The organism is Phyllobacterium sp. TAF24, assembly GCF_052113785.1.
In the GTDB taxonomy this organism is placed as follows: domain Bacteria; phylum Pseudomonadota; class Alphaproteobacteria; order Rhizobiales; family Rhizobiaceae; genus Phyllobacterium.
In genome coordinates, this window is record NZ_JBFRDN010000001.1 from 285,811 (window position 1) to 341,319 (window position 55,509).

Sequence of the window (55,509 nt, forward strand, 5' to 3'; positions counted from 1 at the left end):
CCACGTCTTCCTTGCGTGACACATCAGCCTGAACGGCAATCGCTGATTTGCCAATGGCGGTGGCAACAGTTTCAGCGCCCTTGTGGTTGAGATCGGCGACAACAACATTTGCCCCTTCCTCGGCAAAGCGCTTCGCCATGCCTTCACCAAACCCGGATGCTCCACCAGTAATAATTGCTGTCTTGCCTGCCAAACGGGCCATGTCATTTCCTCATGCTTGTGATCTTGGATTGATTATCGGGGAGCGGGTCCAATCAATCGTGCCGGAACACGATCGTTTTGGTTGCGGACATATCGAAGAGCGCTTCAAAGCCTTTTTCGCGTCCATGGCCGGATTTCTTGAAACCACCGAAGGGAAGTTCCACACCGCCGCCAGCGCCATAGGCATTGACAAAAACCTGACCGGCGCGAACTTTTTTGGCAACGCGATGCTGGCGCGCGCCATCTTTGGTCCAGATACCGGCGACAAGGCCATATTCAGTGCTATTGGCAAGCCTGATAGCATCGGCTTCATCATCGAATGCAAAGAGCGACAGAACCGGCCCAAACACCTCTTCCTGCGCCAGAACAGAAGCGGGATCAACCGCACCGAAAAGCACCGGCGCGACGTAATAGCCTTCCAGAGGCGCATCGACATGAATGGAGCCACGGGCAACCACTTCAATACCTGTCGCTGCGGCGGCAGTGATAAAATTCTCGACCTTGTTCTTCTGCGCCGGATTGACCATGGGCCCGAGATCAAGGTCCATGTCGTGCGGCCCGGCGACCAGCTTGCCGAAACGCTCGCCAAGTGCTGCGGCGACGTCGTTGTAAATCGGGCGTTCGATCAGGATACGGCTGCCCGCCGAACAGGTCTGGCCACCGTTCTGGATGATGGCATTGACCAGAACCGGCAAAGCCTTTTCCACATCCGCATCGGCAAACAGGATTTGCGGTGATTTGCCACCAAGTTCCATGGTCACGCCGCGATTGTTGGTGGCGGCGGCCTGCTGGATCGCCGTGCCGGTTACAGGCGAGCCGGTGAAGGTAACGTAATCAATGCCGGGATGCGATGAGAGCGCCGCCCCTGCATCCCGGCCATAACCGGTGATGACATTGAGAACACCATCGGGAAAGCCCGCTTCAATGGCGAGTTCACCAATGCGAATGGCCGATAGCGACGCATCCTCAGCCGGTTTGATAACCAGCGTGTTGCCCATAGCCAGCGCTGCGCCAACCACGCGCGCCATGATCTGCATCGGATAGTTCCATGGGATGATACCGGCAACCACGCCATGCGGCTCGCGCAGGGTGAGCGCGGTGAAGCCGTCAAGGAACGGGATCGTATCGCCGTGAATCTTGTCGGCGGCACCGCCGTAAAACTCATAATAGCGCATGGTCGCTGCAACATCCGCCTTGCCCTGACGCACGGGCTTTCCGGTATCACGCGATTCAAGCGCGGCAAGTTCATCGCCATGTTCTTCAACAAGCTGGCCAAGCCGTGTCAGCAACCGCCCACGCTCAAAGGCTGGCATTCTGCTCCACGGGCCATATTCAAATGCGTCCCGTGCGGCACGGACGGCACGGTCCACATCACTGGCATTGCCTGCCGGGATGGTTGCGAAGGGCAAACCATCGGACGGACACAAAACAGTGATCGTTTCTTGCGAGAGTGCGGCGACACGCCGACCATTAATGACATTCAGGAAATTCTTGTCCTGAGCGACGATTCTGGAGAGATTCTGATCCATGACTGCTTCCTGCTTCACAGCAATCGTATTGGAATTGCGCCCGCTTGGGAATGCATTTTGACGCAGAAGTCGGATCGGGACTGGCCTTTTTAAATCGATTAGATTATACAGACCTGCATCCGAAGACGCGTAATTTTGGCATAGCGAGACTCATTCTTATGACAAGTCAGATTATCCCGGTTGACCCTTTCGACTGCATCGTATTTGGCGGCAGCGGCGATCTTGCCGAGCGCAAACTGATCCCGGCGCTCTATCAGCGCCAACGGGATGGTCAGTTGTCCGAGCCTACCCGCATTATCGGTGCATCGCGTTCCGCCATGTCCAACGAAGACTACCGCAAATTTGCGGAAGCCGCGATCAAGGAACATGTGAAGCCCGAAGAGATCGACAAGAAGCAGGTCGAACAATTCCTCGCCCGCCTCGCCTATGTCGCGGTTGATGCGACATCGGACAATGGTTGGGATGATCTGAAAGTCGCAATCGGCGATGCAAACAAGAACATCCGGGCCTTTTATCTCGCCGTCAGCCCGAACCTCTTCGGCGACATTGCCAGCCGTTTGAAGAAATATGATCTCATCACCGATCAAACCCGCATCATTGTTGAGAAGCCGATTGGCCGTGACCTTAAATCCGCTATCGCGCTCAATGACACAATTGGTAGCGTTTTCAACGAACAGCAGATTTTCCGTATCGATCACTATCTCGGCAAGGAGACGGTGCAAAATCTGATGGCGCTGCGCTTTGCCAATGCGCTTTACGAGCCGCTGTGGAATTCGGCTCATATCGATCACGTCCAGATCACCGTGGCGGAAGCGGTCGGGCTTGAAGGCCGCGCCGGTTATTATGACACGGCAGGCGCACTGCGCGATATGGTGCAGAACCATATGCTGCAACTTCTTTGTCTCGTTGCGATGGAGCCGCCCGCATCCATGGATGCCGATGCGGTGCGCGATGAAAAACTGAAAGTGCTGCGCTCCCTTGCCCCCATTGATGCCAAGAACGCCGAGGAGCTAACCGTCCGTGGCCAGTACCGCGCCGGTGCTTCGGCTGGCGGCCCCGTCAAGGGCTATCAGGAGGAATTGGGCTCCACAAGCAACACTGAAACCTTTGTCGCCATCAAAGCCGAAATCGCCAATTGGCGCTGGGCTGGTGTTCCCTTCTATCTGCGAACTGGCAAGCGGCTGGCAACGCGCGCATCGGAAATCGTGGTTTCATTCAAGCCCATTCCACACTCGATTTTTGGTGAGGGCGCAGGCCGCGTGGTTGCCAATCAGCTGGTTATCCGCTTGCAGCCAGACGAAGGCGTCAAGCAGTGGATGATGATTAAAGACCCGGGTCCGGGCGGCATGCGCCTGCGTCACGTTCCGCTTGATATGAGCTTTGCAGAATCGTTTCAGGTGCGCAGCCCCGATGCTTACGAGCGCTTGCTGATGGACGTGGTGCGCGGCAATCAGACCCTGTTCATGCGGCGCGATGAAGTGGTGGCAGCATGGCGTTGGGTGGATCCGATCCTCAAGGCATGGACGGATAATGACCAGCCTGCCGCTGGATACACAGCCGGAACATGGGGGCCATCCGCCGCTATCGCCTTGATTGAGCGCGACGGACGCACATGGCACGAGACATGATCATGCAACAGACATTGAACAGCTTTGCCGATGGAATTGCTCTTGCCGAAGCCTTGGCAACAAGCGTTGCGGAGCATTTGCAAGCCGCGTGCGATGCGCGCGGCAAGGCAGTTCTGGCGGTATCGGGCGGAACAACACCTGCCCGCTTTTTCAAGGCTTTGTCGGGCAAGGACCTGCCTTGGGACAAGATCACTGTTACCTTGGTGGATGAGCGTTTTGTGCCGCCATCCAGTGACCGTTCCAACCAGAAGCTCGTGACAGAACTACTCCTGCAGAACGCGGCTGCAAAAGCCAATTTCGTCGGCCTCTATCACCCCGCTGCCAATACGGATGAAGCGGTGAAGGCAGCAACCGCAGCCGTTGCCGCATTGGGCCAGCCTTTCGATGTGACAATTCTCGGCATGGGCGGCGATGGCCATACGGCCTCGTTCTTCCCGGGTGGTGACAACCTTGCCGAGGCAATTTCGCCTGAGCAGTCAGCGCTTGTTTTGCCAATGCAGGCTGATGGTGCCGGTGAGCCGCGCCTGACCCTGACGTTGCCGGTTATCGTCAAATCCCGTTTCGTGGTGCTGCACATTGAAGGCGATGGCAAAAAGGCCGTTCTGGATAAGGCGCTTGGTGGTGGGGCAACCGAAGACATGCCCATTCGCGCAATCCTGCGCCACACGCCGATCAATCTTGAGATTTTCTGGGCTCCATAAGGAGAAAACCAATGACCGTCCTGCAAAGGGTCAAAAGCATTACCAACCGCATCCGTGAGAGGTCGATCCCGACCCGCGATGTCTATCTCGACCGTCTGCGCGAGGCTGCTTCCCACAAGCCAAAACGCACTGCCCTTGCCTGTGCCAATCTTGCCCATGGATTTGCCGCCTGCGGACCCTCCGACAAAGCGGCGCTGGCTGGCGATGTGCTGGCCAATATCGGCATCATTACCTCCTACAATGACATGCTTTCGGCACACCAGCCCTTTGAAAACTATCCGCAACTAATCAAGGCAGCGATACAGGAAGCGGGCGGCGTGGCGCAGGTTGCGGGCGGCGTTCCCGCCATGTGCGATGGCGTCACACAGGGACAGCCGGGCATGGACCTGTCATTGTTCTCCCGCGATGTGATCGCAATGGCAACCGCTGTTGGTCTTTCACATGATATGTTCGACGCGGCTGTCTATCTTGGTGTCTGTGACAAGATCGTGCCGGGCCTTGTTATTGGCGCGCTGACATTCGGACATCTACCCGCGGTTTTCATCCCTGCCGGACCGATGACCACAGGCCTTCCCAATGACGAGAAAGCAAAGACGCGCCAGCTTTACGCGGAAGGCAAGGTTGGCCGCGACAAGCTGCTGGAGTCGGAATCCAAATCCTATCATGGACCGGGAACCTGCACGTTTTACGGCACCGCCAATTCCAACCAGATGCTGATGGAAATCATGGGGCTGCATACGCCGGGCTCATCCTTCATCAATCCGGGCACGCCGCTGCGCGAAGCATTGACGCGCGAAGCCGCGAAACGCGCGCTCGCCATCACGGCGCTTGGCAATGAGTACACGCCAGTTGGTGAGATGATTGACGAGAAGACAATCGTCAACGGTGTCATCGGTCTGCACGCAACGGGTGGTTCCACCAACCACACGATGCATCTCGTTGCGATGGCTGCGGCTGCGGGCATCAAGCTCACATGGCAGGATATTTCTGATCTTTCCGATGTGGTGCCGCTGCTTGCCCGCGTCTATCCAAACGGTCTTGCCGATGTGAACCATTTCCATGCGGCTGGCGGCATGGGCTATATCATCCGCGAATTGCTGGATGCCGGCATGTTGCATGAGGACGTCAAAACCGTCTGGGGCCAAGGCCTGCGCGCCTATACGATCGAGGTCAAGCTCGGCGAAAACGGCGCCGTGCAGCGCGATCCCATCCCGGCGGAAAGCGCCGACAAGAAGGTTCTTTCAACAGTCAAAGAGCCGTTTCAGACTACCGGCGGCCTGAAGATGCTAAAGGGTAATCTCGGCACCGCCGTGATCAAGACATCGGCGGTCAAGCCGGAACGGCGGATCATCGAAGCACCCGCCATTGTCTTTGACAGTCAGGCCGCTCTGCAGGATGCCTTCAAAGCAGGAAAACTGGATCGCGATTTCGTGGCCGTCGTCCGCTTTCAGGGTCCCAAGGCCAATGGTATGCCTGAGTTGCACAAGCTGACACCACCGCTTGGTGTTTTGCAGGATCGCGGCCATATGGTTGCGCTGGTAACGGACGGGCGCATGTCCGGCGCATCGGGAAAAGTGCCTGCGGCAATCCATGTGACCCCGGAAGCACTCAGCGGCGGTATCATCGCCAAGATCCGCGATGGTGATATCGTGCGGCTCGATGCGGAAATCGGAACGCTTGACGTGCTTGAAGATCCTGACGTTCTCGCGGCTCGCCCCGATCCGGTCGTCGACCTCAGCCATAACAGCTACGGCATGGGCCGCGAATTGTTTGCAGCGTTCCGCAATGTCGTTGGCCGTGCCGATGAAGGTGCTTCGGTTTTCAGCTGATTAATAGGTGGTGCGGCGCTCATCGGAAGGTGAGCGCCCGAACTGCGCCCGGTAGCTTTGGGCGAAATAGGAATGGGATGTGAAGCCCGTTGCCAGCGCCACATCGAGAATGGGCGAATGGGTTTGCCGCAGGAGTTCCCGCGCCCGTTCGAGCCGCAGGCTCATATAGTAGCGTCCCGGTGTCATATTGAGATGGCGCAGAAACAGCCGCTCCACCTGCCGAACCGAAAGGCCGACGGCTTTGGCAAGACGCACCGCTGATTTCGGCTGCTCGAGATTATCGGCCATCAACTCGACGATCTTGCGCAGTTTTTCGGATTTTCCAGTCAGATCCCGTTCCGGCCCGATACGCTGACGATCGGTTTGCGAGCGGATGCGTTCGTGGTGAAACTGGTTGGCGACTTCATTGGCAAGACTTGGGTCGAAATCCTGCCGGATGATTTCCAGCATCAAGTCGATCGAGGTGGTTCCGCCCGCGCAGGTATAACGCTTGCGGTCGATCTCGAAGACATTGCCGGTGCATTCAATATGCGGGAAACGCTCCTGAAAACCAGCGCGGTTTTCCCAGTGAATCGTACAGCGATGGCCTTCCAGCTGCCCTGCCTCGGCAAGGATGTAACTGCCAATATTCAAGCCACCCAGAGCAGCGCCGCGTCGTCCGAGATTGCGCAATGTCGCAATGACCTTGGGCTTCTCCTCAAACTCCGTGGTCAATCCGGCACAGATGAAGAAAATGTCGGCAGCGGGAAGCTCTGCCAGTGAATATTGCACATTGATCTGCAAGCCATTCGACGCGGTAACCGCCGCGCCCGTGGCAGATACGGTTGTCCAGGCATAGAATGGCTCTTCCGCCATGCGATTGGCCGTGCGCATCGTGTCGATGGCAGCGGCAAGGCTGAACATCGGAAATTTGTCGACAAGCAGAAAAGCGAAGGTTCTACTGACCTTGAGGGCTTCGGGCATATGCTGTTCTAACGACAATCCGTTTATAAACCAATGAATTAGAAGCGCGGAGGTGTTTTACCGACACTGCGATGGGCGGCGACCAGCGTATTGGCCATCAACATGGCAATCGTCATGGGTCCAACACCACCGGGAACCGGGGTCAGTGCGCCTGCCACTGGAGCCACGTCGGCAAAATCGACATCGCCAACGAGGCGCGTCTTGCCTTCTCCGCGCTCGGGGGCAGGAATGCGGTTGATGCCCACGTCGATAACCGTCGCACCGGGCTTGACCCAATCGCCCTTGATCATCTGCGGGCGGCCAACGGCGGCCACCAGAATATCGGCATTGCGGCAAAGGCCGGGAAGGTCCTTTGTCTTGCTATGGGCGATCGTAACAGTCGCATTGTGCGCCAGCAGCAGATTGAACATCGGCTTGCCGACAATATTGGAGCGGCCAACGACCACTGCATTCAGACCGGAAAGATCGCGGCCCAGAATACGATCAATCAGCAGCATTGATCCCTCAGGCGTGCAGGGAACGAATGCGGTTTCGAGTTCGCCAGTGCCGAGTTTGCCGACATTGATGAAGTGAAAGCCATCGACATCTTTGTCAGGTGAGATGGTCTGGATGATGCGGCCGGAATCGATGTGCTTGGGCAAAGGCAGCTGAACGAGAATGCCGTGAATCGCCGGGTCGGCGTTCAGCGTTTCCACCAGCTTGACCAGTTCCTCCTCGCCTGTCTGTTCAGGCAAGGTATGCTGGACGGAATGGAAGCCGCATTCCCTCGCCTTGCGCCCCTTATTGGCGACATAGACCTGACTGGCCGGGTCTTCGCCCACGATCACCACAGCAATACCGGGCGTAACGCCGGTGGCCTCAATCAGCTCGGCGGCTGATAGTTTGACCTTGGAAACCACGTCCTCGGCAATCTGCTTGCCATCAATCGTCACTGCCATGTGCTGCTCCTGGGCATCTCGCTTCGGGAATGGACGTCATTCTGAGGATTCTTTGGCAATACAATACCGCCAGAACGGCGTTCACTGACGCAATAACGAAAGCAGCCGATAAGGGCAATGCGATGATGTGACCCAAGGAGCACGCTGGGGCTTGCGAATGTGCCAAATCCACGCATGATCACACTATTCCGCCTGCAAACTGGATTCGTCGATGCGCTATTCCGCTTTCTCCCTTCTGAAGAACGCCCTCAACGGCAACAAGGACTGGAAGCCTGCTTGGCGTAAACCCGATCCGAAACCAGCCTATGATGTGGTTATCATCGGCGGCGGACACGGACTTGCAACGGCCTATTACCTCGCCAAGGAACACGGCATTCGCAATATTGCAGTTGTGGAAAAAGGTTGGCTCGGTTCCGGCAATATCGGCCGCAATACAACTGCGGTGCGCTCTAATTATCTTCTGACCGAGAACCAGCATTTCTACGAAGCGTCGATGAAGCTGTGGGAAACAATGTCCCACGACCTCAACTACAATGTGATGTTCTCGCAGCGCGGCGTGGTCAATCTTGCGCATAATCTGCCGCAGCTTGATGTGTATGTCAGGCGCGGCAACCAGATGCGGCTCAACGGCATTGATTGCGAGTTGATGAACCCCAAGCAGCTGGAAAAACTTATTCCCGGCCTCGATATCAGTGGATCGGCGCGGTTTCCCATCATTGGCGGTTTGATGCAGCGCAGTGCTGGTACAGCGCGGCATGATGCCGTCGTCTGGGCCTATGCCCGTGCGGCAGACCAGCTCGGCGTTGATATAATCGAGAATTGCGAAGTCACCGGCTTTATAAAAGACGGCGACAAGGTTACCGGCGTCATGACGACGCGTGGCCCGATCAATGCCAAGAAGACCGCCTGCGCCGTGGCAGGGCATACCAGCGAACTGATGCGCCGGGCGGGTGTTGACCGGCTACCGCTTGAATCCCATGTCCTGCAGGCTTTTGTTTCTGAAGCGCTTAAGCCGGTGGTTGATACGGTTGCGACCTTCGGCGGTGGACACCTCTATTTTAGCCAATCGGATAAGGGTGGCCTCGTCTTTGGCGGCGATATTGACGGCTACAATTCCTATGCGCAGCGCGGCAACCTGCCTGTGGTGGAAGATGTGATGAGTGAGTTCGTCGCGCTCATGCCAGCGCTGGCCCGCGTCAAGCTGCTGCGCTCATGGGGCGGGATCATGGATATGTCCATGGATGGCTCGCCCATCATCACGACGGGACCACTGCCGGGCATGTATCTGAACACCGGTTGGTGCTATGGCGGCTTCAAGGCAACACCCATCTCGGGCAAATGCTTTGCATGGACCATCGCCAAGGACGAGCCGCATCCACTATCAGCGCCGTTTACACTCGACCGGTTCTATCGGGGCTATGTCATCGACGACAAAGGCATGGGACCAACCCCCCGCCTGCACTAGCATCATTCGCCGGAGCGTTGCCGCAGGACATCGCGAATTTCAGCGATGTCCGCGAGCATATCCTCAATATTGGAATTGGCATGCTGGCGTTTGGCAACCTGAAGATCCGCATATTCATAGAGGAACTGTGCAACCGCCACCTGATCGTCATCCGGCGTTGTTTCGTCCCCATCTGATGTCTCGTCGAAATCCGAAGCGTAACTCCGTGTTTGCGCCTGCTTGATTGCAGCGCCGAGGCGCGACTCCGATGGGGGTGCTGGCGTATCGGCTTCGCTGGGCAATCGTCGCTTTCCGCCTGAGGGCGAATCCGGATCGAAAGGCGCATCGTTCTCGGTGCGGGCTGTCTTCAATTCCCCATTGCCACGGAAACTATCGATCATTCCGCGCAGCATTGCGATGCCAAGTCCGGCAAGAAGCCCCGCCAGAATACCGCCAATGACGATGATCTTGCGCGAACCACCCGTGGATTCGAGAGCAGGACGCGCTGGCGAAATGACGCGAATATTGGTGCTGTTGATCCCTTCAAGCTCGCCGGTTTCCTTGGCGCGCAGCATGAAAGCCTCGTAAACGGCACGTTTTGCGGTGACTTCCCGCTCAAGCTCGCGCAGTTTGATCATATCTTCATTCGTACCAGCCATGCGCGACTTCAACTGTGCCAGCCTGCTCGCGAGGTCCTGCTCCTGCTGCACCGAACGCTTCAGCTCGACCTGTACCGAGGAGGCAATGCGATCAAGTTCATTGCGGATTTCCTTACGGATACCATCAACCTGCGTCTGCGCCTGGATCAATTGCGGATGGCGCGGGCCAAGCTTGGTTGCCAGACCGTCGGCCTGTTGTTTCAACGCGCCATATTGCGAGCGAAGCGCAACGATGACGCCGGAGCGGAATTCCTCGGGCAGCGTATTGTTGCCAAGAACACCTTCAACCGATGTGCCACGAATGGAAGCCGCCTGTGCATTGAGCTTTATGGTCTGGTTGCGCGCAGCGGTCAGTTCGTCACTGGTTCTTGAAACCTCATCATCACTGATCAGACGACCCTGTACGTCGACAAGATCGTTCTCCGCCTTGTATTTCTGAACAGCGTTTTCAGCCGATTCCACACCGAGGCGCATATCGTTGAGCCGGGCCGTGAGCGAATCCGTCGCCTGTCTGGCCGAGTCGGACTGGATATTGCCCTGCTCTTCCCTGAAAACATCCGAAACCGTGTTGGCGATGAATGCAGATTTTTCCGGGTCACGCGAATTGACGGTGATGTTGAAAATGAAGTTTTTCGAACTCCTCGCAACATCCATATGTTCGTTCAGATTGCGTAGAAGCAGCGTCTCGCGGGCTGTAGCGTCGGGCGTGCTATCGGTCGAGAAAAGCTCGCGGAGAGCGGCAAATATGCCCTTATCCTTGAGGTCACCATTAAACTCAGGATCTTTGGCCAGACCTGCACGATCAATCACCTTGGAAAGAACGCTGCTCGACTGAATAATCCGCAATTGGCTTTCGGCAATGGCGAGCGACGCATCAATAGGCAGTTGGCCCGGGGCGATTTCCTTGTCAGTCAATTTGAGATCGCGCGGATCAACAAGCAATTCAACATTGGAATAATAGAGTTTTGGCACGGTCATGGCATAACCGGCGCCCAGCAGCGCGCCGATAAGCGTCGTCGCAATGATCAGCTTTTTGGAATTGACGATGCGAGTAAGAACAATACGCGGATCAACCAGCGGTTTCCATTCGTCGCTGTCATTTTCAACCCGGCGCACAGGCTTTGCGACGGAAACGACTGTGGGCGCAGGCTTTACCGGTGCCTCATTCCGCAAGACAGTTGTTTGCGCAGGCGCAGCGGGTGCAACAGGCTCGGTTGATGGGTTGTCGTCAATGCGCCGATTGAGTTCGGCCTTGATAGCAGCCATATCGGCGCGCATGCGGTTAACCGCATCCTGTTCGGCTTCCTCATCTCTCAACGTGTGTTCAGGTTCAATCGCAGGTGGCTGTGTGATTTCACTGCTTGCCGCCAATCGCAGGGCACGCATGCGCTGATAATGCTCCAGATCCTCGACCCGCCTTGGTGTCTGGTCCGGCTCGATAAAATCGGCACGCGGGGAGGCCTCACCCGCCGTCTCCGGCTGGCTGGCGAACGAGAGAAGCGAGCGTCGAGGCCGCTTTCCTGTCTCGTTGTCCCGATCACCCATGTTTATCCGCACTCCAAAACAACCGTTCAATACAGCTCAACCCCGAGCGAACGGCCCACGGTTAACCCAACCTAAAGTTCTATGGAAAATAAATCGTTAATCATCCATGAAACACTCTGCTATCACCCATTTTAATCAGACCGCGATTTCCCGTTCCAACACGAGCCATTAAGGCTTTTCAGTATAGAACGGCTGATGATTGTGCGGGACGTTTAACACCCGCAGGGGGAAAGATTTGATAGCGCGTCATGTGAAGGCCAATGCGGGGCTCATTCGCAATTATTTCTCGGTGATCAGCGGATCAGCGGGACGGCTTGTTATTTCCCTTGCCTACTTCGTCGCGCTTGCCAATACATTGTCGATTGCTGAATTTGGCCTCTTTGCCACGGCATCGGCAACCGGTGTGGTCCTGTCGCGGCTGGTGTCGTTTGGGTTCGTATCACCGCTTTACCGTATTTCGACGGTCAAACCCCAATTGCTTGGTGCCTATACCGGCGGCTATCTGGCGGCGGTCGTCATTTCCCTGCCGATTTTTGCGCTGGCGGCTTTCCTCACACATCTGGTGTTTTTCGGAGCGGATCTGGCGTTCGGGATTTTTGCCGTCATCGTTGCAACCGAGGCCCTGCTCTGGCGTTCGCTGGAGGTTGTCGTGGTCGTCAATAATGGCCTTAACCGTTTTGGCCGGGCAGCCTTGCTCGTTATCATTGGCACTGCCTTGCGCGCGATTGCGGCGGTTCTTTTTGCATTCTCCAGTTTGACTACTCTGGGCGCATGGAGCTGGTGGTATGCGGGCGCCAATGGCATCGCACTCATCATCGCCGTCCTGGTCTTCTACCCGAGGGTGAAACTGCGGCTCATACCGCAACTCTATTACAGACGGCTCGCGGATTCCTTTGCCGTCGCGGGTGCTGAAATCCTGTTCTATATCCAGATGGAGCTCGACAAGCTTCTGGTGCTCGCCGTGGGCGGACCACAGACCGCAGGTGTCTATGCCATCATCATGCGGCTTGTGGACCTGACGGCCCTGCCCGTCCGGTCCTTCAACATGATGCTGGTGCAGAAACTGATGCGCACGCCTGATATGTTGAGATCGCTGAAAATTCGCGGCGGGTTAGAGGCTGGCGTTTTCGCCGTTTCCACATTCGGACTGATTGCCCTTGCCGTATTTCTGTATATTTTTCCACGCGCGCTGGGCTCGAACGTTGCTTCAGTTGTGGCACTTTTGCCGCTCGTTGTTCTGGTTCCCGGACTGCGCAATCTCATTGAATATCAGGCTGAGCTGCTTTATGCGCGCGGACAATCTGGCTTGCGCGCGCTCAATCTTGGCCTGCTCGCGCTGGCAAAGGCGGCTTTGCTTTCATGGCTGCTGGTCACATTCAAAGAAGTCAATGATTGGCTGGTATGGCTCAATGCCATGTTCGCAGCCATTTACCTGCTCTCCACATGGCTGACCTATCGAGCCATCCGGAAGCCGGCGCGGCGGGTATGATTTAACTGTTGACCAATTTGCGGATGCGGGCGGTATCAAAGCCGATGAAGGATTGTATGCCGATGGCGACCTGCTCTGGCGTCATGGCTTCGACAAAGGCCTGAAACTCTTCCTCTGTCGGGGCTGGCTCAACCCAATATATCCGGCAGAACTCGGTACTATCATGGTAGTGCCCCTTTGCCATGAGCACTTCATCGGCATAGCGGCCATAAATCAAGCATTCGGAAAAACGGCGCTGGCGACCAATCGCGGCGATCCAGTGCCTCCCCGATAGCTTCTGGATGTGGTCGCACATGGACAGCAGGGCATCGCGGCGCCAGGCAATCAATGTGCTGATATAATCATGACCAACGGGGCTTACGGGTTCGATCCCGAGCAAGCGCCCTGCCTGCTCCGACCAGATGCGCTGATCGTCCGCAACGGGGCGCAACAATTCACCATCCCGCCGAAACAGCCGCAAAGTATCGCCGTGCCAGTTGGACGCACAATCGAACGGGCGCAGAAAAGCCACGTCGGAATCCACATAAAAGAAGGCGTCTTCATCGGCATGGGAGGCAATGGCAATGCGGCGGAACTGTTGTACGTGCCAGCCACGTAATGGCATTGTTCGCGGCGACAGCCAGATGCGCTTGCGGCCAAAGCTGAGCGGATCGGGAAATGGTTTGATCCAGCCCGGCAACAGATCGTTCTCATCCACAATGATCCGGCGCGGCCCTTCGAGCTGGCGGAACAATGCCATATCGCGATGTTCAACCAGAATATAGTGGCGCGTATAGCCGCTCACGAACCGATCAATAGTCTCGCAAAGCAATTTGCAGCGCTCAAAATCCGGCGCATAGCTGGCTGTGACGATTGCAGTTCTCATCGACTGACCCTTACGCCTGTCACGAGCGTGCGAAGCACCCTGAACAGAAAACGCGGATTGCCCAAGACGTAGCGACGCCAAAGCCGTTTCGGTTCCTGTGAAAACCGGTACAGCCACTCCAGACGCAGTTTCTGCATCCAGCGTGGTGCCCGCAACACTGCTCCGGCACGAAAATCCAAGAGTGCTCCAACGCCAAATGCGAGGGCACAATGTTCCGCAGTCAACTTTTCCCGCATGAAAAGCTCCTGACGCGGCACACCCATCGCAACCAGCAGGATGTGGGGATGATATTCCGCAAGGCTCTGCAGAATGCGCGGCTCATCGGATGGCGCAAAGAAACCGTGGCTGATAACGCGGTACTCATGCTGCGGGGCGTTTTCTTTCAAGCTTTCCGCCGCTTTCTCGACCACGCCGGGGCGTGTGCCAAGGAGCCCTATACGCAAAGGCCGGGTCAGTGCCCGGAGCAATGCGGGCGTGAAATCCGTACCATTCAAATTGTTGGGGAAGGTTTTGCCATGAAGCAGCTTCGCGGCAATGTCGACACCGACGCCATCGGGCAAAACGAGGAACTCGTCCAATGCGTTGCGAAAACGAATATCGTCTTCTACCAGATTGGAATTGTGCGCGTTCAGCCATGTGATCAGTGTGAAGCGCTTCTCATCAATTAAAGTGTGCAGATGCTGGATGGCGTCATCCCATGACAGCGCCAGCACGGAAACACCAAGGATAATGTGCTGCGGAAGCGCGTGGTGCACCGAGAGAAGAGCCGGGCTCATGGTCCAACTCTTCCCAAAGAAGCGCCAAGCGCATCAAGTCCGAGACGAAGCTGTGAATCAAACCGCGCCAATTGCGCGGCGCGAAACGCTTCACCCGAACAAGTCAAATCCTCACCGGCGCGCACCCGCGCCACCATAGCCCCAATCGCTTTGGCGAAGGCTTGCGGATCATCCGCGACAGCACAATTTTCCGGAATACTGGCAATGCCGCGCACCGACAGGGATGTCGCAACGCTGGGCAGTCCCATCTCGAACGTCTCGATGGTCTTGAGCTGGACGCCCGTTCCGGCACGGCTCACCAGCGGGATCAATGCGCAAGAGCGAACAAACTCGACCGCATCCGGCACACGACCGGCAAAATTGACGTTTGGCCAGGCCGCTTTCAAATCAGCCGGTATACTGCCAGCAACCGTAATGCCGATGTCCTTGTCGAGGTGCGGCGCAATTTCGCGCAGGAACCATTCAAGGCCAATGCGGTTTGGTTGCCACGTCCATGTGCCAATCAAACCAAGGTCATGCTCGATTTTGCGATGGGCCATTTTACCGGTGTCGGCGCCGGTTACGAGAGGAAGTTCCGCTGCCCGGCCAGTATCAGCAAGGCCCAATGCCTTGATATCCTGTTCAGCCAATGTGAATACAAAAGAAGCGCGGCGGCACAAACGTCCTTCCAGTCCGGCCAGCAAACGCGACTCGCGCCGGAACAGAATCTTTTGCACGAGACTGGTGGCTGCCTGCGCATTCTCCCAAGCCGAATGATGTTCGACATTGTGAGCAATGAAGATTTGCGGCTTGTCAGCAAAGCAGCCTTCAAATGCACCTGAAAGCGTCACACCGTTCAGCACATAGGCATCGAAATTGCCTGATGATCCGATGGCGGCGCGCAACTTGTCTTGCGATATGATCCGCAGCTTGACCGAAGAGACAGTCAGTCCTGTTACAAGAGCTTTGCCAAGCCATCGCAGCTTCTGGGTAAGGCTTGCCGTGTCGTTGCGCACATCGACTTCACCAAGAACGATGGTGTTGTCCGGGTCTGATGGTGAACTGCCCGGCCAGATGAAACCCAATACCGTCACATGGATCCCAGCCCGCACCAATCCATCAATGATTGCCGCATTGGCGATCTCATAGCCTGTGGTTGGTTTTCCATCAGGAACCAGCGATGTTACAAATAGAAGATGCATGACTGGCCCAAGCTGAGGTCTGGCTTCTCACTAATGGAATTGTATGAACAATGTAATGAAATCTTGAACAAATGACACGTATAGGTTGATTATATCAGGCAACGGGCACAAATCCATTTATGGCAATTGACCTTCCAGACAACATAACGGTTTTTGCCCGCTCCCCCGGGCTTGCACCTGAGTCAATTGACGTTGTCGTCACCCTGCCAACGTTCAAACGCCCTGAGCATTTGTTGAAGACGCTGCGCTCGCTGAAAGAGCAGAACACCGCACGTCATTTTGCAATTATCGTCATGGAAAACGAGGCAGAAGAGCAAGACGGTGCAAAGGTTGCTGGACCCTTGTTCGAAAGTGGCGACTATAATGGGCTTGTTATCATTGCGCATGATCGCGGCAATTGTAACGCCTACAATGCAGGTTGGCTGACGGCGCTTAAAATATTTCCCAAATTCAAATCACTGCTTGTCGTTGATGATGATGAAGTAGCAGATCCGGATTGGCTGGAAAATTTGCTGCGAACACAGGAAACTTATGGTGTCGATTTTGTCGGCGGGCCGCAGGTTCCTGTCTTCGCCAAGCCGGAGCATCAGGTCTGGGCTAAACATCCGGTGTTCAGCCCGCATTATTCGCAGACTGGTCGTGTCCCGATTATTTATTCATCGGGCAATCTTCTTGTCAGCCGCAAGGTGCTGGACGCTATGCCATTTCCGTTTCTGGACCTTGCCTTCAATTTCATGGGTGGCGGCGATTCTGATTTTATCAGCCGGAGCGTCGTTAAAGGTTTCACCGTCGCCTGGTGCGCCGAAGCGCCTGTATTCGAAACCATTCCCGAGCGGCGCGTGCAAGCGGACTGGATCAGGGCCCGGGCGCTGCGCAATGGTGTAATTTCTACTCTGATCGAGAAACGCAAGCGGGCACAGGAGCCCTTTGGCGGATTGAAGACAGTGCTGAAAAGCGTTGCCCTGCTGGCCTTGTCGCCCTTCCGCGCGATCATCAAAATTACCCAGACCGGCTCGTTGTCCATCGGGCTCTATCAGGTCTATATTGGCCTTGGCCGCATTCTCGCGGAATTTGGATATTCCAATGAGCAGTATCGGCAACCTGAAAAGAACTGACACGATCAGGGACCTGCCTGTCCGCCTCATAGCCAGCTTTGCTGCGGCAGTTATCCTCTGTTGCCTGCTGGTTTCATTCCGGCCATTTCAGGCCGTGAGCGCGGCAGGCACCGATGGCGGCGGCGATATCGTCAATCAGCTGGGATTTGGCGCTCTTGGTGTTGTATCCACTCTTGCGATGCTGACACTCTCCGAACCGCGCACATTACTGGCGCTGATCAGCCCGATGTGGCTTGTCATGTTCGGCTTTCTCATTCTGTCGACTTTCATTGCTGTCGATCCTTCATCGGCGCAAAGAGCCGTCATTTTCACGCTCATCGGTATTATCTGCGTTCTGGCAGTCCTGTCTGTGCCGCGCGATGCCGACGGCTTTTCGCTCGCCTTTGTTATCGCAGCGCTTGCCGTGCTTATTCTCTCCTATATTGGTCTTGTTATCGTGCCTGACCTTGCAAAACATACGGCCAGCGAGATTGAAGCCGAACATGCGGGTCTCTGGCGAGGCATTTATGCGCACAAGAACATTGCCGGGCCGGTGATGGCGGCGTTCTCGTTCGGCGGCATTTATCTGATCCGCCGAGGCTGGCGCATCGTAGGCTGGACGATACTCATTCTCGCACTCTGGTTTGTGGCTCACACCGGGTCCAAGACCAGCACGGCGCTTGTTCCGCTGGTTATGTTTCTTGTCATGTTCCCCGGTCTGTTCGGTCTTCGCGTGCTGGCATCACTGACGATAGCAGCCGCTCTCGTCGGCTTTTTCGTCTTCACAATAGGCAGCCTTTTCATACCCGCCAGTCACAATCTTCTTGTAGATCTCGGAACAGACCCAACATTTACCGGGCGCACGTCCATCTGGACGTTTGCGCTGGAGAAGCTCTCAGCCACGCCGTGGCGTGGATATGGTTTTGAAAGCTTCTGGGAAGCGCCCGTCGTGCGCGAGGCGGAAAATCCGAGCTACTATCTCGATTGGGACGTGCGCGGCATCGTCCATGCGCATAATGGTTATCTCGATATCGCCGTCGGCATGGGCTATCCGGCAATGGTGTCTGGCATCATCATCCTCGTGATTTTTCCGCTGATTGATTATGCCCGGTGCCTGAAGAAACGGGAGAATATCTATCTCTCCGACTTCTTCATGATGGTACTGACCTTCTCGCTCATGAACGCGTTTCTTGAGAGCTTCTTCTTCCGCCGCGTTGATCCCGTGTGGCTTCTGGTCGTCATGGCCTCGTTCGGTCTGCGCATGACGGCACGCGTTCCCGTCCTGACCCGCAGCTAAATCTCCCTGAAACGGTTGACCCGGCATGGCCGAGCAGATCAAAGTGCCGCCACGTGATTTGGGAGAAGAAGAATGGTTGATAGCGTGGTTCTGGTTGGTTGCGGCAATATGGGTTTTGCCATGCTCAAGGGGTGGCTGGATGCGAGCATATTGAAGCCGGAACAGGTCCATGTCGTCGAGCCGACCGATGCTTTGCGGGACCGTGCAGCGACGCTTGGCGTCCACGCTGTCGCCGATGCAGCATCGCTTGCCGCCGATCTTGAGCCTCGCGTGATCCTTGTTGCCGTTAAGCCGCAGGTGATGGGCGATGTTCTGCCTGCCTACAGGCGCTTTGCCGAACAGGCGACATTCGTCAGTGTTGCTGCGGGGATTACGGTGAATTTCTTCGAACAGCGCCTTGGTGGTCATACGGCCATTATTCGCACGATCCCCAACACACCAGCCGCCATTGGTAAGGGTATGATCGTCACCTTCCGTAATCCCAATGTTGGTGACAGTGATGCAGCATTTGTGGATGCACTTTTGAAAACAAGCGGAGCCGTTGCATCGGTGGACGATGAAAGCCTGATTGATGCGGTGACGGCTGTTTCCGGTTCCGGCCCGGCTTACGTGTTTCATTTCATCGAAGGTTTGACGGAAGCCGGGGTTGCCGCTGGCCTGACGCGCGAGATCGCCGGTCTTCTGGCAATGCAGACGGTTTACGGCGCGGGAGCGCTTGCAGCGGCCAGTTCCGATACACCAACAACGCTGCGTGAGCAGGTTACCAGTCCGAATGGGACGACGGCTGCGGCTTTGAACGTGCTCATGGGCGAGGACAGGTTGAAGAACCTTCTGACTGAGGCCGTGCATGCGGCGCACCAGCGCGCCATTGAGCTTGGAAAAGTTTGAGCTTTCACAGCTCATCAGGCTGCGCTAGCGTGAGGTATGAACGCTCACCCGTCGCTTGATTTGATGCCTGAAGCCAAGCCGCAGCGCGCCTATGGGCATGCGCGGCTTGCCGTTAAAACCGTCAACGGCCGTACACGCATCGCAACGCTTTATCAGGAGGGTTGCGCAAAAATTCGTCTGCCTGACAGGGACGATAGCACGCTGGAAGCCGTGATGATCAACACATCCGGCGGTCTTACCGGCGGCGATGAAATGCGCTGGCAGTTCGATGCGGGTAATGATTGCCATGCGCAGATAACCACACAAGCCTGCGAGCGCATCTACAAGGCTTCATCAGCCGTTGCCAATGTGGAGACGACGCTCTCAATCGGCGAGAACGCCAGCCTTGCCTGGCTCCCTCAAGAGACCATACTGTTTGAACGTTCGGCTTTGAAACGGACATTGACGGTGCATCTAGCCGAAACAAGCCGGGCATTGATCGTTGAGCCGGTGGTTTTTGGCCGTAAAGCCATGGGCGAAGACGTGCAGAGCTGCCTCTTCCGCGATCGCTGGCGCATTTACCGGCAAGACAAGCTTGTACACGCAGAAGATTTTACGATTGGCCCTGATACGGCAACGATGCTTGCCCGCCCCGCGCTACTTGGCGAAATGCGTGTAATGGCGACGATTCTGCTGCTCGATCCTGACGCAGAACGTCATCTGGAGAGCACGCGAAAAATAATTGGCGAAAAAGGCGGGGCTTCCGTCTGGTCTGGCAAGCTTCTTGCGAGGCTGGTGGACGAGGATGCCTATTCCCTGCGGAAACGGCTGATACCACTGATCGAACTGCTGAATCAAAAGGCAGGCGTGCCTAAAGTCTGGTCAATTTAGGATCGGATCTTAGTCACACATAACAAACATGGGATGGCCAAGAGGACAAAATGAATCTGACACTCCGTGAAAAAGACAAGCTCCTGATTTCCATGGCGGCTATGGTCGCCCGCCGCCGTCTCGAACGGGGCGTAAAGCTCAACCATCCCGAAGCCATTGCTCTGATTACCGATTTTGTCGTGGAAGGTGCGCGCGATGGCCATTCTGTTGCCGACCTTATGGAAGCCGGAGCCCACGTCATCACCCGCGATCAGGTGATGGAAGGCATTCCTGAGATGATCCACGACATTCAGGTGGAAGCAACTTTTCCTGACGGGACAAAGCTTGTCACCGTGCATGAACCAATCCGTTAGGAGACGATATGATCCCGGGTGAAATCATCCCAGCAAAGAGCGAGATTGAACTGAACACAGGTGCGATCACCGTGACGTTGAAGGTCGCCAATACCGGGGACCGTCCCGTGCAGGTCGGCTCGCATTACCATTTCTTTGAAACCAACAACGCGCTGATTTTTGACCGCGCTCAGGCACGCGGCATGCGACTTGATATTGCCGCAGGGACTGCCGTGCGCTTCGAGCCGGGCCAAGAGCGTGACGTGACACTCGTCCCGCTCGGTGGCAACAGGATCGTTTACGGATTTCAGCAAAAGATCATGGGAAAGCTTTGACCAGTCAGCCTTCCCGGAAATCCAGCGAAGCAAACGACCGGCAAATTTCCGGTCGTTCCCGCTTGTTTAAAGCTGGATTGACGAGATCGTCCTATGCAGCGGGATTAGCTTGGTTTCTTGGTGACCAACGTCAGCAGACCCTTGGAATCAAGGCTCGCAACCACCACCGCAGCGGAAGTCAGCCCTTTTTCCTTCAACGCAGCCGAGACTTGCGGCGAAGCGTCGATCGAGGTGCGCAACTGCGTCATATCCTTATCGGTTCGTTTGGCCACGGCCTCATTAACCTGAGTTTTCGTCCCCTCGGGCAATTCGTTGATATCAACAATGTTGATCGTCTTGATGGGAACCGCGTCGGACTGTGCAGGCGTTTCGCCCTTGCTTGCCGGTTGCTGGGCACTTGGTGTGGCTGGCGCAGCGGTCTGGGCATAGGCGACCGAAGTTGCCAGCGGGAAACCGGCACAAAGGGCCAGAATCATCAGTTTTCGCATCGTTTTTCCTTTCAAATGATTGGCGAACGATCATCGCTTGATGATTGGTGTAGTTCACATGCCGAATTCGATCTCAAGCGGTCGATGATCGGGTTTTTTCGGGGCTATATCGCGGCAGAAATGTGGCGGTCACGGACGGCTCTAGCCCCATGCAAGACATACAGTTCAAGAGGGAAACATCATGCCCGCTAAAATCACCCGCTCCGCCTATGCCCGCATGTTTGGCCCAACCAGGGGTGACAAGGTCCGCCTTGCCGATACGGAGCTATTTATCGAGGTGGAGAAAGATCTTACCGTCTATGGCGAAGAGGTGAAATTCGGCGGCGGCAAGGTTATTCGCGACGGTATGGGCCAGAGTCAGGTCGCACGGGCCGATGGTGCCGTTGATACCGTTATCACCAATGCTCTGATTGTCGATCACACAGGCATCTACAAGGCGGATGTCGGGCTCAAGGATGGAATGATCGCCGCCATCGGCAAGGCGGGTAATCCAGACACTCAGCCGGGTGTTACCATCATCATCGGTCCGGGCACGGAAATCATTGCCAGCGAGGGAAAAATTCTCACCGCTGGAGGCATGGACGCGCATATCCACTTTATTTGCCCACAGCAGATCGATGAAGCCTTGATGTCAGGTGTCACGACTATGTTTGGCGGCGGGACCGGTCCGGCCCATGGGACGCTGGCAACAACCTGTACGCCCGGCCCTTGGCATCTGGGGCGGATGATTCAGGCTTTTGATTCCATTCCGATGAATCTCGGCCTGTCAGGTAAAGGCAACACATCACAACCCAAGGCACTGGAAGAGATGATCCTTGGCGGCGCCTGTTCATTGAAGCTGCATGAGGACTGGGGGACGACCCCCGCTGCCATCGACAATTGTCTCACCGTGGCTGATCAGTTCGACGTGCAGGTGATGATCCATACGGATACACTGAACGAAAGCGGATTTGTTGAAGATACCGTTGCGGCATTCAAAGGCCGCACGATCCACGCTTTTCATACGGAAGGTGCGGGCGGCGGTCACGCGCCGGATATTATCAAGATTTGCGGCCTGCCGAATGTCATTCCATCATCAACCAATCCGACACGGCCATACACGAAGAATACCATTGCCGAACATTTGGACATGCTGATGGTTTGTCATCACCTGTCATCATCGATCCCGGAAGATGTTGCCTTTGCCGAAAGCCGTATCCGCAAGGAGACGATTGCCGCGGAAGACATTTTGCACGACATCGGTGCCTTTTCGATTATCTCGTCGGATAGTCAGGCCATGGGCCGTGTCGGCGAAGTTTTGATCCGCACATGGCAGACCGCCGACAAGATGAAACGCCAGCGCGGAAGCCTGCCGCAGGAAACCGGCGACAATGATAATTTCCGCGTGAAACGTTATATCGCCAAATATACGATCAATCCGGCGATTGCGCAGGGTGTTTCAAGACATATCGGTTCGATCGAAGTGGGCAAACGCGCCGATCTGGTAATGTGGAATCCGGCCTTCTTCGGCGTCAAACCCGATATGGTGTTGCTGGGCGGATCGATCGCCGCCGCGCCGATGGGTGATCCCAACGCGTCGATCCCGACGCCGCAGCCGGTGCACTACCGCCCGATGTTCGGCACCTTTGGCAAGAACGTCAGCAATTCGTCAGTTGTTTTTGTCAGCAAGGCCTCGATTGAAGTGGGCCTTCGCCAGTCTTTGGGCACAGACAAGCAGATGATCGGCGTCGAAAACACCCGCAGCGGCATTTCTAAGGCATCCATGATCCACAACGATGCCACGCCGCATGTGGAAGTTGACCCGGAAACCTATGAAGTGCGCGCGGATGGCGAACTTCTGACATGCGAACCGGCAACAGTGCTGCCCATGGCGCAGCGCTACTTCCTGTTCTGAGGAGAATGAACTCATGAAACGCGTTACAGGCCATGACCATGCCGGTCACTACCACGGCACACCATTTGACCAGATTGTCCTTGCCCATGACGAGCGGCATTTGCGCCGTAAGGTGCTGACCCTGCAAAAGGGCGAACAGATACTCATCGATCTGCCCGACCCCATTGCTTTCACCCATGGCGATGTCCTCATTCTGGAGGATGGGCGTATGGCTGAGATCATTGCGGCTGACGAGGTGCTGTATGAAGTCACCCCGCGCACCCGGCAGCATCTTTCCGAGCTTGCATGGCATCTAGGCAACCGCCATCTTCCTGCGCAACTGGAAGAAGACCGCATCGTCATCCTGCGCGATCATGTCATCAAGGCCATGCTCGAAGGTTTGGGTGCCAAGGTTGCTGATATCGTCGCGCCATTCCATCCGCTGCGCGGTGCCTATCACAGCGGTCATGGCCATGCGCATGATCATGCTCACCATGATGACCACCGCGATGGTAGTCACGGGCATAGTCATGGACACCATCACCATTCCCATGACTGATCTGAGTTCAAACACAGCGCTCTTGCGCCTGATGACCTGGCTGTCTCCGGCTTTTCCGGTCGGTGCGTTTTCTTACAGTCATGGCGTCGAACGGGCGGTCCACAATGGATTGATCCATGACAAGACTTCGCTGCAAAACTGGCTGAGCGATCTGTTGCACCATGGCTCCATCTGGAATGACGCAGTGCTGTTTACCGCCAGCTGGCAGGAAGTAGCGCGAGACGGTGATTACGAGCGCATTTCGGCTCTTGGCGAAGCCATGGCGGGTTCGAAAGAACGCCACATGGAAACCATGTTGCAAGGCAGCGCGTTTCTGCAAGCCATAGCGCATTGGGATGCAGGCAGTTCAGAACCTGTCCATGAAATACCCTACCCCGTTGCAGTTGCAATCATCGCGGCACGGAATGGCGTTGGTCTGGAAGCCGGACTTGCAGCCTTCCTGCATGCGGTCATGTCCAACCTCATTCAAGGTGCCGTCAGACTCATACCGCTTGGCCAAAGCCACGGTGTCGCGCTGATGGCAGCGTTTGAAAAACCAATCATCGCGGTTGCGCAACACGCTGCCGTATCAAGCCTTGATGACCTCGGATCAGCGGCAATCCAGTCCGATATCATGGCCATGCAACATGAAACGCAATATTCGAGGATTTTCCGGTCATGATCTCGCAAAATGGACCACTTCGCGTCGGGATTGGCGGGCCTGTTGGTTCCGGCAAAACCACTGTCACCGAAATGCTCTGCAAGGCGATGCGCGACCGCTATTCAGTCGCCGTTATAACCAATGACATCTACACCAAGGAGGATGCGCTGATCCTCAACCGATTGCAGGCACTGCCCGAGGACCGGATCATGGGTGTGGAAACAGGCGGCTGTCCGCACACGGCCATCCGCGAGGACGCGACGATCAATCTGCAGGCAATAGCCGAGATGAACAAGCGCCACCCCGATCTCGACATTGTTTTCATTGAATCCGGCGGTGATAATCTGGCGGCGACTTTCTCACCCGATCTGGCTGATCTGACCATCTATGTCATTTCGGTCTGCCAAGGTGAAAAGATCCCGAGAAAAGGCGGCCCCGGTATTACCCGTTCGGATCTTTTGATCATCAACAAGAAGGATCTGGCACCCTATGTGGGTGCCGATCTTGATATCATGGAGGCGGACACAAAGGTTCAACGCGGCGCAAAGCCTTACGTTTTCACCGATATGTTGCGACGCAATGGCCTTGATGAAGTGATCGCATTTATCGAAGCAGCCGGTGGCCTCAGAGAGGCCGCCTAGGCGCTCGCTCTCGTGGCTTTTGCCTGACTATCAGCAATCATCGCGTCTGCGAGAATTTCGTACGAGCGAATGCGCGCCTTGTGATCGAATATATGGCCTGTCACCATGATCTCATCGGCACCCGTGCGCTGGATGAACTCTTCGACGCCTGCCTTGACAGTAGAAGGCGAACCCGCGATCGTGCAGGACAATGATTGCCGTAAGATCGCCCGCGCGTGGAGATCAAGTGTCTCTTCATAGCCTTCGAGCGGTGCAGGCAATGGCCCCGGATTGCCTGTCCGCAGATTGACAAAGGCTTGCTGCTGCGAACTTTTCAGCAAATTCGCTTGGGCATCCGTATCGGCTGCGAAGACGTTCAGCCCCAACATCACATAGGGTTTTGCCAGATACTCGGATGGTTCGAACCTTGCACGGTAAATCTCGACTGCCCTTTCCATTTCGGCCGGGGCAAAATGCGAGGCAAAGGCATAAGGCAATCCCAGCGCCGCCGCGAGTTGCGCACCAAACAGACTTGAGCCGAGTATCCACACGGGAACGTTAAGCCCGGCGCCCGGTACAGCCTGCACCTTCTGGCCCGGTTCCGGTTCGCGGAAATAGCTCAGGAGTTCAACGACATCCTGCGGAAAGCCATTGATGTCCTGTTCAAGATTACGGCGCAAGGCATGGGCGGTGATCTGGTCCGTACCGGGAGCGCGGCCAACGCCAAGATCAATCCGGCCTGGATGCAAGGCAGCAAGGGTACCAAAAGCTTCGGCCACCATCAGCGGCGCGTGATTGGGAAGCATGATACCACCCGCACCAAGGCGAATGGTCGATGTGCCAGCGGCAACATGCGCAATAACAACAGCCGTGGCGGCACTCGCGATGCCACGCATATTGTGATGCTCGGCGAGCCACAGTCGATTGTAGCCGAGCCGTTCGGCATTCTGTGCCAAATCCAGCGAGTTACGGAGTGATTGCGCGGGCGTACTGCCAACGGGAACCGGCGAAAGGTCGAGAACTGAGAGCGGGGTCATTGCCTAGATATAGGCGCTCGGTCACCACGCGCAATGCATGGCAAACAATTCCTGATTCACAAAATTTGAAGTTCTGTTCAATGGAAGAAATAGATAGGTCCGTGCAATTACCAATCAGTTCTTGAGAACACGTAATCCGGCAGCTTCGGCGCGTAATTCCATTCCCACAAGAGCACGCGTTTCCTGAGACAATTGTTCGTCAGACTCGCGGATGGCCGTTTCAATGAAATAGGCAATCATTTCAAATCCTTCACCATCGGCAATGGCACACAACTTCGAGAGTTCTGTTTTCAATACTTTCAGCGTCTGAACTCTCTTGTTCATGCTTCTCTCTCCAAGTCCCACGAGCGGCATTACTATTTTCTTTTTCTTTGAAACATTCACATTATTGCAGATAAAAATCCATGTTGCAGACGGCAGGATTAACAAATTCCGCCGCGCATTTGGTGGATATTTTTCCCGGTAGTTAATTGTTCTTGCAGATTATAATGAAAGTTTCCATCCGACATTAGTAGCAAAATACAACGCTTGGAAAGCCCCGAAGCGATCACAACTTTTGATATAAGTTTCTTGGTTTGATTCAAATTTACTTAAAATTCTATCGATCTATACACAACGCCATGAATGCATTCGCTTATTTAATTCCAGCGGTAGATTACCGGTCAAAGTCGCGAGATTTGCACGCGTGGTTTTCCGCAGATTTCTTTTGAACCAGACTTCACAGCCTTGTCGATTAGACCGGATGCGAGGTCTGAAACCACTTCGACGGCAATATCTTCCGGCAAACCTGTTTCCGCCATCCCGGCCCGCATAGCATGCAAACTAGCATCGCCATCCGTTCCGCAAATATAGGCTTGTGCTTCCAGCAGCGCAGCTTTCTCAAATTTTTTGTTGCTGATGTCATTGTTCTCCGATGGAGCAGCCATTTGGCCCTTCATACTGAAGGCTCCGGCGGGCTGAATTGATAACGCAGACGCCACAATTGCCGTTATAAGGACTGACGCAGATAATTTACGCATCACTTTGGCCTCGATTGCGGAGGCCCGACAGCTCGATAAACGGCCTCTCTCTTCAGGATGTATTAACGAATCAGACAGCGTAGAAGTTCCCCGCCAGCTCTCAACAGGCTGTGATGCGGACGTGATAATTGAACGCGTTTATGCTGCATTGCACCAGACGCAATGCTGCTATGCAATATTATCTATATTAAATCAGACTAATGGAGTTATTCTTAGATCAGGAATTTTCGACAGCGTCACCTCCTCCCGGCTCTGTCGAAACGGTCGGTCTCTTCTCCTCCCAGAAGACCTTCCATAACCAACGAAACCCACCGCACCTCCTCCCGCGGTGGGTTTTGTTGTTTCCAGCCTCCCCTCCGAAGAGCCCACAAACTTTACGCATCAACAAAAACACCGCCCCAAGCATCATCTGCATTGGAACGGTGTTTGAAATAGTAATCTGGATAGTGCCCGTTTCAACCGATTACTGAACGGCGTTCTGTGCACCGGGCGTTTCCGGAACCTTCGACGGCGTGGCCTTCTGGGTCAAAGATTTGGGTGGTGGAACAAAATGCGTGTCCTTTGCCGGCGACATGGCGGAAGCTTGCGGTTTTGAACTCTTGCTCGTGCCTGTGCTTGTGGCTGTGCTTGTATTGCAGGCCGTCAGGACCATTAGGGACAAGATAGCCATGGGTAATGCAATGCGCATACGACGTTCCTTCGTTTACATGTGAGAGCCGCCCAAGCGACATTTAAGACAATCGCAGAGCGTTGACCACCCAATCATGGCGATTACGGGCCAAATAAAGCGTTAGCCTTGTCCTTGAAAAAGGCGCGTGGCTTTCTACCGGATAAGGATTGCCCTGAGATCATTGACATTGGTCCCTGTTGGTCCGGGCACATAGAGATCATCAATGGCGTTGAATGCCGACCATGCATCATTGCCATTGAGATAGGCCGACGCATCAAGTCCCTTTGCCAATAACCGCGTTATGCTGCTGCTGTCAGCAAAAGCGCCGGCATTGTCTTCCGAGCCATCAATGCCATCCGTGTCGGCGGCAAAAGCGGTGATGCCATCATAGCCATCAATATCAATGGCCAGCGACAGCAGAAATTCACTATTGCGCCCACCTCTGCCTTTGCCACGAACCGTGACCGTCGTTTCACCTCCGGAAAGAATGACGACAGGTCTGGAGAAGGGCTGGTTTTTGCTCAGTACCTGCTTGGCCAAAGCTGAATGCACATGGGCCACTTCCCGCGCCTCACCTTCAATTGCATCGGAAAGCACAATGGCTTCAACACCAAGCGCGCGCGCAGCTTTGGCCGATGCCTCGAGTGAAACGCCAGCTGATGCGATGACCCGGTGCTCATGCGTGGCAAATTCCGTATCGGAGGGTTTTGGCGCGTCAGCGGCTGGCGATTGCAAATGCTTCAAGGCAGCGCCCGGCAGATCGAGATTATAGCGTTCGACAATGCGCAATGCGTCTTCACGGGTTGTTTCGTCAGCAACTGTCGGACCGGAAGCAACAAAGGCGGGATTATCGCCCGGTATATCGGAAACAATCAGTGAGAACACCCGCGCGGGATAGGCCGCGGCAGCGAGCCTTCCGCCCTTGATGGTGGAGAGATGTTTGCGCACCGCATTCATCGCGGAAATTGGCGCCCCTGAGGCAAGCAGCGCTTTGTTGACGGCAATCTCATCGTCAAGCGTCATGCCATCAGGTGGTGATGGCAACAATGCCGAGCCGCCGCCCGAAATCAGCGCCACGACCAGATCATCCGCGCTCAAGCCCGAGACCGTTTCAAGCAGACGCTTTGAGGCGATCAACCCAGCCGCATCCGGCACCGGATGGGACGCTTCGATTATCTCGATGTGCTCACACGGCGCACCAAAACCGTAGCGTGTAACAACCACACCTTCGAGCGGGCCATCCCACACCTTTTCAAACGCGCTGGCCATTTGCGCAGACCCTTTGCCTGCACCAACCACTATGGTGCGGCCCTTGGGCTTGGCGGGCAAATGCGCGGCGATCGTGTGTTGCGGGTCAGCAGCCTCAACGGCAGCCTGAAACAGCTTTATGAAAAATTCCTTGTCCTGCATTCGCTTCACATATCCAGATCAAAAACAAAAACACCCTCAACCCCCGCTACAGCAGAGGCAACGATACGCCCGCCGATGGCTCTGTGCTCCGCATCCTCAAGGTAGGTGTCACGGGCAACCGCATCGGCAAAATCGATTATGAAGCCCTCCGAATAGCCTTTGTCCATGCCCGCTTCCGGACTGACGTTTGGCCGCGCAACGAACGACAATACTCCCGGCAGTTTGCCACAGAGATTTTCAAGATTGCTATATATCTGTTGTCGATCAGAAGCGGGGAATTCGTCGCGAAAACGAATGAAAACACAATGGCGGATCACGGGGAGCTTTCCTATTGGTCGAATGGTCGAGGCGCATCCTGACGGGATTACCGGAAATTGCGAGCGCTAATTCTGCTTCTTCCGAAATATCCTAGCCAAGCAATCGCTCGACAGACATGGCCATCGATAAAAGCCTGTTATCCGCACCATGGCGCGCAAACAGCATCAAGCCAGCAGGCAATGCCAGATCGGGCATGGGAAGGCTGATAGCCGTCAGATCGAATTGATTGGCGATCTGTGGATTGCGCAGCAACTGGCCTTCTGTCTGTTTGTAGAATTCATCATCCTCGACAACGGAGGCGATCAAAGGAGCTGTGATGGGCGCTGTGGGCATGGCGAGAAAATCATAGGACGCAATGAACCCATCCATCTTGCGCATCAGGTCGCGCCGCTTTTGCATGAGCTCGATATAGTCCGCTTCCAATACAGCCAAGCGCCGCAACAAGGGTTTCTGAACACGCGGGTCGACATCGAGCGCCGTATCATTAAGCCAATCAGCGTGAACACGGCTGGCCTCTATGCCTGCGATTGAACCAACCGATGTGGCTTCGGCCATTTCGCGGATCAGATCATCCAGTGTGCATTCAACCAGAATAGCACCTGATTTTTCGCAAAGTTGCAGACTGCGTTCGAAGGCCTTGGCGATTTCAGGTTCCATTGCATCAAGAACCACTCCCCGTGGCACGGCTATGCGCAAACCGGTCAAAGTCGCGGGTTCGGGAAGGATTATACCCTCACCCGCCATCACTGCGTCTGCCAGAGCGCAATCGGCAACAGAACGCGCCAAGGGGCCAATGGAATCAAGACTTGGTGATAGAGGGAACGCACCCTCTCGCGGCACTCTCTTTGCTGTGGGTTTGAAACCCACGACGCCGTTGAGTGATGCCGGAATACGAATGGACCCACCCGTGTCCGAGCCTATCGAAATGTCGCTTGTACGATCGGCCGCGGAAATGCCCGCGCCAGTCGATGACCCACCGGCAACGCGACTGGGATCAACGGCGTTTCCCGCTACCTTGTAATGTGGATTGAGCCCGACAGCTGTGAAGGCAAATTCCGTCATGATGGTTTTGCCTGGGATGACCGCACCGGCCTTGCGCAGACGCTCAACAATCACTGCATCCTTGACCGCTAATGGTCTATTTCGGCGCATGATCGAACCGGCGAGCGTAGTTTCCCCCGCCACATCGAACAGATCCTTGATTGAAACGATCTTGCCGTCCAATGGCCCAAGCAGGCGCCCGTCGCGCGCACGCCGGTCCGAAGCATCTGCCTCCTCCCGCGCAGTATCGGCGTAGAGTTTTACAAACGCATGCCCGCTGCCAGCGGCAATGGTTGCCAAGCTTTGCTCCAGTTTATCGCGTGCGGATACGGTTGACCGGGACAATGGCATCTCCCCCTCAGAAAATATGACTTGCCATGTCTATAACGCGGTGGACACGAAAATCAAAAGAAGGCTACCGAGACCGGTAATATTGCTATGCAGCATGATCATTGCTGCTATGCAACATTGGCAATTTTCAAGACAGCCAACGCACCGCACTATTTCCCCTTGGGAGGGCAACTATAATTAAGGGGAATACCAAATGAGCCTTCGCAATCGCATCCAAAAATGGCGCCAGTACCGTCAGAATCTGCACGAACTCCGGCTGTGCACCGATCGCAATCTTGCTGATCTTGGCATTGCGCGCTCGGACATCCGCCACGTCGCATGGCAAGCCTGCAGTTAAGCAATCATCCGTATTTTTGAATGTCACATTGTTTGGGCAGGCCGATAACGGCCTGCTTTAGTGTCCAATACCGAACGAGTAATTCCAGGTAATGCCCACGGCTTTCTGATCCTTGGACCCGAGCCTTGGCACAACAGGACTTTCAGCTGCATCTCCGGCCAGCCTGTCGTAGCGGCCAAACAGCTGAACGCTCCACGCATCCGAGAACGAATAGGTTGTCGCAGCGACGATGCCATACGACTTGATGCCGCCGCCCRGCGTATAGGCCTCAACTCGATGGTTGTGGCGGGCTTCATCTTCCGTCACGCCAAATGTGTTGCGCATATAGGTACTGTCAGCGATCGACAGCCGCGGACCAACCGAAAACAGGAACTTATCATAACGCTGGAACACGTCGGCTGACAGGTCGGCGACGAGACCACCTGAGTTGTTGAAGGCCTGCCGCACCTCGGCACGCACACGCAGGCGATCCTGAATCGGCCAATATTGCGCAAACATGCCGCCATCGACAGTAAACGAGATATGGCGCAGGCCGACAAAGGCTTTGTCATCAGAGTGGTCGCGACCAGACCGGAAACCGATCACCGGGCCAAGCTCCAGCCCACCCAATGTCAGAAGCGTATAATCAATATTGTCATCGGGGGCACTCATGCCCTCGGGCTCGTCAGCACTGCGGATGTCAAAGGAAGGCATGAAGCCAAAGCCGCTTGTGCGAGCGCCTTCGAACTTGCTGCCATATTCAACACTGGCACCGACGGTTACGATCCAGCGTGCAGGATTAACAGGCTTGCCGTCGGTGGCGACTGCTTCTGTATCGGCTGCAAGGGCAGCGCCAGAGCACGCAGCAAGAAAGCCAGCGCTTAGAAGCACTGCCGCAAATCGCTTTTTACTCTGATACACCATTTACGCGGTTTACCCCGATTCGCAGCCATCCCAGACTGCCGCGTGATCTTTAGATCAATTCCGCGGCAAATTTTAGTGCTGATTGGATCAAAAAGATAGGACCTGAAAATGCGGATGAACTGGTTTGACGAATAGTACCTGCCGCAAATTCATTTCCGCGTATCGTTTATCCCAGCTTATCAAACGCTGGCCTGACGATTCTGCATGATAAAATGAGTGAAAATGGTGCCCAGACGCGGATTCGAACCACGGACACGCGGATTTTCAATCCGCTGCTCTACCAACTGAGCTATCTGGGCACTTCAGGCATTTCCGTTATCCGGCAAGCCTTTCTGACAGCGTTGACTTTCTGTCGGAAGCGGGTGGGTTATAACACTAAAAATCCCCCTGTCCAGCATCAACTAACGATTTTTTTGCCGTTTTTCTGCCTCTTGCAAACGGCATGCATTGGTGCGTTTGTTTAAACCATCAAGAGACAGGATTCGTATTGCATGGATGAAACGGGGGAGAAGGCTGCCAAGAGCAGTGATTTTGGCTGGGGAATCATCGGGAGCGGCGAAATCGCCCAGCGATTTGCCGCCGATCTGGCTTTTGTGCCTGATGCAGCCCTTGTCGCCAATCACTCCCGCTCACTTGCCAGTGCCGAACAGTTTCGCGACGCATTCGGCGGAAAGCGGGCTTATATCGATCTCGATTCCTTCTTGTCCGATCCGGCCATTGACGCCGTCTACATCGCCACGCCCAATTCCGTTCACCTGGCCCAGGCGCTGAAGGCCGTACGGTCAGGCAAGGCTATTCTCACTGAAAAGCCCATTGCGCCCTCGCACACTGAAGCCTCGGTAATCCAACGCGAAGCAACGAGGACCAAGGTCTTTGCCATGGAGGCCCTATGGACCCGCTTCCTGCCAGCCGTGGTGGCGGCCAAAACAAAGATCGATGCGGGTGAAATCGGAACAATCCGGCGAATCACCGCAGAACTTGCCTATGCCCATGACTACGATCCTGAAAGCCGGTTTTTCAAGCGGTCATTGGGAGGCGGTGCGACGCTTGATCTCGGCGTTTATTGCGTGTCTCTGGCCATGTATTTTCTCGGCCAACCGCAAAAAGTCTCTGGCCTGTGGCATGTAGCGCCTAGCGGCGTCGATATGAGTTCGGAAATGACCCTGCATTATGATGGTGCCGAAGCAAATCTATCTTGCGGTTTTGACCGGGACGGCGCGAATCATTTTGTCATCGAAGGAACAGAAGGCGCATTGCGGCTGGATGCAGATTTTCTACAGGCGCAACGGCTGACGCTTTACCGGCCGTATGTTCTCGCAACCCCATTTGGTCCACTGAACAGGCCCCTCGGTTTGATTGGTAAACTGCTCGACCGCCTGCCCTTCCCCGGCCGCAAGATCGAAGACTATCCGTTTGAGGGCAGTGGGCTGCAGTTTGAAGCCATGGCTGTGATGAATGCCATGCGCAAAGGCGAGAAAACCTCGAAGATTATGCCTCTCAGCGACAGCATCAACGTGCTTCGCGCGATCAACATCGTGCTCGCACAGCCTGCCACCACGCGGGTTATCAAAATCTAAGGGTGCGGGGCCTCAGTGCTCCGAATCATCCTCGCTATCGTCAGCGCTTTCGACAGCAGGCAGAACGTAAGCACCGTTCAGCCAGCGATTAAGATCGACATTACGGCAGCGGCTTGAGCAAAACGGGTAATGCTCGCGCTGCGATTGTCTTTTGCATTCCGGGCATGGCCGTGGCGGCCGCAATGGCGTTACTTTCGCCGAGCTATTGTTTTCGTCCATCAGTCCAAAACCTCAGAGCTTTTTGTTTAAATAGAAAAGGCTCTAATGCGCCGATGATTGCCAATTGGCATAGACGGGATAACCCTCGCCATGCAGGAGGCCGGCAGTTTCGTATAAAGGCAGGCCAACCACATTACTGTAGGAACCGACCAGCTTGACAACAAAACCGCCTGCAAGTCCCTGAATGGCGTAGCCACCGGCTTTTCCACGCCATTCACCTGACGCAAGATAGCTCTCCAGCTCCTCGCGTGAAAGGCGTTTGAAGCGCACACGCGTTTCAATCAGTTCCTGCCGGATCTTGCCCTTCGGCGTAACAAGGCACAGGCCCGTATAGACGCGGTGTGAGCGGCCGGACAAAAGGCGCAGGCAGCTTGTCGCATCATCGAGAATTTCGGCCTTCGGCAAAATACGCCGACCAACCGCCACCACCGTATCGGCGGCGATGATATAGGAATTGCCAAGCTCGGCATCGCCCTTCAACTCACCCGCAACTTTCTCGGCTTTCAGGCGCGACAGGCGGCGTGCGAGGGAACGCGGATGTTCGGCACGCAGAGGCGTTTCGTCCACATCGGCGGGTAAAAGGCGATCAGGCTCCAGGCCGATCTGGCCCAGAAGCGCCAGACGGCGCGGCGAGCCGGATGCCAGAACCAGTTTGTGTTGATCGCTCATGAACGCATTTCCTGGAAATTCGTGTCCTGCGGACAAGTCTGGCCGGAGGCCAAGAGGACTTATTTAAAGCGGTAGGTAATGCGACCCTTGGTCAGATCGTATGGAGTCATTTCGACAAGAACCTTGTCACCAGCCAGAACGCGGATGCGGTTCTTGCGCATACGACCAGCCGTGTGAGCAATAATTTCATGATCATTTTCGAGTTTTACCCGGAACATCGCGTTGGGCAACAGCTCCGTCACGAGACCGGGAAACTCTAGTACTTCTTCTTTCGCCATGCGTAGTTCTATCTCCAAAAAAGGAATTTGCGGTCACACTCGACCGCAATTTTGCGCGGAACCTATAGTATTGCGCGCCATTTGTGAACAAGGGAGTTGGAAGCAATTGTGCACGGTCTGACAAACACTCAAATTGCCTAGCCGAAACGCTCCTGAATGTGATGTTTGAGGTTATCCCTGACGTCGCGATAGGCTTCCATGATCTGATCACGGCGGCCACGCACCAGTGTTGGATCAGGTGTCGGCCAATATTCCACATGAACCGATGTCGTGCGTGTCAGTTCCAGCGCCATATGATGAGCCTTGGGCGACAATGTGATGATCAGGTCAAAATAGTCGTCTTCCAGCTCTTCGAAGGTACGCGGATGGGCGGAAATACGCTTTAGCCCCAGTTCTTCCAGCACCGCGTCGACAAACGGATCTGGCTCACCCTTTTCCACACCTGCCGATGCTACATAGACCCGTGGCGGCAAAAGGCTGCGGGCCAGTGTTTCAGCAATAGGTGAGCGGATGGAATTCATCCCGCAAATAAAAAGCACAGCGGTGGGCATGCTGCCTTTGGCAGGTTCCTGCTCGTCGGGGAGCTTTTCCGGTTCAACGCTCAATGGCCCCATCACCCCCGCCAATGCAGCACACATACAAGCGTAAAGAGGCGGCGGGCCGTGTCGAAATCCACTTCGATCTTGCCACTCAGGCGATCCATCAGCGCTTGCGACCCTTCATTGTGCAGCCCTCTTCGCCCCATATCGATTGCTTCGATCTTGCTCGGGCTGGAAGACCGGATTGCCTCGTAATAGCTCTCGCAGATCATGAAATAGTCTTTCACAACCTTGCGTAGCGGCGTCAGGGAGAGAATATGGGTGACCACATCGTCGCCCGTTTCACGGGAAATGGCAAAGACCAGCCGTGTTTCTATCAGCGAAAGCTTTAGGCGATAGGGACCTGTTCCCTCGTCACTAACAGGACGAAAGCTGTTTTCCTCAATGAGGTCGAAAATGGCAACGGCCCGCTCATGCTCAACATCAGGCGTGGAGCGGCCGATGGTCTCGTCCAACTCCACATCGATCAATCGCGCATCGGTATTGCCCGTTGCTGTCATTATTGTCCTATAGGTTCAACCGGATCGCGACGGAATTGCCATGCGCATCAAGACCTTCGGCGCGCGCGAGTTCTATCGCCGCTGGCCCCAGAGCGCGCAACTGTTCCACACCCAGTTTCAGGATGGACGTTCGCTTGACATAGTCAAGCACAGAAAGGCCGGAGGAGAAACGTGCTGACCGTGCCGTTGGCAATACGTGGTTGGAGCCGCCGACATAGTCGCCAATGACTTCAGGTGTATAACGGCCAAGGAATATGGCACCGGCATTGCGCACACCCGCAAGCAGAATCTCGGGATCATCGGTGGCAATTTCCAGATGCTCCGGAGCGATACGATTGACCAGTGGCAGCGCCGATTCCAGATCCTGCACCAGAATCACCGCACCATAATCACGCCAGCTAGCGCTTGCGGTTTCAGTTCGCGGCAGGTTTGCCAGTTGCCTCTCCACCGCCGCGATAACCGCATCGCCAAACGCTTCATCATCGGTGATCAATATGGATTGCGAGGCGGTATCGTGTTCTGCCTGTGCCAGAAGATCAGCGGCGATCCAGTCAGGATTATTGCCACCATCCGCAAGGACAGCCACTTCGGAAGGCCCGGCAATCATATCAATGCCGACCTGACCGAAAACGCGGCGTTTGGCAGCCGCCACGTAGGCATTCCCCGGACCAACGATCTTCGACACGGGAGCAATGGTTTGCGTGCCATAGGCTAATGCAGCAATCGCCTGCGCGCCACCAACGCGATAAATCTCTGAAACGCCAGCCAGCCGTGCTGCCACGAGAACCAGTGGATTAAGCTTTCCATCCGGAGATGGGACAACCATGACAATCCGCTCAACGCCTGCCACCTGTGCCGGAACGGCATTCATCAGCACAGAGCTTGGATAGCTCGCCGTGCCGCCGGGTACATAAAGCCCCACCGATTCCACTGCTGTCCAACGCGAGCCAAGCTCTACACCCAAGGCATCGGTGTATCGATCATCCTGCGGCATCTGCCGCTGATGGTGCGAATGAATGCGGTTGCGCGCAAGCTTGAGGGCTTCGACAGTTTCCAAGGGCGCTGCAGCCATTGCCGCATCGATTTCCGCCGATGTAATCGCAATACCGTGCTGGACGAGATCAATCCGGTCGAAACGCTGCGAATAGTCGATCAGCGCTGCGTCACCCTCGGTCCGCACTCTATGAATAATATCGGCAACAACACGATCGACATCTTCCGATACCTCGCGTTTCGTTAGAAGAAACGCGGCAAACCGGGATTCAAAATCAGGATCGGACTGCCTCAACACCAATGCCAATGTAACCACTCCTTTTGCCCGTCAGGCATCATGTTCCGGCTTGAACTCGGTTTCCCAGACAGGTCCGAGATCCGTAAGCTGCGCTTCGATCGCTTCCACCTCAAAACGCAGAGCCTTGTTGGCAGCAAATGTCAGTTCGATCGTCCCTGAAGGGGCGTCTCCGGCAATAAACCGGATGGCCAGAAGTGACAGTACATCGTCCTTGTAGCGGCGTTCGATACCGGTCGCCTTGAGACTGGTCACCCGCGCAAAATGCAGCGCCGTGCGCCGGCGTTCAAACGTGCGGTGGCGTTTGCCATCGGCAGCCAGTTCCCAGACGAAGCGGTTCACCGCCAGAACCAAACGCTGTTCGGCAGGCAGATAATCAATATCGGCTATTTTCAGCACGGAATCCTGCAGATGCGCAGAAAGGATTTGCAGATCTTCCTCATCAAGCGCGATGAGTTTGAGAGTGTCCATGTCTACCCTTTGCATGACTTATCAGGATCATGGCGCGCGGGACGCGCCACATTCCCTTCCCTGTTAGAGGAAAGTTCAGGCAAATGGAATTCTACTGTTGGGCGAAAGTGCACAAACAGGAAAAACAGCGCTCAATCAGTCGCTGATACGTTCCACAACGGCGCCACAACGCGACAGCTTTTCTTCCAGACGCTCAAAACCACGGTCGAGGTGATAAACGCGATTGACGGTTGTTTCGCCTTCAGCGGCCAAACCGGCAATAACCAGAGATACGGATGCACGCAGGTCTGTTGCCATGACAGGCGCACCTTTGAGCCGTTCCACACCTTCGATCTTTGCCGTCTGACCGGAGAGTGAAATTTTCGCGCCAAGACGAGCCAGTTCCTGCACATGCATGAAACGGTTTTCAAAGATGGTCTCGGTGATGTGCGATGTGCCCTTGGCCATGGTCATCAGGCCCATAAATTGCGCCTGCAGATCGGTCGGGAAGCCGGGGAATGGCTGCGTGGTAACATCCACTGGCATAATGCCGTGGCCATTGCGCACGACACGCAGACCTGAATTTGTCTCAGAAATTTCAGCACCAGCCTGGCCGAGTGTTTCCAGTGCCGCGCTTAAAAGGCTGGCATCGGCGCCTTCAAGGATCACGTCGCCGCCGGTCATGGCCACAGCCATCGCATAGGTGCCGGTTTCAATACGATCAGGAATCACACGAACACGCGCACCGGAAAGGCTGGTGACGCCTTCAATGGTAATTGTCGACGTACCCGCACCGCTGACGCGTGCGCCCATCGCATTGAGGCAATCGGCAAGATTGACAACCTCGGGCTCCTGCGCGGCGTTCTCGATGATGGTCTCGCCCTTGGCAAGGGTCGCTGCCATCATCAGCACATGCGTGGCGCCGACCGATATTTTCGGGAAGGTGAAACGCGTGCCAACAAGGCCGCCCTTTGCGCTTGCCTTGACGTAACCATTCTCGATTTCGATCTCGGCGCCAAGCGCGCGCAGACCATCAATGAACAGATCAACCGGACGGGTACCGATGGCGCAACCACCCGGCAGCGATACGGTGGCTACACCCATGCGCGCCAAAAGCGGGCCAATGACCCAGAAACTTGCACGCATCTTGGAAACGAGTTCGTAGGGCGCTGTTGTATCGACAATATTGCGAGCGGTGAAATGGATCGTGCGTGAGTAGGCGCCATCCTGACGTTCACGGCGGCCATTGACGGAATAGTCAACGCCATGATTGCCGAGAATGCGGATCAGCTGTTCTACGTCGGCCAGATGAGGCACATTTTCGAGCGTCAGCGTATCATCCGTCAAAAGTGACGCGATCATCAACGGCAGGGCCGCATTCTTGGCACCGGAAATCGGAATGATGCCATTCAGCTTATTACCGCCAACAATCTTGATACGATCCATAATGTGTCACTTTCGCGGGATATACCCGTCCTGTCGTTGAGCCCTTTGCAGAGCCGGTTGATCTAAACCATCGCAGACAATGGTTCAAGAAATGCTTCGATCGCAGCGCGACCGGTCAAGATTCCGAAGACGGGGTATCGGAGGAGGTCTTTTCTGCAGCGGTGATTCCCTCGTCGCGTTCATCTGCAGCCCCGGAGCGCCGGGAACGTATTTGCTGTTTTCGCCGCGCCAGATTCGCCCGTAATTGTTCCGAACGCCGCTTCTCACGACTTGTTTGCTCGGAATTCGGGTTTTTCGAAGACGGCGATGTCATATGTGATCTTTCAAAATCCGTATCCGCCAATCGCGATATTTTCCCAGGGAATGCTAGGCTTTTGGCGAATCCTGATATTTTGCTCAAGAGATTACGATTGCTTGCTTGCGATTTAAGCAATGATATGGCAGAAGTCCGCCGCGTTCGCAAATAAGCTGCGGTAGCTCAGTGGTAGAGCACTCCATTGGTAATGGAGAGGTCGAGAGTTCAATCCTCTCTCGCAGCACCAGCGCAACCAATTGAAATCATTGAGAAATCAGAGATTTCAGGTTGCGAGTACCGCTAACCAATATATAGTTTTGATAGTCATTTGGGTAACGTCCTGTCACCGATTTGCGACACCTACGCATAAAGTCCGCCAAGATCACCGCCAAAAAGAGCGGCGCGGCGCGTTTGATCTGCGGCCCTTGTCTCCTATTCAACTTTTTTCTGCTCAGCCCTCCGCGCGAGTAAATCACCGATAATCGAATCAATCGTCGGCAGATCGAGGGCGGCACTTGCAGCGCAACAAAATCACCAAGGGATCGCCATTCGAGCGATGCGCCGACGCCAGCAAAGAATAAAAAATAGAATTAATTTAATTTCGTATTTTGTCTAAATCTGTCGCTCAAGGGCTATATTGCCGCAAAGCGGCGTGAGATTGTTGAGAAAAAATGGAGTGTGGGAAAATTCTTGACGCAAAACCGGAGAAGTCATTTGAACAAATGACGGAAGCGGAACTTCTTGCCGCTCAAAATTATTGGTTCGAATACAAATACGATCATCAAGCGTACGGTCTCGAATATGGTGCGGCGGATCGATACCTGAAATTGATCACGACGCTTCTAGCTCGATTTCGCACCGGTATTCCAGCTTTCACTGCTTTGACTTCTGTCGATATTTTAAGCATGTTAGCGGACGCAGATCAGCTCTTGGAAATGGTGTTTAGCTAGCATCAAAGTGCAAACGATCATCAAATGATCATTGTTCGCGAACCATTATCCACAGGTAATCCACAGATAGTTTTGATGAGACCGGCAAGGCCGACAGGTGGATATCATGCACCGCTGACGCGCTGGTAGTGCGATGAATCTTTGCCAAAACATGCCCGCAGGAGGCCGACGATGCTGCCGAGACGCGAGGCTGCCTTCACCAGGGTTCTTCCCTTCGTAAACGGCATAGCAATCAGGTAAAGACAAACCGACAATATCCTGCCGACAAGTGAGCCCGGCAAACGCAGAAGCGTTATGATTCGTCTTTTCCGCAATTTGGCTCGCATCTCGATAGTGCTGATGTCGCGGCTGCGCCGGTACTGATAGGCAAAAGTTAGCCGGTCTTGCGGCACGGTTTCATAGGCAATTGCCTGGGGGGTCCAGCCCGTATTGGCACCAAGCTTGCTGGCATCGGCCCAAAGCCGCCAATCCTCGCCGCCCGCCAAGGCAAGGCCATTGTCAAAACGCACACCAGTTCGGCGGAAGAACGCCAGATTTCCCATCCAACTTCCGGTTGCGATCCTTATGCGATGCACCTGACCGCTATTACGCTTGCTCAGATATTTTGCCTCGCTCTTCCGGTTGGCCAGTTCCATGCCGGACCAGATCATTTTCTGCCACAGGGTTGCATCGGAAGCCGGTGGCGCGAGGCGGACAGGCGATCCGACAATATCCAGATCATAGGTGTCACGCTCGGCAAGCAATTGTATCAGCCAGTCCAGCTCCACCATCTCGTCATCATCCGCGAAGGTGAGCAAATCATCGCCTGCATCAATCGCGCATTCGAGAACGCGATTGCGCGCAAAGGCGATGCCAAGACACGGTTCTATCTCATACCGGACGGAATATTGCGGGACCTGCCTGCGAAATGCGTCCACGACGCCCTGCAGCGTGGCTTGATCATTGTTTTCAACAATGAGGAAACGGATGCGCGTCCCCTCCGGCACGCGCATATGCGCGTAGGAATTCAAAAGATTTTGCAACATCAACGGACGATTGCGGGTGATCGTGCCAATACAGATGCTACGCTTGCGTGTAATTTCTCCGGATATGACCGCCATGATCAGCCGGTCACGGATTTACGCAAAACATTCAGCCAGCCATCGGTGCGACGAACGATCTTACGCGGCAAGAGCAGTTTGTCATCATCGGGTGTTGCCCGGCCCCGCTGGGTCGTGGTGGCAGTCGTAAAGCCCGCTTCCTCAACTATCTTCCTGACATCACCGGACAAATCGCCATAGGGATAACAAAAGGCATTCACAGCGCTGCCAAGCATGTCTTCGAGTTCGCGTCGTGAACCGGTAATCTGGCGCCGGGCTTCGTCAAGACCGACCTGTGCCAGATGCACATGATCAAGCGTATGAGCACCAACTTCGTGCCCCATTGCAGCCCATTCCAGCATTTCCGCTTTGGACATGCATGGCGCATGGGGAACGCCTACGGGCACGTCCCATTCATTGAAGCCCCCGATCTGCCGGCTGACGAAATAATTTGTTGCGGTGAAGCCAAGTTCGTTAAGAACAGGCAGAGCGTGGACATAGACGTTACGGAAACCGTCATCAAAGGTAACGCCAACCACCTTGCCGGTCTTTTCACCTGCGAGATAGGGTTGCAAATCGCGCATCGACAGCCCCGTATAGCCCATGCGTTTGAGCCATTTCATCTGGCGCTGAAAATTGCCGGGGTCCACGGTCAAATAGCGGAATGGGCTGCCCCGTCCTGCTGGCTTATCGATCTGATGATACATCAATATAGGTATTGGCATTTTACCTAAGCTCAGATGAAAATCGGGGCATTTTGAAATCTCTGAAACAAGAGGGGTATAGCAGGTCTGCTTCCCGCATAGTGGACATATCAATTGTGCCTTTTTCAGCGCAATAATCACTGAATGACTAAAATAATTTGATTCTCGGCAACCGGTTACATCTCCAAGATGACGGCTGGATTGCCGCCGCCAGAATTCGGGATATAAATTGACCCATGCAAGGGAGCCAAATGATATTATGACCATTCTGCTGCGGATTGAAGGAGCAATGGTGGCTGCGCTTGCCATAACAGCTTATTCGCTTTTTGGCCTTAGCTGGTGGCTTTTTATTGTGCTCTTCCTTGTGCCCGATATCTCAATGCTAGCCTATCTCAAAGGTCCGAAGATTGGTGCGATCTGCTATAACGCGGTGCATCTTTACGCTCTGCCAATCATTCTTCTGGCGGCAGGCTGGTGGTCCGGCTCCAAGCTCGTCTTGTCGATTGGTTTGATATGGGTGTTCCATATTGCCATTGATCGCGCTCTTGGATACGGCCTGAAATTCTACAGTGCGTTTCAGGACACCCATCTTGGACGCATCGAAAAAAAGGCATGAACCAACTTATCTTCCAAGATCAATAGTTGCACGAATCCATTTCCTGCTTGAAGCGTTCGATCCACCATGTAGCGGCGGGCCCAAGGGGCCTGTCTGCCATGTGAAGCGCAAAAAGCGGATAACTCCCCTCGGGATAGGGTTCGAGATCAAGCTCAACCAACCGGCCCTCGGCAACATCATCGCGTATCATCCATTTGGGCAGACCACCCCACCCCAGACCGGCAATCATCAATTGATGCTTGATGCCGACATCAGTCAATCGCCATGTCTTGTAGGCAAATACACCAAAATTCAGGCCCTTGGTCTGTTCGGAAAGGTCGGTGACGACGAGTTGAACGTGATCGCGGATGAATGATAGCGGAACTGGCCCTTTGTAAAGGGCAAGCGGATGATCCGGTGCCGCGACGGGTGTCATCGTCATCAGGCCAACCCGAATTGTCACCAGGTCATCGCTTGGCTGAAGCGGTGATCCGCCAATGCCGATATCTGCCTGCTTTTTCAACACAAGATCCCACACCATACCCAGCGCGCCAACATGCAGACGCAGACTGACGGTCGGAAATTGCTGCTGAAAGGCCTTCAAAACATGGATGAGAACCGGAGAGGGTACGGACACATCAATGGCAATCGAGATTTCCGCTTCGAGGCCCGCTTTGAGGCCTTCGGCGCGCGCCCTCAAGCTTTGCAGGGCTGACGCCATGCGCCGCGCATCCTCAAGCATGGCGAGACCCGCATCGGTCAATCGCGGTTGCTTTGTTCCCACACGAGTAAAAAGCTGCAGTTCAAGCTGGGATTCCAGATTGGCAATCGTATAGCTGATAACCGATTGAGAGCGGTTAAGGAGCCGGGCAGCGGCAGAGAAACTGCCAGTGTCGGCAACGGCAAGAAACACCTGGAGCTGATCGAGTGTTGGGTTCGGCTGCATGATCTATCTACTTTTTCGATGAGTTTGATAGATATTTTCACAGTTTTCTAAATGGATGTCGAGGGCCAAATTACAGGCACGAAATCAATCATCCTTTTAGAAGGTACATAAATCATGTCATCCATTCTTCTCGTTACATCCAGCCCTCGCGGTGCTGCATCGCATTCAACCGCGGTTGCCAAAGAGTTTGCAAACAAGCTGCAGCGGGCAACGCCCGGTAGCCAGATTGTTACCCGCGATCTTGCCAGCCATCCGCTACCGCACATCGACGCGGAATACACAGCTGGTATCTATACACCGGTTGAGGCACGCACACTTGAGYAGCAGCGCGCTGTTGCCGTTTCGGATAAGGCTGTCGACGAACTCTTTGCAGCAGACAGCATTGTAATTTCGACAGGCTTCATCAATTTCAGCATCTCTTCAACGCTGAAATCATGGATCGATCACATAGCCCGTGCGGGCAAGACATTCAGCTATGGCGAAGACGGCCCCAAGGGCCTTGTAACCGGGAAGAAAGTCTACCTCGTGATCGCTTCGGGCGGCGTTTACTCGGAAGGACCCGCTTCAGGTATGGATTATGCTACGCCGTACCTCAAATCCGTGCTCGGTTTCCTTGGCATGACGGACGTTGACGTTGTTCGCATCGAAGGTATTGGCATGGGTCCGGAAGCAGCAGCCAAGGCGATTGCGACGGCAGAGGAACAAACCAGCCATTTGGCCCTTGCGGCCTAAAAGATCAAATCAGTGAGGGGTGGATACCAATCCACCTCTTTGTCCATGTAATAAAATGGATTTTTCGAACAGAAGAGCGATCCGCTTATGAGTGGTCTGCTACTTCGGTGCCTTGTGTTCGGCTTCATCAAGCCGACGGAGCTGGTCGAGCAAGCTCTCGGGCACGGTGTCTTCCACCTTGTAGATACCGGCAGCACGTATTGCCGTCCTGTAGGACGACTGCGATATCTGTCGTCGCAGGATTCTTGATAACTGTTTTTCGTTGGTCCGGTTGGTGCCGTCCATCGCATTACTCCAAACGCTACTTCGTGGTCTTAAACACCTTCCCAGCGAAGAAGGTTCCCCTTTTCTAGACTTATGTCCGTTAAGACAATGTGTCTCTCCGCCGCATGGCCAGCGGAAAGACAAATGTCGTTACCTCATTGGGAACTGTCCGCGTCGGCAGGCGTTGTAATGCAACCTTTCCTCCGACCAATGGGGTATGTTTTGTACGAAATATTTCAGTACCTTAATTCCTTGCCCATCGTTCAGCACGTCCTGACTCTTGCGGTTGCCTATGTGCTTGCCTTTCCGATCGGATGGGAGCGGGAAATCGAAGAGCGCAGTGCAGGCATGCGCACATTTCCTCTTGTCGCACTTGCCAGCTGTGGCTTTATTCAGGGCACCGAAGGTGTCATGGGAGAGCATCCGGAAGCTACAGCGCGCATCATCGAAGGATTGATTACTGGTGTCGGTTTCATCGGCGGCGGCGCGATCCTGCAAATGAAGGATTCAGTGCGCGGCACGGCTACCGCCGCCAGTATATGGGCGACCGGTGCCATCGGCGTTGCTGTTGGCCTGGAGAGTTACGATGTGGCTTTTATCATCTCCCTCGTCACCTTCCTGACGTTGCGACTAATGCTGCCGCTCAAAAAGGAAACCAAGGAAAAGTAAGCTAGCGGCCCGAATTGCGGCTTCCCAGAGCTTTTTCCCAAATCAGGGCCGATTCGACGATGGCATCGAGATTGTCGAGACGCGGTTCCCAACCCAGATCTTTTCTGGCTCGTGCGCTGTCAGCGACGATGGATGCTGCATCCCCTGGACGGCGATCCGTGAGGCGAGCGTCAATTGGTGCCCCATGCACTCGTTCGACGCTTTCAATCACTTCGCGCACGGAATATCCCCGGCCATAACCGCAATTGGCGGTGAGGCTGCTGGCGCCTGTGCGCAACCGGTCCAGTGCAAGGCGGTGGGCTGCAACGAGGTCACTCACGTGAATATAATCGCGCACGCACGTACCATCGGGCGTGGGAAAGTCGTGGCCGTAAATTTCCATATAGGGCCGTTTGCCAAGGGCTGTTTCACAAGCAACCTTGATCAGATGGGTCGCCCCTCTTGTGGATTGACCGGATCGGCCCTTGGGATCAGCACCAGCAACATTGAAATAGCGAAGGGCCGTGTAACGGAAATCATGGGCTGCTGCCGTGTCACGCAACATCCATTCGGTCATCAGTTTGGAAACACCATAGGGTGATTGCGGTTGAAGCGTCGTATCCTCGGTGACGGGCTCCATACCACCATCGCCATACACAGCGGCCGTTGATGAAAAAATGAAATTCCTCACATCCGATTTGATGACCGCTGCGATAAGGGAACGGGATTTTGAGGTGTTGTTTTCATAATATGTGAGCGGGTCGCGAACCGAATCCGGCACGACGACCGAACCGGCAAAGTGAATGACCGCATCAACATAATTGCGCTCAATGGTTTCACGGACAAGGTGCTGATCCGCAATATCGCCGACTATGAGTTTGGCTTCCGGCGGTACTGCCCATTCAAATCCGGTTGATAGACGGTCGATGACAACAACGGACTCCCCCGAGTCCAATAATTCCCAGACCATGTGGCTGCCAATATATCCGGCACCGCCGGTTACGAGTACTGTCATCTGTTAACCTCTGAACCATGAATACAGCTCTCAGCGGTCATCTTGCCGTATTTCGGCAAGAGTGCAAAGCCTTGAAGCGACAGCATAAAAATTCTTCAGCCAAAACACTTTATGCAGCAGGAACACCTCGGACTGAACATCTTCCCGAAAGGCGGCGTCCGTCTTTCGCAAATCCCTGGCACTATAGGGCATGCTGAACTTGGACGCTGTCATTTACCAAGCGTGGCAAATTGCCCACCTTCCCATCATGGATTTTAAGCAGCAAAAACGGTAGTAAGTTTGTGATACAGGAGCAGTACATGGACTATCGTCGGTTTTTCGAAGACGCGATCGACCAGTTGCACGCTGAAAAGCGTTATCGGGTCTTTGCTAATCTGGAACGGATCGTGGGAAAATTTCCGCGCGCGCTTTGGCGTACCGCTGATGCCACACGCGAAATCACCGTATGGTGTTCCAATGATTATCTCGGAATGGGTCAGCATCCATCCGTGATCGCTGCCATGCATGATGCATCCAGCCGCATGGGCTCCGGCGCCGGCGGCACCCGTAATATCTCGGGTAATAATCATCCGCTTGTAGAGCTTGAAAACGAACTGGCCGACCTTCACAACAAGGAAGCCGGTCTGGTCTTTACGTCAGGGTTTGTATCCAACGAGGCGTCAATCTCAACCATCGCACGGCTTCTGCCCAATTGCCTGATTCTTTCCGATGAGTTGAACCATGCTTCGATGATTGAAGGCGTTCGTCGCTCCGGTGCAGAGAAGAAGATTTTCCGTCACAATGATGTGGCGCACCTTGAAGACCTGTTGAAAGCAGCAGGCAAGGAACGCGCCAAGCTGATCGTGTTCGAATCTGTTTATTCGATGGATGGCGATATCGCGCCGATTGCAGCGATTGCCGATCTGGCCGAAAAATACAATGCCATGACCTATATTGATGAGGTCCATGCAGTTGGCATGTATGGCAATCGTGGCGGCGGCATCACCGATCAGGAAGGCCTTTCAGACCGTATCGATATTATTGAAGGCACACTGGCCAAGGCTTTCGGCACGCTCGGCGGCTATATTACTGGAGCCAAGACGGTGATCGATGCGGTTCGCTCCTATGCGCCCGGCTTTATTTTCACCACGGCCCTACCCCCGGTCATTGCAGCGGCTGCCACCCAGTCGATTCGCCATCTGAAAGTATCGCAGGAAGAGCGCAGACTGCATCAGCGTCAGTCGCAACTTACCAAAGATATTCTGGCTTCGGCAAACCTGCCTGTCATGCACTCGCAAACGCACATCGTCCCGATCCATGTTGGCGATCCCGAGTTGTGCAAAATGGCAAGCGACCGGCTGCTTGAAGTTCATGGGATCTATATCCAGCCAATCAATTATCCCACTGTCCCGCGCGGAACCGAACGTTTGCGCATCACTCCAACGCCGTTCCATTCCGATGAGCTGGTGCTTGAATTGAAGGACGCTCTGGTTGAAGTCTGGACCGCTCTTGGCATTCCCTTCGCCAAGGACAGCACACCATCAGTCAAAACAAACGAACGCGTGGTCACACTCGCCGTATCCAAGGCGGGTGGCTGAAACACCATTTTCTGAAGTTAGACAGGCCCGTCATTTCGTTCGAGATGGCGGGCTTATTTGTTTGCACTGGCACCGCTCAACCAACGGGCGAGAAATGGCACAGCGAGCGCAATCATCAGGAACCGCGCTACGTGATGGGATGCCACATAGGATGGATCAACGCCGAGCGAGAAGGCAATCACAGTCAAAGCTTCCAGCGCGCCGGGCGCAAAGGCAAGCGCGATCTGTGCAGGATGGATATCCAGAATGTACCAGACCGCAAAAGCGGCTAGAAACGATGCGACGGTTCCGATGATGAACGCACAGAGAGCCGCGGGCAGATAACGCACGAGTTGGGTGCGATGCTCCGCACCAACCCGTGAGCCAATCAGAACACCCAGAATAATCAATCCGATATCAGCAATGGAGCGCGGCACGACGGCTGTCACCAACGATGCCCCGTGCAGCAAGGCGCTTGCCAGCAGAGCCCCCAACATCATGCCACCGGGCACGCGGGTGAAGTGGCCAAGCAGCGCACCGCCAAGGCCGCAGACAAACAGGATAAGTGCCTCCTGCACCGTCCAGTTATAATTCATCTCAACAACAACGTGCGGCGCGTTCTTTGCGATGATCGCCAGCAGTGGCGCGAGAAAGCCGATTAGCAGCAGAAGCCGGATACATTGAACCACGGTGATCTTGACCATATTGGCCTGCGTTCCCATCGCCGCAACCAGCACGAAGGAAAGCGCACCCGGCAGTGACGAAAACAGGGCTGTGGGCCCATCCCAGCCAAACCCTTTGCGCAGCATCAGATAGGTGAGCCCCGTCACAGCGACGAGCGCAACAAAGAGCATGAGAAAACTCACCGGCCATAACACCATCTGGTTGATCGTATCAGGCGAAACGCCGGAACCAGCCTGAATGCCCAGCATAAAGAAGACGAAGACCCGCAACCAGTCAGGCAAATGAATACGAACACCCGACAGCGATGCGGCCGTAACCGCGAGCGTTGATCCAAGTAGGAATGGGATAGGCAGACCAACAAAACCGGCGCTGAAAGCGCCAGCCGAGGCAATGAAAAGGGAAAGAATGGTGGCCTGGGTATTGTTCAGATGTATGCGATTCAACGTTTCCGAATCCAGTCTGCGAGGCGATCGGCAGCCTCCTCGACCTGATCGATTCGTCGGGCAAAACACAGTCGCAGGAAGGCTTCACCACCATCCCCAAAAGCTGTGCCGGGCGCAAGGCCAACCTTTGCTTGATCGACAATATCAAAGGCTGCACGGTATGAATCCGTGACACCCTCAATACCGAAGAGCAGATAGAAAGCGCCCGCAGGCGGTGACAAACGCACCCTGCCGGTGGCCGCAAGTTTGGCACAGAGAATGTCGCGGGCCTTGTGCGCGCGATCAACCTGCATTCGGATAAATTCGTCACCATGATCAAGCGCAGCAACGGCACCGCGCTGCATGAATTGCGCAACACCCGATGTTGAATACTGAATGAGGTTCTCTACAGTTTTGCCAAGGGAAGGATGGACGGTCATCCAGCCCACCCGCCAACCCGTCATGGCCCAGTTCTTGGAAAAGCTGTTGACGAAAATAATGCGGTCATCCGGGTCCATGACATCAAAGAAAGACGGTGACCGCTGCGCACCGTAATAAAAATGGGTGTAGATCTCATCGGCAACGATCCACAGACCGTGCTGGCGCGCAATCTGCAATATCTCTTTCAGTGTTTCGAGATCGGCAGTCCAACCCGAAGGATTTGATGGAGAATTGATGAACAGCGCCTTTGTTTTTGGCGTGATTGCGTCGCGGATTTTCTGGGGATCAAGTGTCCAGCCATTTCCGGTGAAATCCTGAATGACAGGAACCGGTGTTGCACCGGCAATACCGGCTGCGGCGGCAAAATTCGGCCATGCGGGCGACAGATAAATCACTTCATCCCCTGCCCCCGCAGTGGCCTGAATCGCAAGCTGGATCGATTGCATGCCGGAGCCCGTGATATAAAAATGATCTACAGGCAGATCAACATTGAAATGGCGCTTGTGATAATCAGCCAGCGCCTGCCGCAATTCGGGAATGCCTGCCTGCCAGGTGTAGAAGGTCTCGCCATTGGCCAAGCCAGCACTTGCAGCATCACGGATGAAATCCGGTGTCGGTAGATCACCTTCGCCCGCCCATAAAGGAATGACACCCTCCTGCCGCCTTCCGTGGTTCATCACGGCAACAATGCCGCTTTCGGGAGCGACAGCGGCTTCGTGGCGCAAATGTTCGATCAGACCCATATGATTTTCTCCAATGCCAGAGGCCAGACGTAACGCAACGAAACTTAATAATCACGTGGATATTTGTGATGTTCCCATCACCGCCGCTGATAGTCTGCTGACGACTTCCTGACAGGTACAAACAAAAACCCCGGCACGGGGCCGGGGTTTTCAAATACGTACGAAACGCCTCAGCGTTTGGCGAGCAGATCGCGGATGTCAGTAAGTAATACTTCTTCCTTGGTCGGCGCAGCAGGAGCTTCAGGGGCAACAGGCTCCTTCTTCTTGAGCCTGTTCATGGCTTTCACCACCATGAAGAGAACCCAGGCAATGATCAGGAAGTTGATCACCAGGGTGATGAAGTTGCCGTAAGCAAGCGTTGCACCGGCAGCGCGTGCGGCAGCCAGTGTAGCAGCGGGTGCTCCCGCCAATTGGATATACATGTTGGAAAAGTCTACGCCACCTGTAAGAAGCCCGATAATCGGCATCAGGATGTCGTTAACAATCGAGTCAACCAGTTTGCCAAAAGCACCGCCAATGATCACACCAATGGCGAGATCGACCATGTTTCCCTTCAAGGCAAATTCTTTGAATTCCTTTAGCATGATATACCACTCTCCAGTATTCCGTGTTAATTGGAAGCTGTCAGTCCCCAGTGATGCGATGTGCAACACAGATTGACAGTAACAGATGTTCCTAAATTATTAACAAAAAGTTTTGTTTTATAAGTAGATACGCATTCACTACCGCAGATTTTCCCGCATTCCCATTTTGAGATCGATCCATTTTCATGAGGGCATTTGCCGCTATTTAACGGAAGGTTGAGGCCCATGGTGGGCTGGACTGGCGCGCTCGTCGCACTTTTATATCTCCTGGCACATTATGTGCGTACCAAGACAATTGACCGGCATGCTGACAGCGAAAACAGCAGGGACCGACCGCTCATCCATGCCTTGAGTTTGCGGCAAACCAATGCACATCTCGATGCACGCGTTCGCGAACGGACGGCAGAGCTTACACATGCAAATGAAGAACTGGCAAAAGCACAGCGCCGGGCCGAAGAAGCCAATAACAGCAAGACACGTTTGCTGGTGGATGCGGGGCACGATATCCTGCAACCGCTCAGCGCCGCCCGGCTTTATGCGTCCGCACTGACCGAGCAATTGGGCGATTCGCATCAGAGAGCGTTGGCGGCCAGCCTCGATTCGTCTCTCGAGGCAGTAGAGTCGATCTTCAACACGTTGCTGGACATTTCACGATTGGATGCGGGTGCTGTGAAGCCTGTTGTTTCTGTCTTTGCGCTGAACACACTTTTAGAGCAAGTGATAGGAGATTTTTTGCCTGCGGCCGGCCAGAAGGGTCTTGAACTCAAACTTGTTGCGAGTTCGGCCATCGTTGCGACAGACCGCAACCTCTTACGCCGATTGCTTCAAAACCTCGTTTCGAACGCGGTCAAGTACTGCAAGTCAGGCAAGATACTGGTCGGGGTGCGCCGCCGGGGCCAAATGCTTGAGGTTCAGGTTCTTGATACGGGCATTGGCATTGCCAGATCAAAGCTGAATATCATCTTTCGTGAATTCTCCCGGCTCTCCGAGGGTATGATGGAATCGGAGGGACTCGGCCTTGGTCTATCGATCGTTGAACGCATAGCCAAGACTCTCGACATGTCTATTGATGTTCATTCAAACCTTGGAAAAGGCTCAGTTTTCTCGGTACGGATGCCGGTGTCAGAAACCAAAGCATCTGCGCTTGCCAAAAAGATGCCGGCCCTACGGCACTCCAGTCCATTGGATGGCCTGGCAATTCTTTGCATTGACAATGATGAGCGTTCGCTTTCTGCCATGAAAGCACTCCTGCAAAGCTGGGGATGCAAAGTGGACGTATTGAACCACAGCGGTGCTTTAAGCAGCTTTTGCCAAAATCACACGTCAGCGCCGGATGTCATCCTTACCGATTACAACCTCGGTGAAGCAACGGGTATTGACCTCGTTGAATACGCACGCAACCACTATGATTGCCAGATAAAGGCTGCGCTCGTTACTGCCGAGCGATCCAACCAATTGCGCGTCCACGCCATGTCCACCGATGTTTCGATTATCAACAAGCCCGTCAAGCCCGCAGCCCTCAGAGCACTCCTTTCGTACTTTCAACTAGCTGATAGCTGCAGTTAAATTGCGCTCAGGTCTACTGCAATTCAACAAGTTCAGTGTTCAAGGTCGCTGTATCGGACTTGAAACGCGAAAAACGAATGACTGCCTGTGTCCGGCTTTCAACACCGAGCTTATTCAGAACAGCCGACACATGCGCCTTGATGGTCGCCTCCGATACATTAAGCTCATGGGCGATTTGCTTGTTCAGCATGCCGCCAGCCATCATGCCAAGAACACGCCCCTGCTGTGGCGTTAGCCGGCGCAAACAAGCAATCAACTCATAATGCTCAGCATCAAGAGAGCTCTCGTCCTCGCACGCGGGCGGCGACCAGATTTCACCGTCAAATATTTTGCTGACAGCAAGGCCAATTTTATCGGGCGTCGACGACTTGGAAATAAAGCCCGATGCGCCCAGTGCAAGAGCTGCGCGAACGGTGAACAGATCGTCAGTTGCCGAAACAACTGCAATCGGGATGGTCGGGCACAGCGCGCGCAAGATAATCAAGCCAGTCAGGCCACTTACCCCGTTCAATGCAAGATCAAGAAGCACCAGATCAACATCAAATACGTCGAGTAACAGATCCTTGGCACTCTCGAGATCGCCTACCTCAATAATTTCCGCGTCCCATGGCTGCATACCAAGGGCTGCTTTCAATGCGCCGCGGAAAAGTGGATGATCGTCCACAATGACAAACTTAAATTTCATTATTGAAAAGTCCTTATTTCGAAAATATCAGCAACTGTAATTTATTGATTTTAATGCTTTCGACTAAAGCGCATTTACCTGATATATCAAGACAAATTTAGTCCGCACAAAAGTTTTAAACGCATACGGTTTGTCCGTTGATGTCTGCTAAACACATGAATTGACTTGGCAAAACCATAATCCCGCGCAATCATACGTACATTACGGACAATCTTCGAAAGAAAGATGCATGATCACCAATACTCTTTACCCCGAGACCCAGCCCTATTCCGAGCAGATGCTTGCTGTGTCCGATTTGCACAGTATCCATGTGGAGGAATGCGGCAATCCCAACGGTAAACCGGTTATCATGATCCATGGCGGGCCAGGCGGCGGGATTAATCCCACCATGCGCCGCCTGCATGATCCGGAGCTTTACCGCATCATTCTGTTTGACCAGCGTGGTTGTGGAAAATCAACGCCTTATGCTGAATTGCGTGAGAACACGACATGGGATCTTGTGGCCGATATGGAGCGCATCCGCGAGCATTTCGGTATCGAGAAATGGCAGGTTTTTGGTGGCTCATGGGGTTCGACCCTTGCACTCGCCTATGCCCAGACGCATCCGGCACACGTCACCGAATTGATCTTGCGCGGCATCTTCATGATCCGTCGCTTTGAGATTGAGTGGTTCTACTCAAACGGTGCGAGCATTATCTATCCTGATCGTTTTGAAGCCTATCAGGAGCATATTCCAGAGGCGGAGCGTGGTGATATGATTGCCGCCTATTACAAACGCCTTACCGATGAGGACCCGGCCGTTCGCTTGGCAGCGGCCAAATTGTGGGCACGGTGGGAAGGCTCAGCGCTTTCCCTTTTGCCAGATCCAGCGCGAGAAGAGGCTTTCGCCGGAGACCACTTTGCCATCGCGTTTGCGCGCATCGAGTGCCACTATTTCCAGAACAAGGGCTTCTTCGACACGGATGATCATCTCCTGCGCAATGCCCATCTGATCCGCGAGATTCCGGGCGTTCTGGTGCATGGCCGCTATGACATGTGCACGCCGCTGTTGAACGCCTGGCATTTGAAAAAGGTCTGGCCGGAAGCCGATTTACGGATTGTTGAAGATGCCGGTCATTCGGTCACAGAACCGGGCATTGTTCATGAATTGATCTCAGCAACCAAGAAGTTTGCTACTTCTTAGGCACCTATGGCAATCGGCTCTTATTACGGCCGGTTGCCACTTCACACAGCAGATGTTTGCGTCACGCAGCCAGATGTTTGCGCCGTGATTTAACCACCCATAAATGGCCGAACGGATCGGTGAGGACGCCGACCCGATCACCATTGTCAAGTTCTTCGACGGCATTGCGCACATGGCCGCCTTCCGATGTGGCATGGTGCATGACACGATCGACATCGTCTACATGGATATCGAGCATGACGGGGGTCGCACCAATGGCGTGAACCGAGCGCGGGCCACCCATTGAAGCATCCGCGTCGCGTTTCGGATTTGCACCAACAATCATGATCACTGATGCACCCATCCGCATTTCAGCGGCAATCAATTCGCCATTGTGCAGATAAGGCCGCCCGACAATTCGCGCACCAAACACATTCTCATAGAAATCCAGGGCCATTTGCTGGTCGCCGTGGCGCACAAAAAGCCGGATGGAAATCTCACCGATCAATCTTGGGCCCTCGTTCATCCTGTCCCTCCAGCGTCAATTATTGAACACTAAAGTCGTATAATTACGAGAACAAATCAAGAACAAAATGATGCCGAGAAGCAAGGATCTGCTATTATCCGTGGAAAACAGCCCCTGAAAATCATGCGGAAATTCGTGCGGTTCAGGTCTTCTGGGGTTCTGCCTTCGAGCCCTTGTCATCGTTCTCGAATTCCTTGGCGATGCCCATGAAACGACGCATGAATTTCTCCATGTAGCTCAAGCCTTTTTCAAATTCTTCATCGGAAGGCAGCGCATCGCGAACCACCGGAGGAATTTTGCCTATGCTCGCCACCGTGTCTTCCAATTTGGCGACACGGGTTTTTAGATCAGCCAGATCCTCCTCATAGGCTTTGCGCTCTTCTGTGGCGAGCTTGCAGACCAGCTGGCCGGATTTTTCCTGACAGATAGACATCTCGCCTGTTTTGTTGTTCAGCCTGATATAACCGGTTTCGGTCTTTTCCAGTGAGTAGCTCATCGTGTCTTCAGCAAAAACACCGGTTGAGCCAGCGATAGCCAGAAGTGGAACAGCCGTAACGGCGGCAAAGAGAGTTCGTGTGCGTGACATGACTGACCTCCGAAATGCAGAACACCGAGCTTGAGCGGATAATACGCCGAAAATAGGAATTCGGGTCGAGATTTCTGTTACCGATGCCAGTCTACTCTTTGCGCATTGCGGTTTTGCGTCTAGTAAAACCGCATGAGCAAATTGATTTACAAGATTGCCCCAAGGGCACTTTGGCAGGCGGCAGAAGCTGCCGGTGTGTTTGATGGCGCCCCGATTGACCATGCCGACGGCTATATTCATTTTTCCACCGCTGCACAGGCGGTGGAAACGGCTGCCAAACACTTTGTTGGACAGGATGACCTGCTTTTGATTGCAGTCGAAGCTGACCGACTTGGCGAAGCCTTGAAGTATGAAGTTTCCCGCGGCGGTGATCTTTTCCCGCATCTCTATGCATCACTCCCCATGGATGCAGTTCTATGGGTCAAACCACTGCCGCTTGATGCTGGCGGCAAACACCAGTTCCCGGAGAT

Annotated in this window: 61 protein-coding genes and 2 tRNA genes (2 of these 63 cut by a window edge); 26 read left to right on the forward strand and 37 right to left on the reverse strand. The window is 54.6% G+C overall.

From position 1 onward, the window contains the following. Both AB4Y96_RS01390 and AB4Y96_RS01395 read right to left on the reverse strand, forming a co-directional pair. Window positions 1-202, reverse strand: partial view of an SDR family oxidoreductase gene (locus tag AB4Y96_RS01390; protein WP_441915156.1) — the 5' end (the start) only. The gene continues 548 nt to the left of window position 1, outside the view; 202 of the gene's 750 nt are visible here — the first part of the coding sequence; the start codon lies at window positions 200-202; the stop codon falls past the left edge of the window. Between the two features lie 52 nt (window positions 203-254). Continuing rightward, complete coding sequence (locus AB4Y96_RS01395) at window positions 255-1,730, reverse strand: aldehyde dehydrogenase family protein (protein ID WP_441915158.1); 1,476 nt, start codon at window positions 1,728-1,730, stop codon at window positions 255-257. A gap of 158 nt (window positions 1,731-1,888) precedes the next feature. Between AB4Y96_RS01395 and zwf the strand changes: the two genes are divergently transcribed. The 3 genes from zwf to edd are packed head-to-tail and all read left to right on the forward strand — an operon-like array spanning window position 1,889 to window position 5,888. Further along, a complete protein-coding gene (gene zwf / locus AB4Y96_RS01400; protein WP_441915160.1) occupies window positions 1,889-3,358 on the forward strand; it encodes a glucose-6-phosphate dehydrogenase in 1,470 nt (489 codons plus the stop codon). A 2-nt stretch (window positions 3,359-3,360) separates the two neighbouring features. Continuing rightward, window positions 3,361-4,059, forward strand: coding sequence for a 6-phosphogluconolactonase (gene pgl, locus AB4Y96_RS01405; RefSeq protein ID WP_441915162.1), 699 nt, complete (start codon window positions 3,361-3,363; stop codon window positions 4,057-4,059). 11 nt (window positions 4,060-4,070) lie between these two features. Then, entirely contained in the window at window positions 4,071-5,888 is a 1,818-nt protein-coding gene (gene edd / locus AB4Y96_RS01410) for a phosphogluconate dehydratase (protein ID WP_091883387.1), read from the forward strand. On the opposite strand, the gene AB4Y96_RS01415 is transcribed toward edd, so the two are convergent. Both AB4Y96_RS01415 and folD read right to left on the reverse strand, forming a co-directional pair. Continuing rightward, complete coding sequence (locus tag AB4Y96_RS01415) at window positions 5,889-6,851, reverse strand: GlxA family transcriptional regulator (RefSeq protein ID WP_091883384.1); 963 nt, start codon at window positions 6,849-6,851, stop codon at window positions 5,889-5,891. A gap of 38 nt (window positions 6,852-6,889) precedes the next feature. Further along, the gene (gene folD / locus AB4Y96_RS01420; RefSeq protein ID WP_441915165.1) at window positions 6,890-7,789 is read right to left on the reverse strand and encodes a bifunctional methylenetetrahydrofolate dehydrogenase/methenyltetrahydrofolate cyclohydrolase FolD; all 900 of its coding nucleotides are present in this window, start codon (window positions 7,787-7,789) and stop codon (window positions 6,890-6,892) included. 211 nt (window positions 7,790-8,000) lie between these two features. On the opposite strand from folD, the gene AB4Y96_RS01425 reads away from it, so the two are divergent. Continuing rightward, window positions 8,001-9,254 (forward strand): sarcosine oxidase subunit beta family protein, encoded by a 1,254-nt coding sequence (locus tag AB4Y96_RS01425; protein ID WP_091883379.1) that lies wholly within the window; start codon window positions 8,001-8,003, stop codon window positions 9,252-9,254. 2 nt (window positions 9,255-9,256) lie between these two features. On the opposite strand, the gene AB4Y96_RS01430 is transcribed toward AB4Y96_RS01425, so the two are convergent. Beyond that, on the reverse strand, window positions 9,257-11,437 hold the full coding sequence (locus AB4Y96_RS01430; protein ID WP_441915167.1) for a Wzz/FepE/Etk N-terminal domain-containing protein: 2,181 nt from the start codon (window positions 11,435-11,437) through the stop codon (window positions 9,257-9,259). A gap of 235 nt (window positions 11,438-11,672) precedes the next feature. Here AB4Y96_RS01430 and AB4Y96_RS01435 point away from each other — a divergent pair, with 235 nt between their 5' ends. Beyond that, complete coding sequence (locus AB4Y96_RS01435) at window positions 11,673-12,926, forward strand: lipopolysaccharide biosynthesis protein (RefSeq protein ID WP_441915169.1); 1,254 nt, start codon at window positions 11,673-11,675, stop codon at window positions 12,924-12,926. Between the two features lies 1 nt (window position 12,927). Here the strand turns inward: AB4Y96_RS01435 and AB4Y96_RS01440 are convergent, their stop codons facing one another. Genes AB4Y96_RS01440 through AB4Y96_RS01450 form a run of 3 tightly spaced genes read right to left on the reverse strand, consistent with a single transcriptional unit; the run spans window position 12,928 to window position 15,748 of the window. Next, a complete protein-coding gene (locus AB4Y96_RS01440; RefSeq protein WP_441915171.1) occupies window positions 12,928-13,791 on the reverse strand; it encodes a DUF6492 family protein in 864 nt (287 codons plus the stop codon). Further along, a complete protein-coding gene (locus tag AB4Y96_RS01445; RefSeq protein ID WP_441915173.1) occupies window positions 13,788-14,567 on the reverse strand; it encodes a WecB/TagA/CpsF family glycosyltransferase in 780 nt (259 codons plus the stop codon). The genes AB4Y96_RS01440 and AB4Y96_RS01445 overlap by 4 nt, the downstream gene beginning before the upstream one ends. Beyond that, window positions 14,564-15,748, reverse strand: a complete 1,185-nt coding sequence (locus AB4Y96_RS01450) for a glycosyltransferase (RefSeq protein ID WP_441915175.1) — start codon at window positions 15,746-15,748, stop codon at window positions 14,564-14,566. Before AB4Y96_RS01450 ends, AB4Y96_RS01445 begins: the two co-directional genes overlap by 4 nt. Window positions 15,749-15,867: 119 nt before the next feature. Between AB4Y96_RS01450 and AB4Y96_RS01455 the strand changes: the two genes are divergently transcribed. From AB4Y96_RS01455 to AB4Y96_RS01480, 6 genes are all read left to right on the forward strand, one after another. After that, on the forward strand, window positions 15,868-16,863 hold the full coding sequence (locus AB4Y96_RS01455; RefSeq protein ID WP_441915177.1) for a glycosyltransferase family 2 protein: 996 nt from the start codon (window positions 15,868-15,870) through the stop codon (window positions 16,861-16,863). After that, entirely contained in the window at window positions 16,832-18,139 is a 1,308-nt protein-coding gene (locus tag AB4Y96_RS01460; protein WP_441915179.1) for an O-antigen ligase family protein, read from the forward strand. The genes AB4Y96_RS01455 and AB4Y96_RS01460 overlap by 32 nt, the downstream gene beginning before the upstream one ends. 72 nt (window positions 18,140-18,211) lie before the next feature. Continuing rightward, complete coding sequence (proC, locus tag AB4Y96_RS01465; RefSeq protein ID WP_441915181.1) at window positions 18,212-19,027, forward strand: pyrroline-5-carboxylate reductase; 816 nt, start codon at window positions 18,212-18,214, stop codon at window positions 19,025-19,027. 36 nt (window positions 19,028-19,063) lie between these two features. Next, window positions 19,064-19,897, forward strand: a complete 834-nt coding sequence (locus tag AB4Y96_RS01470; RefSeq protein WP_441915183.1) for an urease accessory protein UreD — start codon at window positions 19,064-19,066, stop codon at window positions 19,895-19,897. Window positions 19,898-19,947: 50 nt separating this feature from the next. Then, window positions 19,948-20,250 carry an urease subunit gamma gene (locus tag AB4Y96_RS01475; protein WP_441915185.1) on the forward strand — a complete coding sequence of 101 codons (303 nt, stop codon included), beginning with the start codon at window positions 19,948-19,950 and terminating at the stop codon, window positions 20,248-20,250. A gap of 8 nt (window positions 20,251-20,258) precedes the next feature. After that, window positions 20,259-20,564: an urease subunit beta gene (locus AB4Y96_RS01480; RefSeq protein ID WP_441915186.1), complete on the forward strand. Its 306-nt coding sequence runs from the start codon at window positions 20,259-20,261 to the stop codon at window positions 20,562-20,564. Window positions 20,565-20,668: 104 nt separating this feature from the next. On the opposite strand, the gene AB4Y96_RS01485 is transcribed toward AB4Y96_RS01480, so the two are convergent. Then, window positions 20,669-21,052 (reverse strand): hypothetical protein, encoded by a 384-nt coding sequence (locus AB4Y96_RS01485; protein ID WP_175540666.1) that lies wholly within the window; start codon window positions 21,050-21,052, stop codon window positions 20,669-20,671. A gap of 181 nt (window positions 21,053-21,233) precedes the next feature. Between AB4Y96_RS01485 and ureC the strand changes: the two genes are divergently transcribed. Genes ureC through ureG form a run of 4 tightly spaced genes read left to right on the forward strand, consistent with a single transcriptional unit; the run spans window position 21,234 to window position 24,765 of the window. Further along, window positions 21,234-22,946: an urease subunit alpha gene (gene ureC / locus AB4Y96_RS01490; protein WP_441915187.1), complete on the forward strand. Its 1,713-nt coding sequence runs from the start codon at window positions 21,234-21,236 to the stop codon at window positions 22,944-22,946. A 13-nt stretch (window positions 22,947-22,959) separates the two neighbouring features. Further along, window positions 22,960-23,484 carry an urease accessory protein UreE gene (gene ureE / locus AB4Y96_RS01495; protein ID WP_441915188.1) on the forward strand — a complete coding sequence of 175 codons (525 nt, stop codon included), beginning with the start codon at window positions 22,960-22,962 and terminating at the stop codon, window positions 23,482-23,484. Beyond that, window positions 23,456-24,145: an urease accessory protein UreF gene (locus AB4Y96_RS01500; RefSeq protein ID WP_441915190.1), complete on the forward strand. Its 690-nt coding sequence runs from the start codon at window positions 23,456-23,458 to the stop codon at window positions 24,143-24,145. The genes ureE and AB4Y96_RS01500 overlap by 29 nt, the downstream gene beginning before the upstream one ends. Next, the gene (gene ureG / locus AB4Y96_RS01505) at window positions 24,142-24,765 is read left to right on the forward strand and encodes an urease accessory protein UreG (RefSeq protein WP_441915192.1); all 624 of its coding nucleotides are present in this window, start codon (window positions 24,142-24,144) and stop codon (window positions 24,763-24,765) included. Before AB4Y96_RS01500 ends, ureG begins: the two co-directional genes overlap by 4 nt. On the opposite strand, the gene AB4Y96_RS01510 is transcribed toward ureG, so the two are convergent. The 6 genes from AB4Y96_RS01510 to AB4Y96_RS01535 all read right to left on the reverse strand — a co-directional run bounded on the left by AB4Y96_RS01510 (window position 24,762) and on the right by AB4Y96_RS01535 (window position 30,584). Beyond that, window positions 24,762-25,781: an LLM class flavin-dependent oxidoreductase gene (locus AB4Y96_RS01510; protein ID WP_441915193.1), complete on the reverse strand. Its 1,020-nt coding sequence runs from the start codon at window positions 25,779-25,781 to the stop codon at window positions 24,762-24,764. The two genes, ureG and AB4Y96_RS01510, sit on opposite strands and share 4 nt — an antisense overlap. 114 nt (window positions 25,782-25,895) lie before the next feature. Then, a complete protein-coding gene (locus tag AB4Y96_RS01515) occupies window positions 25,896-26,105 on the reverse strand; it encodes a hypothetical protein (RefSeq protein WP_091883335.1) in 210 nt (69 codons plus the stop codon). Between the two features lie 338 nt (window positions 26,106-26,443). Next, window positions 26,444-26,707 (reverse strand): hypothetical protein, encoded by a 264-nt coding sequence (locus AB4Y96_RS01520; protein WP_441915195.1) that lies wholly within the window; start codon window positions 26,705-26,707, stop codon window positions 26,444-26,446. A 916-nt stretch (window positions 26,708-27,623) separates the two neighbouring features. After that, entirely contained in the window at window positions 27,624-28,880 is a 1,257-nt protein-coding gene (locus tag AB4Y96_RS01525; RefSeq protein ID WP_441915197.1) for a glycerate kinase type-2 family protein, read from the reverse strand. 5 nt (window positions 28,881-28,885) lie between these two features. Then, on the reverse strand, window positions 28,886-29,197 hold the full coding sequence (locus tag AB4Y96_RS01530) for a Dabb family protein (RefSeq protein ID WP_091883324.1): 312 nt from the start codon (window positions 29,195-29,197) through the stop codon (window positions 28,886-28,888). Window positions 29,198-29,288: 91 nt separating this feature from the next. Then, entirely contained in the window at window positions 29,289-30,584 is a 1,296-nt protein-coding gene (locus AB4Y96_RS01535; RefSeq protein WP_441915198.1) for an amidase, read from the reverse strand. Window positions 30,585-30,783: 199 nt separating this feature from the next. On the opposite strand from AB4Y96_RS01535, the gene AB4Y96_RS01540 reads away from it, so the two are divergent. Beyond that, complete coding sequence (locus tag AB4Y96_RS01540; RefSeq protein WP_091883320.1) at window positions 30,784-30,927, forward strand: DUF1127 domain-containing protein; 144 nt, start codon at window positions 30,784-30,786, stop codon at window positions 30,925-30,927. Between the two features lie 57 nt (window positions 30,928-30,984). Here AB4Y96_RS01540 and AB4Y96_RS01545 read toward each other — a convergent pair whose 3' ends face one another. Both AB4Y96_RS01545 and AB4Y96_RS01550 read right to left on the reverse strand, forming a co-directional pair. Beyond that, entirely contained in the window at window positions 30,985-31,830 is an 846-nt protein-coding gene (locus AB4Y96_RS01545; RefSeq protein WP_441915200.1) for a MipA/OmpV family protein, read from the reverse strand. A 223-nt stretch (window positions 31,831-32,053) separates the two neighbouring features. Continuing rightward, window positions 32,054-32,129 (reverse strand) — tRNA-Phe (locus AB4Y96_RS01550). Between the two features lie 192 nt (window positions 32,130-32,321). Between AB4Y96_RS01550 and AB4Y96_RS01555 the strand changes: the two genes are divergently transcribed. Then, window positions 32,322-33,407, forward strand: a complete 1,086-nt coding sequence (locus AB4Y96_RS01555) for a Gfo/Idh/MocA family protein (protein WP_441915202.1) — start codon at window positions 32,322-32,324, stop codon at window positions 33,405-33,407. A 12-nt stretch (window positions 33,408-33,419) separates the two neighbouring features. Here the strand turns inward: AB4Y96_RS01555 and yacG are convergent, their stop codons facing one another. From yacG to AB4Y96_RS01600, 9 genes are all read right to left on the reverse strand, one after another. Further along, on the reverse strand, window positions 33,420-33,626 hold the full coding sequence (yacG, locus tag AB4Y96_RS01560; RefSeq protein WP_091883314.1) for a DNA gyrase inhibitor YacG: 207 nt from the start codon (window positions 33,624-33,626) through the stop codon (window positions 33,420-33,422). Window positions 33,627-33,668: 42 nt separating this feature from the next. Next, window positions 33,669-34,295: a Maf-like protein gene (locus AB4Y96_RS01565; RefSeq protein WP_091883311.1), complete on the reverse strand. Its 627-nt coding sequence runs from the start codon at window positions 34,293-34,295 to the stop codon at window positions 33,669-33,671. 59 nt (window positions 34,296-34,354) lie between these two features. After that, window positions 34,355-34,573 (reverse strand): translation initiation factor IF-1, encoded by a 219-nt coding sequence (gene infA, locus AB4Y96_RS01570; RefSeq protein ID WP_008122731.1) that lies wholly within the window; start codon window positions 34,571-34,573, stop codon window positions 34,355-34,357. A 137-nt stretch (window positions 34,574-34,710) separates the two neighbouring features. Further along, complete coding sequence (locus AB4Y96_RS01575) at window positions 34,711-35,124, reverse strand: arsenate-mycothiol transferase ArsC (RefSeq protein WP_244518431.1); 414 nt, start codon at window positions 35,122-35,124, stop codon at window positions 34,711-34,713. Between the two features lie 62 nt (window positions 35,125-35,186). After that, complete coding sequence (locus AB4Y96_RS01580) at window positions 35,187-35,672, reverse strand: UPF0262 family protein (RefSeq protein WP_091883306.1); 486 nt, start codon at window positions 35,670-35,672, stop codon at window positions 35,187-35,189. A gap of 7 nt (window positions 35,673-35,679) precedes the next feature. Further along, window positions 35,680-36,972 (reverse strand): histidinol dehydrogenase, encoded by a 1,293-nt coding sequence (gene hisD, locus AB4Y96_RS01585; protein WP_441915204.1) that lies wholly within the window; start codon window positions 36,970-36,972, stop codon window positions 35,680-35,682. A 21-nt stretch (window positions 36,973-36,993) separates the two neighbouring features. Then, window positions 36,994-37,431, reverse strand: coding sequence for a DUF2948 family protein (locus AB4Y96_RS01590; RefSeq protein WP_091883304.1), 438 nt, complete (start codon window positions 37,429-37,431; stop codon window positions 36,994-36,996). A 135-nt stretch (window positions 37,432-37,566) separates the two neighbouring features. Then, entirely contained in the window at window positions 37,567-38,856 is a 1,290-nt protein-coding gene (murA, locus tag AB4Y96_RS01595; protein WP_091883301.1) for a UDP-N-acetylglucosamine 1-carboxyvinyltransferase, read from the reverse strand. Window positions 38,857-38,971: 115 nt separating this feature from the next. Further along, window positions 38,972-39,169: a hypothetical protein gene (locus AB4Y96_RS01600; protein ID WP_091883711.1), complete on the reverse strand. Its 198-nt coding sequence runs from the start codon at window positions 39,167-39,169 to the stop codon at window positions 38,972-38,974. A gap of 154 nt (window positions 39,170-39,323) precedes the next feature. Between AB4Y96_RS01600 and AB4Y96_RS01605 the strand changes: the two genes are divergently transcribed. Together AB4Y96_RS01605 and AB4Y96_RS01610 are read left to right on the forward strand one after the other, a co-directional pair. After that, window positions 39,324-39,398, forward strand: a tRNA-Thr gene (locus AB4Y96_RS01605). A 475-nt stretch (window positions 39,399-39,873) separates the two neighbouring features. Beyond that, window positions 39,874-40,101 (forward strand): hypothetical protein, encoded by a 228-nt coding sequence (locus tag AB4Y96_RS01610; protein ID WP_139210490.1) that lies wholly within the window; start codon window positions 39,874-39,876, stop codon window positions 40,099-40,101. Window positions 40,102-40,205: 104 nt separating this feature from the next. On the opposite strand, the gene AB4Y96_RS01615 is transcribed toward AB4Y96_RS01610, so the two are convergent. Together AB4Y96_RS01615 and AB4Y96_RS01620 are read right to left on the reverse strand one after the other, a co-directional pair. Beyond that, window positions 40,206-41,201 (reverse strand): glycosyltransferase, encoded by a 996-nt coding sequence (locus AB4Y96_RS01615; RefSeq protein WP_441915206.1) that lies wholly within the window; start codon window positions 41,199-41,201, stop codon window positions 40,206-40,208. A 2-nt stretch (window positions 41,202-41,203) separates the two neighbouring features. Continuing rightward, window positions 41,204-41,905 carry a polysaccharide deacetylase family protein gene (locus AB4Y96_RS01620; RefSeq protein WP_441915208.1) on the reverse strand — a complete coding sequence of 234 codons (702 nt, stop codon included), beginning with the start codon at window positions 41,903-41,905 and terminating at the stop codon, window positions 41,204-41,206. A 238-nt stretch (window positions 41,906-42,143) separates the two neighbouring features. On the opposite strand from AB4Y96_RS01620, the gene AB4Y96_RS01625 reads away from it, so the two are divergent. Further along, complete coding sequence (locus AB4Y96_RS01625) at window positions 42,144-42,500, forward strand: DUF4260 domain-containing protein (protein WP_441915209.1); 357 nt, start codon at window positions 42,144-42,146, stop codon at window positions 42,498-42,500. Between the two features lie 19 nt (window positions 42,501-42,519). Here AB4Y96_RS01625 and AB4Y96_RS01630 read toward each other — a convergent pair whose 3' ends face one another. Next, a complete protein-coding gene (locus tag AB4Y96_RS01630) occupies window positions 42,520-43,425 on the reverse strand; it encodes a LysR family transcriptional regulator (RefSeq protein WP_441915211.1) in 906 nt (301 codons plus the stop codon). Window positions 43,426-43,539: 114 nt separating this feature from the next. Between AB4Y96_RS01630 and AB4Y96_RS01635 the strand changes: the two genes are divergently transcribed. Beyond that, window positions 43,540-44,157, forward strand: coding sequence for an FMN-dependent NADH-azoreductase (locus AB4Y96_RS01635; protein ID WP_441915213.1), 618 nt, complete (start codon window positions 43,540-43,542; stop codon window positions 44,155-44,157). Between the two features lie 99 nt (window positions 44,158-44,256). On the opposite strand, the gene AB4Y96_RS01640 is transcribed toward AB4Y96_RS01635, so the two are convergent. Further along, complete coding sequence (locus tag AB4Y96_RS01640; protein WP_091883287.1) at window positions 44,257-44,442, reverse strand: hypothetical protein; 186 nt, start codon at window positions 44,440-44,442, stop codon at window positions 44,257-44,259. A gap of 201 nt (window positions 44,443-44,643) precedes the next feature. Here AB4Y96_RS01640 and AB4Y96_RS01645 point away from each other — a divergent pair, with 201 nt between their 5' ends. Then, window positions 44,644-45,090 carry an MgtC/SapB family protein gene (locus AB4Y96_RS01645; RefSeq protein ID WP_441915214.1) on the forward strand — a complete coding sequence of 149 codons (447 nt, stop codon included), beginning with the start codon at window positions 44,644-44,646 and terminating at the stop codon, window positions 45,088-45,090. Between the two features lies 1 nt (window position 45,091). Here AB4Y96_RS01645 and galE read toward each other — a convergent pair whose 3' ends face one another. Continuing rightward, a complete protein-coding gene (galE, locus tag AB4Y96_RS01650) occupies window positions 45,092-46,084 on the reverse strand; it encodes a UDP-glucose 4-epimerase GalE (RefSeq protein WP_091883282.1) in 993 nt (330 codons plus the stop codon). A gap of 299 nt (window positions 46,085-46,383) precedes the next feature. Here galE and hemA point away from each other — a divergent pair, with 299 nt between their 5' ends. Continuing rightward, the gene (gene hemA, locus AB4Y96_RS01655; protein WP_441915216.1) at window positions 46,384-47,661 is read left to right on the forward strand and encodes a 5-aminolevulinate synthase; all 1,278 of its coding nucleotides are present in this window, start codon (window positions 46,384-46,386) and stop codon (window positions 47,659-47,661) included. 53 nt (window positions 47,662-47,714) lie between these two features. Here the strand turns inward: hemA and AB4Y96_RS01660 are convergent, their stop codons facing one another. The 3 genes from AB4Y96_RS01660 to mscL all read right to left on the reverse strand — a co-directional run bounded on the left by AB4Y96_RS01660 (window position 47,715) and on the right by mscL (window position 50,514). Next, window positions 47,715-48,767, reverse strand: a complete 1,053-nt coding sequence (locus tag AB4Y96_RS01660) for an AbrB family transcriptional regulator (RefSeq protein ID WP_441915218.1) — start codon at window positions 48,765-48,767, stop codon at window positions 47,715-47,717. Then, window positions 48,764-49,930 (reverse strand): pyridoxal phosphate-dependent aminotransferase, encoded by a 1,167-nt coding sequence (locus AB4Y96_RS01665; protein WP_441915220.1) that lies wholly within the window; start codon window positions 49,928-49,930, stop codon window positions 48,764-48,766. Before AB4Y96_RS01665 ends, AB4Y96_RS01660 begins: the two co-directional genes overlap by 4 nt. Window positions 49,931-50,100: 170 nt before the next feature. After that, a complete protein-coding gene (mscL, locus tag AB4Y96_RS01670) occupies window positions 50,101-50,514 on the reverse strand; it encodes a large conductance mechanosensitive channel protein MscL (RefSeq protein WP_091883269.1) in 414 nt (137 codons plus the stop codon). A 480-nt stretch (window positions 50,515-50,994) separates the two neighbouring features. Between mscL and AB4Y96_RS01675 the strand changes: the two genes are divergently transcribed. After that, window positions 50,995-52,080: an ATP-binding response regulator gene (locus tag AB4Y96_RS01675; protein WP_441915222.1), complete on the forward strand. Its 1,086-nt coding sequence runs from the start codon at window positions 50,995-50,997 to the stop codon at window positions 52,078-52,080. A 13-nt stretch (window positions 52,081-52,093) separates the two neighbouring features. On the opposite strand, the gene AB4Y96_RS01680 is transcribed toward AB4Y96_RS01675, so the two are convergent. Beyond that, window positions 52,094-52,765, reverse strand: a complete 672-nt coding sequence (locus AB4Y96_RS01680) for a response regulator (RefSeq protein ID WP_441915223.1) — start codon at window positions 52,763-52,765, stop codon at window positions 52,094-52,096. 229 nt (window positions 52,766-52,994) lie between these two features. On the opposite strand from AB4Y96_RS01680, the gene pip reads away from it, so the two are divergent. Then, window positions 52,995-53,948, forward strand: a complete 954-nt coding sequence (pip, locus tag AB4Y96_RS01685; RefSeq protein WP_441915224.1) for a prolyl aminopeptidase — start codon at window positions 52,995-52,997, stop codon at window positions 53,946-53,948. A 61-nt stretch (window positions 53,949-54,009) separates the two neighbouring features. Here pip and AB4Y96_RS01690 read toward each other — a convergent pair whose 3' ends face one another. Both AB4Y96_RS01690 and AB4Y96_RS01695 read right to left on the reverse strand, forming a co-directional pair. Further along, on the reverse strand, window positions 54,010-54,453 hold the full coding sequence (locus AB4Y96_RS01690) for a VOC family protein (protein WP_091883259.1): 444 nt from the start codon (window positions 54,451-54,453) through the stop codon (window positions 54,010-54,012). Between the two features lie 142 nt (window positions 54,454-54,595). Next, a complete protein-coding gene (locus tag AB4Y96_RS01695) occupies window positions 54,596-55,039 on the reverse strand; it encodes a hypothetical protein (protein WP_441915227.1) in 444 nt (147 codons plus the stop codon). A gap of 132 nt (window positions 55,040-55,171) precedes the next feature. On the opposite strand from AB4Y96_RS01695, the gene AB4Y96_RS01700 reads away from it, so the two are divergent. Further along, window positions 55,172-55,509: the 5' portion of a DUF952 domain-containing protein gene (locus AB4Y96_RS01700; protein WP_441915229.1), read on the forward strand. Its footprint extends 10 nt past the window's final position; only the first 338 of its 348 coding nucleotides appear in the window; its start codon is at window positions 55,172-55,174; the stop codon falls past the right edge of the window.

Coding starts and splice junctions, on each gene's coding strand:
- AB4Y96_RS01395 (WP_441915158.1), bottom strand. CDS start 1,730: ATGGATCAGAATCTCTCCAGAATCGTCGCTCAGGACAAGAATTTCCTG.
- zwf (WP_441915160.1), top strand. CDS start 1,889: ATGACAAGTCAGATTATCCCGGTTGACCCTTTCGACTGCATCGTATTT.
- pgl (WP_441915162.1), top strand. CDS start 3,361: ATGCAACAGACATTGAACAGCTTTGCCGATGGAATTGCTCTTGCCGAA.
- edd (WP_091883387.1), top strand. CDS start 4,071: ATGACCGTCCTGCAAAGGGTCAAAAGCATTACCAACCGCATCCGTGAG.
- AB4Y96_RS01415 (WP_091883384.1), bottom strand. CDS start 6,851: ATGCCCGAAGCCCTCAAGGTCAGTAGAACCTTCGCTTTTCTGCTTGTC.
- folD (WP_441915165.1), bottom strand. CDS start 7,789: ATGGCAGTGACGATTGATGGCAAGCAGATTGCCGAGGACGTGGTTTCC.
- AB4Y96_RS01425 (WP_091883379.1), top strand. CDS start 8,001: ATGCGCTATTCCGCTTTCTCCCTTCTGAAGAACGCCCTCAACGGCAAC.
- AB4Y96_RS01430 (WP_441915167.1), bottom strand. CDS start 11,437: ATGGGTGATCGGGACAACGAGACAGGAAAGCGGCCTCGACGCTCGCTT.
- AB4Y96_RS01440 (WP_441915171.1), bottom strand. CDS start 13,791: ATGAGAACTGCAATCGTCACAGCCAGCTATGCGCCGGATTTTGAGCGC.
- AB4Y96_RS01445 (WP_441915173.1), bottom strand. CDS start 14,567: ATGAGCCCGGCTCTTCTCTCGGTGCACCACGCGCTTCCGCAGCACATT.
- AB4Y96_RS01450 (WP_441915175.1), bottom strand. CDS start 15,748: ATGCATCTTCTATTTGTAACATCGCTGGTTCCTGATGGAAAACCAACC.
- AB4Y96_RS01455 (WP_441915177.1), top strand. CDS start 15,868: ATGGCAATTGACCTTCCAGACAACATAACGGTTTTTGCCCGCTCCCCC.
- AB4Y96_RS01460 (WP_441915179.1), top strand. CDS start 16,832: ATGAGCAGTATCGGCAACCTGAAAAGAACTGACACGATCAGGGACCTG.
- proC (WP_441915181.1), top strand. CDS start 18,212: ATGGTTGATAGCGTGGTTCTGGTTGGTTGCGGCAATATGGGTTTTGCC.
- AB4Y96_RS01470 (WP_441915183.1), top strand. CDS start 19,064: ATGAACGCTCACCCGTCGCTTGATTTGATGCCTGAAGCCAAGCCGCAG.
- AB4Y96_RS01475 (WP_441915185.1), top strand. CDS start 19,948: ATGAATCTGACACTCCGTGAAAAAGACAAGCTCCTGATTTCCATGGCG.
- AB4Y96_RS01480 (WP_441915186.1), top strand. CDS start 20,259: ATGATCCCGGGTGAAATCATCCCAGCAAAGAGCGAGATTGAACTGAAC.
- AB4Y96_RS01485 (WP_175540666.1), bottom strand. CDS start 21,052: ATGCGAAAACTGATGATTCTGGCCCTTTGTGCCGGTTTCCCGCTGGCA.
- ureC (WP_441915187.1), top strand. CDS start 21,234: ATGCCCGCTAAAATCACCCGCTCCGCCTATGCCCGCATGTTTGGCCCA.
- ureE (WP_441915188.1), top strand. CDS start 22,960: ATGAAACGCGTTACAGGCCATGACCATGCCGGTCACTACCACGGCACA.
- AB4Y96_RS01500 (WP_441915190.1), top strand. CDS start 23,456: ATGGACACCATCACCATTCCCATGACTGATCTGAGTTCAAACACAGCG.
- ureG (WP_441915192.1), top strand. CDS start 24,142: ATGATCTCGCAAAATGGACCACTTCGCGTCGGGATTGGCGGGCCTGTT.
- AB4Y96_RS01510 (WP_441915193.1), bottom strand. CDS start 25,781: ATGACCCCGCTCTCAGTTCTCGACCTTTCGCCGGTTCCCGTTGGCAGT.
- AB4Y96_RS01515 (WP_091883335.1), bottom strand. CDS start 26,105: ATGAACAAGAGAGTTCAGACGCTGAAAGTATTGAAAACAGAACTCTCG.
- AB4Y96_RS01520 (WP_441915195.1), bottom strand. CDS start 26,707: ATGGCTGCTCCATCGGAGAACAATGACATCAGCAACAAAAAATTTGAG.
- AB4Y96_RS01525 (WP_441915197.1), bottom strand. CDS start 28,880: ATGCAGGACAAGGAATTTTTCATAAAGCTGTTTCAGGCTGCCGTTGAG.
- AB4Y96_RS01540 (WP_091883320.1), top strand. CDS start 30,784: ATGAGCCTTCGCAATCGCATCCAAAAATGGCGCCAGTACCGTCAGAAT.
- AB4Y96_RS01555 (WP_441915202.1), top strand. CDS start 32,322: ATGGATGAAACGGGGGAGAAGGCTGCCAAGAGCAGTGATTTTGGCTGG.
- yacG (WP_091883314.1), bottom strand. CDS start 33,626: ATGGACGAAAACAATAGCTCGGCGAAAGTAACGCCATTGCGGCCGCCA.
- AB4Y96_RS01565 (WP_091883311.1), bottom strand. CDS start 34,295: ATGAGCGATCAACACAAACTGGTTCTGGCATCCGGCTCGCCGCGCCGT.
- infA (WP_008122731.1), bottom strand. CDS start 34,573: ATGGCGAAAGAAGAAGTACTAGAGTTTCCCGGTCTCGTGACGGAGCTG.
- AB4Y96_RS01575 (WP_244518431.1), bottom strand. CDS start 35,124: ATGCCCACCGCTGTGCTTTTTATTTGCGGGATGAATTCCATCCGCTCA.
- AB4Y96_RS01580 (WP_091883306.1), bottom strand. CDS start 35,672: ATGACAGCAACGGGCAATACCGATGCGCGATTGATCGATGTGGAGTTG.
- AB4Y96_RS01590 (WP_091883304.1), bottom strand. CDS start 37,431: ATGGACACTCTCAAACTCATCGCGCTTGATGAGGAAGATCTGCAAATC.
- murA (WP_091883301.1), bottom strand. CDS start 38,856: ATGGATCGTATCAAGATTGTTGGCGGTAATAAGCTGAATGGCATCATT.
- AB4Y96_RS01600 (WP_091883711.1), bottom strand. CDS start 39,169: ATGACATCGCCGTCTTCGAAAAACCCGAATTCCGAGCAAACAAGTCGT.
- AB4Y96_RS01610 (WP_139210490.1), top strand. CDS start 39,874: ATGACGGAAGCGGAACTTCTTGCCGCTCAAAATTATTGGTTCGAATAC.
- AB4Y96_RS01615 (WP_441915206.1), bottom strand. CDS start 41,201: ATGGCGGTCATATCCGGAGAAATTACACGCAAGCGTAGCATCTGTATT.
- AB4Y96_RS01620 (WP_441915208.1), bottom strand. CDS start 41,905: ATGCCAATACCTATATTGATGTATCATCAGATCGATAAGCCAGCAGGA.
- AB4Y96_RS01625 (WP_441915209.1), top strand. CDS start 42,144: ATGACCATTCTGCTGCGGATTGAAGGAGCAATGGTGGCTGCGCTTGCC.
- AB4Y96_RS01630 (WP_441915211.1), bottom strand. CDS start 43,425: ATGCAGCCGAACCCAACACTCGATCAGCTCCAGGTGTTTCTTGCCGTT.
- AB4Y96_RS01640 (WP_091883287.1), bottom strand. CDS start 44,442: ATGGACGGCACCAACCGGACCAACGAAAAACAGTTATCAAGAATCCTG.
- galE (WP_091883282.1), bottom strand. CDS start 46,084: ATGACAGTACTCGTAACCGGCGGTGCCGGATATATTGGCAGCCACATG.
- hemA (WP_441915216.1), top strand. CDS start 46,384: ATGGACTATCGTCGGTTTTTCGAAGACGCGATCGACCAGTTGCACGCT.
- AB4Y96_RS01665 (WP_441915220.1), bottom strand. CDS start 49,930: ATGGGTCTGATCGAACATTTGCGCCACGAAGCCGCTGTCGCTCCCGAA.
- mscL (WP_091883269.1), bottom strand. CDS start 50,514: ATGCTAAAGGAATTCAAAGAATTTGCCTTGAAGGGAAACATGGTCGAT.
- AB4Y96_RS01680 (WP_441915223.1), bottom strand. CDS start 52,765: ATGAAATTTAAGTTTGTCATTGTGGACGATCATCCACTTTTCCGCGGC.
- pip (WP_441915224.1), top strand. CDS start 52,995: ATGATCACCAATACTCTTTACCCCGAGACCCAGCCCTATTCCGAGCAG.
- AB4Y96_RS01690 (WP_091883259.1), bottom strand. CDS start 54,453: ATGAACGAGGGCCCAAGATTGATCGGTGAGATTTCCATCCGGCTTTTT.
- AB4Y96_RS01695 (WP_441915227.1), bottom strand. CDS start 55,039: ATGTCACGCACACGAACTCTCTTTGCCGCCGTTACGGCTGTTCCACTT.